This is a genomic window from Streptomyces sp. NPDC089424 (assembly GCF_044749345.1).
Taxonomy (GTDB): Bacteria; Actinomycetota; Actinomycetes; order Streptomycetales; family Streptomycetaceae; genus Streptomyces.
In genome coordinates this window covers 902,343-958,126 of the sequence record NZ_JBIVHU010000001.1, presented here as the reverse complement: position 1 = coordinate 958,126, position 55,784 = coordinate 902,343, and the positions used below count along the sequence as shown (strand labels likewise).

Genomic DNA, 55,784 nt, shown 5'->3' with positions numbered 1-55,784 from the left:
GGCCGCAGCAGTCGCGTGGGGCGGTCGTGGGGTCCGTGCGGCAGAAGCAGGACGACGCGATCGGTACGTCGGCGAGGGCGGTGGCGATCTTGAGCTGCTGGGCGACGATCGCCGCCTCGGCCGGTCTGCCGAGGCGCGTCAGGCACTCGTGGAAGCCGTGCAGGGACCACACGTTGCCCGGGTGCTGCTGGGGCCGCGGCAGCGTCCCGTCGAGCCCCAGGTCGGCCCGGTAGACCGCCTCGGCCTCGGCCACCCGGCCCTGTTCCAGGAGCAGGGCGCCGTAGGCGTGCCGGGTGGGCTGCATCCAGCCCCAGGGCTCGTCGTAGGGCAGGCCGTCGTCGAGCGCGATCGACCGCTCCAGCGCGGCGAAGGCCTCGGCGTGGTCGCCCTTGCGGTACGCCAGTTCGCCGTCCAGCATCTGCGCGGCGATCGCGAGGATGTCGGCGCAGGTGTTGTTGAACAGCGTGCGGGAGAGCGGGACCCGGCCGCGGGCCTCGCGGAACAGGCGCCGTTCCGCCTCGGCCTCCTCGACGCGGCCGGTCGCGGACAGGGCGACGCCGCGGGCGTAGTGGAGCATCGCGGTGGTCACGCAGTACAGCCGCGCGTCCTCGGGGAACGGCAGTTCCAGGATGTCCGCCCAGCGGCCGAAGCGGATCAGCACGTGGACCCGCATGGCGAGGAAGCCCTCCAGCCAGTCGGCCATGGGCGGGCTCGGCACCCGCAGCAGTTCCTCCGTGACGGTGCTCTCCAGCTCGGCGGCGGTCTCCATGGCGGTCCGGTACTGGCCGAGGAACATCGCGCCGTAGATCTTGAAGTGGTAGTTGTGCGAGCGGTACAGGGTGTAGAAGTTCATCGGGCCGGACCGGGCGAGGAACTTCCGGTCCGCGGCGATCGCCTCGCTGTTGCCGGAGACGACGCGCCGGTAGTCGCCGCACAGCACGTCCAGGTGCGAGGGCATGTGCTGGAGGTGCCCGGCGTCGGGCACCAGGCCCCGCAGCCGGTCGGCGACGTCGAGGGCGGCCTCGGGGGTGGCGGACATCTCCATCAGGTGGATGTACATGTGCAGCACTCCGGGGTGCCGGAGGCCCTCGTCGGTCGCGAGCGCGCGATCCAGGACGGCCTTGGCCTCGAGGGTGCGGGCGCCCCGGGCCGGCTCTCCGGTGCGGATGTCCCACAGCTGCCAGGGTGTGAGGTTCATCAGGGCGTCGGCGTACAGGGTGGCGAGGTCGAGGTCGCCGGGGGCGAGGGCGTGGACGGCGCGCATGCGGTCGGCGTAGGGCTCGTTCCACACCGAGCAGTCCTCGACGGCGTCCGGCTGCGGGTAGCGGGCGCGCAGGGCCTCGACGAGGGCGCGTTCGACGGGCGTGGCGCGGGCCGACTTCTCGTGGGCGCGTTCCACGGCGGCGTGGGTGCGGTCGACGGTGCGCACGAGTTCTTGTGCGTCGAAGGCCTCCCAGGGCTTGTTGTAGTTGGGGCCGAGGGCGTAGGCGATGCCCCAGTGGGCCATCGCGCAGTCGGGGTCGGCGGCCGCGGCGGTCTCGAAGCAGGAGACCGCCTCCTCGTGGTGGAAGGCGTACGTCCAGACGAGGCCGCGGTCGAACCACAGCTGGGCTTTTGGAGACGTCGTCGTCACCGTACGGGTGTGGGTGCCGAGGTCGTAGTAGTCCATCCCTGTCTCCTGTGATCGCGCGGGCGTCGCGGCACCGTCCGGCCGGCGCCCGACCCGCACAATTCTCGGGTGCGGCAGGGCCGTTGGCGGGCGGTACGCACGCGGGCGGGACGGCTACGACACGAAAGAGGGACGAGGGCGGCAAGGCCGTGGAGCCAAGCGCGCCCCTCGGGTACCCCAAGCGCCGATCAAGTTCTGGCCATGAATTCACCACGCCAGACCATGAATTCGTAGCGTGAACCTCTGCCCATGACACCGGGCATACGTTCGAGGTCGTGAATCTTGATGACACCCCTCAGGCAGGCGCCGGCCGTGTGCCGGCCCCGTCCCCGGCGCCCCGGCGCCGCACCCTGCTGCGCACCGCCGTGACCGGTGCCGCGGCGCTCGGTGCCGGCCTCGCCTTCGACGCCTCCCCCGCGGCCGCCGGCACCACGGCGCCGCACCGCCGTCCCGCCACCCCCGCCGAGGCCCTGCGCGAGCTGGAGGCGGGCAACCGTCGCTGGCGCGCGAACCACCAGCGGCATCCGGACGAGTCGCCGTCCCTGCGACGGGAGCTGACGTCCGGTCAGCATCCGTTCGCCGTGGTGCTGGGCTGCGTCGACTCCCGGGTGCCACCGGAGCTGGTCTTCGACCAGGGGCTCGGCGATCTGCTCACGGTGCGCAGCGCCGGTGAGGTGCTCGACGAGGCCGTGCTCGGCAGCGTCGCCTACGGCGTGCTCGAACTGGCCATACCGCTGGTGGTGGTCCTCGGCCACCAGTCGTGCGGCGCGGTGCGAGCCGCCGTGGAGACGGAGGAGTCCGGCGAGCCGCTGCCGGCCCATGTCCAGTACCTGGCCGACCAGATCGCCCCGGCGATCGACCACACCGTGGAGGGCGACGCCCGCATCGACGCGACAATAGACGCCCAGATACGGCTCGTCCGCTCCCGCCTCGCCGCCGAGCCCGACCTGGCCGACAAGGTGGCGTCCGGCCGGCTCGCCGTCGTGGGCGCCCGCTACGAGCTGACGACCCAGCGCGTGCACCGCGTCGCCTGACGCACCGGAGGGGCCGGACGGGCCCCCCGGCCCGTCCGGCCCCTCCGACTCCCCCGTGGGTCAGCTGGGGTTGTCGCCGTGCGTGAGGGTCTCCCAGGCGACGAAGAGGTTGTTGGTGCCGGACGGGCGGTTGCGCTCGGTCAGGGCCTGGGTGTTGGTCATGGCGTGACCGAGCCGGTTGTGCATGGCGTTGTAGCCGACCTCGGTGATCGGCCCGAGCCCGAGGTGCAGCGAGCCGCCGCACAGCCAGCTGGGCACGGCCTCGCCCAACTCGTACTTGGCCTGGAAGCCGAGCGCGTGCCGCAGCCGTTCGCCGACGTCCGTGCCGTACAGGTCCTGACCCTGGATGCGGCTGGTCTCCGCGACGTGGGAGATGGCCGATATGCCGTAGCCGGTGTGGGTGAGGTCGCGGCAGGTCTCCTGGGTGAGGCCGTTGACGAAGGTGCCCTGGCCCTGCCAGTAGTTGACGATCTTGTCGCGGGTGTTGAGGTTCTGGCTCGGCACCGTCTTCGGCAGGGCGCCGTCGGACTCCAGGTAGACGTAGGCGGCGGTACGGGTACGGAACTTCCCCATGGCCTTGTCGTACGAGGCCTTGTCCTCCAGGAAGACGGAGATGCCGATCGCGGCCTCCATCATCGACAGCTCCCAGTTGCCGTTGGAGTTCGAGCCGTTGATGATCTCGGGGAGGTAGACGTCGCGGAGCATGGTGGCGAAACGGCCCGAGCCCGCCCAGCCGCCGGTGTACGTGTACTTGATGATCTCGGCGGCCTTGGGCCAGGAGGAGCCCGCCCAGCCGGTCTGCAACGGGGCGTTGCTGTTGGTGTGGTCGCGGATCACCGCCGACCAGGCGTCCATCAGCTCGATGGCCTTGCGGGCGTGCCGGTCGTCGCGCGTGATGTACCAGGCGAGTGCGTGGGTGTACGCGGCGATCGCGTCCTCGCGCTCGTCGGTGCAGCCGTAGTTGGGGTTGGAGTAGGAACCGCACTCGACGACCGCGCGGGGCTTGGGCGTGCGGTTCAGGTCGGCGTACTTGCTCGCCATCATCCGGTCGAAGGCGGTCTTCCAGGGCTGGGCACCGGCGTTGACCTTGCCGCGGGCGAAGTCCAGCTGGCCCTTGGAGACGGTCACGCCGGGGTGGACGAAGGTGGCCGGGGCGGCGTCGGCGCTGGGTGCGCCGGGCCCGGCGACCAGGGTGGCCACCAGCGCGGCGGCCGCGGCGGTGGTCACGGCGAGGAGCGGACGGCGGGCCCTGCGGCGGGGACGAACGGTGGCGTCTGTCATGGGGGGGGTCCGTTCTCGTATGTGAACGACAGGTGAGTGACTGAACGCGCGCACTGGCCGTGACCATAGGTACGGACCAGCCTTCCGTCAAGACGCGAGGAAAGAAGAGGAGTAGGGAGGGGCGCGCGAAAAGTTACCCAGAGGTATGTCGTGACTTCGTATGCCATCGGCAGTAGAACCCGTTTCGATTCACTCGAAATCGAGGAGTGCCGTATGAGCGCTGACCTCCAGAACAGACCCCCACTAAGCGGAATCTCCCGTCGTCGATTCATTGCTGGAACAGGTTTCATTTCCGGTGCCGTGATGCTTGGCGGCCATCACGCGCCCGCCCACGCGGCTCCGCAGCGCGAGGCCGCCGTGATCGAACCGGGTGCGCGTGTTCCGGTCCTGGTGATCGGCACCGGATACGGCGGCTCGGTCGCCGCTCTCCGGCTCGCACAGGCCGGTGTCGACGTGCACATGGTCGACATGGGAATGGCCTGGGACACCCCGGGCCCCGACGGAAAGGTCTTCGCCAACACGACGAGTCCCGACCACCGTTCGTTCTGGCTGCGCACCAGAACCAAACAACCCCTCAGCAACTTCCTGGGTTTCCCGCTCGACAAGAACGTCCCCCGCTACACCGGAATTCTCGACGCCGAGGAAATGGGCGGGATCACGGTCTACCAGGGCCGTGGAGTCGGCGGCGGATCACTGGTGAACGGCGGCATGGCCGTCACCCCGAGGCGCGAGAACTTCGGCGGCGTCCTGCCGTCCGTCGACCCCGACGAGATGTACGACGTCTACTATCCGCGCGCCAACGCCGAACTCGGCGTCGGCACGATCGACCCGGCCTGGTTCGAGACGGCGGCGTGCTACCAGTACGCCCGGGTGGGCCGCAGACACGCGCAGCGGTCCGGTTTCCCGTTCGTCTTCGTCCCGGACGTCTACGACTGGGAGTACATGAAGCAGGAGGCCGCCGGCACGGTCCCGAAGTCGGCGCTGGCGGGCGAGATCCTCTACGGCAACAACCACGGCAAGAAGAGCCTCCAGCAGACCTATCTGGCCCGGGCCCGCGCCACCGGAAAGGTCACCATCTCCCCGCTGCACCACGTCACGTCCGTCACCCCCGCCTCCTCCGGGGGCTACACCGTCACCATCGAGCAGCTCGGCACCGGCGGCGCCGTCACGGCGACGAAAACGGTCACCGCGGCCCGGGTGTTCTTCGCCGCGGGCAGCGTCGGCACCAGCAAGCTCCTGGTCCGGCTCAAGGCCCAGGGCGCGCTGCCCGGCCTGAACGGCGAGATCGGCAAGGGCTGGGGAGAGAACGGCAACGTCATGTGCGGGCGGGCCAACCACCTGTGGGACCCCACGGGCGCCCTGCAGTCGTCGATCCCCACCGCGGGAATCGACAACTGGGCCGCGGGCGGCGCCTTCGCGGAGGTCGCGCCGCTGCCCACCGGGATCGAGACGTACGCCTCCTTCTATCTGTCGATCACCAAGAACCCGCATCGCGCCGAGTTCACCTGGAACGCGGCCAGCGGAAAGGTGGAACTCAACTGGCAGACGGCGTGGAAGCAGCCGTCGATCACCATGGCGAAGTCGATCTTCGACCGGATCAACGCGAAGGAGGGAACGATCTACCGCACCGACCTCTTCGGGTTCCACAAGATCTGGGGCGACCACCTCACCTACCATCCCCTGGGAGGTGTGGTGCTGGACAAGGCGACCGACAACCACGGCCGCCTGCACGGCCATGCGGGCCTCTACGTGGTCGACGGGTCGCTGATCCCGGGCAACGCCAGCGTCAACCCGTTCGTCACCATCACCGCGCTCGCCGAACGGAACGTCGAGGAGATCATCGCCACCGATCTCTGACCGGCCTCACCCGTTTTGTCGCACCCGTCTCAACGCTGGGGCAGGACGCAGACGCCGTCCAGCCCCAGCACATGGTTGAGCCGGCCGAACGCCAGCCACGATCCGATGCTCATGCTGAGCTCCACGATCTCCGCCTGGCTGTAGTGGGCCGTCATCCGGCTCCAGAAGTCCTCGTCCAGGCCGTGGTGGTCCACGCTGTAGCGCTCGGCGTACTCGGCGGCCAGGCGGGTCCGCGCGTCGAAGGCGTCGGTGGTCCGCCAGGCGCTGACCGCCTCCGCGAAGCCCTCCTCCACCGTCCGCCCCTCCCGCTCGGTACGCCAGTCCAGGCAGAAGACGCAGCCGTTGATCTGCGCGACGCGCAGCCGCGCCGCCTCGAACTCCCTGAGCCCCAGGCGGGTGTGGGCGTACACGGCCAGCGAGAAGTTCGACGCCGCCATGCCGATCTCGGGAACCATGTCACCCCACACGTAGGGGATCGGGTCCTCTCCCTCGGGGATGTCGATGCGCAGGGTCATCGCTCAGGTCCTTCCCAGTCGGCCGGCCGCGGGGCGCAGCGGGACGTCGAGCGCGTCGTAGAGGCCGGGCTTGGCCTCGGTGAGCCAGTCGATGGCGTTGACCAGCCGGCCGGCCGCGGTGGCGTTGCCGCCCGCCGACCGGTTGCCGCCCTCGTCGCTCGCCTCGACGGTGACCTCGATGCGGGGGCGGCCCTCGACGACCACCCGGTGCGCTCCGGCGCCGCCGTCCGGGGGCTGCGGCCAGTCCGGGGCGCAGGAGGCGTGGATGCGGGTGACGTGCTCGACGACGATGCGGGGCCGTCCGCCGACGAGGCCCTGCACCTCGAAGCGCACGGCGCCCTGGGTGCCGGCGGCGAACTCGCCCATGGTGGCCGTGGTCACGGTGGCCTCCAGGGGGCGCCGCTGGAGCGTCTCGCGGATCTCGTCGAGTTCGACGCCCAGACCCCGGGCCATCATCCGCACCTGCCCGCCCCACACCATCGTGGGGACGCCCTCGAAGAGCATCGGCGCCTGGTAGTCCATCGGGTGCCCCATGCCGACCAGGTGCCGTACCGAGTCCTCCTGGTCGTACGTGGAGTAGTCGAAGATCTCCTGGCAGCGGACCGCGTCGACGCGCGAGCCGAGCCCGGTGACCAGCAGGGGCAGGACGTCGTTCGCCCAGCCCGGGTCCACTCCGGAGACGAACAGGGATCCGCCGCCCGCCGCGACGGCCTCCACCAGCGGCTCCCGGATCTCGGGCGGGGCGCCGCGTTGGTCGTACAGGCCGTAGACGGACGGTGTGACGACGACCGCCCCGGTCCGCACGGCCCGTCCGAGGTCCCGCAGGGCCTCGTCGGGCCGGATGTCGCCGGAGGCGGCGTACACGACGGCGCGTGGGCCGGCCGCGAGCACCGCGGAGACGTCGTCGGTGGCCGCCACGCCCAACCGGCGGCCCAGGTCGCCCAGTTCGCCCGCGTCCCGGCCCACCTTGGCCGGATCGGCGACCAGCACGGCCACCAGATCCAGCGACGGATGCGCGTCGACGGCGCGGATGGCCGCGCGGCCGACGTTGCCCGTACCCCACACCACCGTGGAAATCATGGGCGGAGGGTAACGAGGCGCGGCAAAGGTTCCCAGAGCCGTGCAGGGAGATCTTTCCGGGCCGAAAGGGACCTTCGCGACCCCCTCCGGCCCGGGACGTCAGGCCCGCGGCGGCTTCATCGCCACGTCCAGGTAGAACGTGTCGATGCTGCGGACCGCCTCCTCGAACTCCGCCAGGTTGACCGGCTTGGTGACGTAGGCGTTCGCGTGGTGGCGGTAGGCGCCGGAGACGTCGTCGGGGGCCGCGGACGTGGTGAGCACCACCACGGGGATGGTGCGCAGCTCCGGGTCCTCCTTCACGACGGCCAGGAACTCCCGGCCGTTCATGCGGGGCATGTTGAGGTCGAGGACGATCAGGTCGGGGCGCTGGTTCGCCGGGTCGCGCAGATACTCCAGAGCCTCGATGCCGTCGGCGACCTGGGTGAGGTTACGGGCGCCGCGTTCGGCGAGCGCGTCCTGGATGAGCATCGCGTCGGCGATGTCGTCCTCGACCAGCAGCACGTCGTAGGGGCGGGTGGGGGCGGGGACGGACATGGCTATGAACTCCGGGAAGCGGAAGGGGCATGACGTGGGGTGCCGCTGGTGATCAGGCCCGGCCAACGGCGGCGGGCTCCTTGCCGGCTCATGCCGGAGGCCCGGCCGATCTCCGGGTAGCCCGCTCCGGCGGCCGCCGCGGCGCGGGCGGCCTGGTCCGCCAACTGCTGTGCGATCCGTTCGACCTGAACGAGCACGTGCAACTGGGCGAGGGCGTGATCTCTGACCGCTATGTCTGATTCGCCCGTTCCCTCCGGAAACGGGGCGACGTACTGGGCACAGCGAAGGGCGAGTTCATCGACCGCCTCGGCGACGAGAGCGGTCATCTCCCCTCCAGCTCTGGGCACAGAGAAGTGGGAGGCAGACATGGTCCTACCCTAAGGTGCCGTCACCAGGCACGACAACAGCTGTTGTCGAACGCGGGTAAGGTGCGTTCGACCAGGGCCCTCGACGCGGCCCTGTCAGACGTGAAGGAGTTCAGCAGTCCGTGATGAACGAGCAGCCGCCCGGCGCCCGCGAGGCCACCGCGGGCTGGACCACCCGCCGCTGGCTGCGGGTGGGTGTGGCCGTCACCCTGGCGGTGCTGGCCGTGCTCGGCTCCCTCGGCGTGGGGGCGATGGCCCGCACGTCCCAGCTGACCGACGAGATCGTGGACCGGCGCGGACCCGCGCTGACCAACGCGGTACGGCTGGAGACCGCGCTGGTCAACCAGGAGACCGGCGTGCGCGGGTACGGACTGTCCGGCCGGCGCGACTTCCTCGAGCCCTACGCACGCGGTGTCACCGACGAGCGGGAGGCGCTGCGGCAGCTGGATGTGCTCCTGGCCTCCGACGCGCCCTCCGGAGCGGAGCTGGCGAAGGTACGGGACCTGTCGCGGCGGTGGCAGAACCGCATCGCGCTGCCCATCGCGAACGCGACGCCTGACCGCGCCACGGCACTCGCCGCGGCACGCACGCAGGAGGGCAAGACCACGTTCGACGCCCTGCGCCGTGCGCTGAGCACGCAGCAGACGCACCTGGCCGAGCGCCGTGCCGCCGCGTCCAGCGACCTGCGACACGCAATGACCTTGCGCAACTGGACGTTCACGGGGATCGCGCTGGTCATCCTGCTGGTCGCCGGACTCGCCTTCGAGGCCCTGCGGCGCGGCATCACGGCCCCGCTGGCCCGGCTCGGGCAGACCGCGCGCGAGGTGGCGGGCGGCCGGTTCGAGCAGCCCATCGCCGTCACCGGCCCCGCCGATCTGCGGCAGCTGGGCTCCGACGTGGAGTCGATGCGCGGACGCCTGCTGAAGGAACTCGAATTCAGCGAGACCTCCCGCCGCATGCTCGACGAGCAGGCCGCCGACCTGCAACGCTCCAACACCGAGCTGGAGCAGTTCGCCTACGTCGCCTCCCACGACCTCCAGGAGCCGCTGCGCAAGGTCTCCAGCTTCACCCAGCTCCTGCAACGGCGTTACGGCGGACAGCTCGACGAGCGGGCCGACCAGTACATCGCGTTCGCGGTCGACGGGGCCAACCGGATGCAGGTCCTGATCAACGACCTGCTCGCGTTCTCCCGGGTCGGACGGGTGCTCAACGACCACGCCGAGGTCGGCCTGGAGACCGTCGTCGGCCGCACGCTGGACAACCTCAGCGTCGCGATCGAGGAGAGCGGCGCGAAGATCACCCACGACCCGCTGCCCGCGGTCATGGGTGACGCGACGCAACTGGGCATGCTCTGGCAGAACCTGCTGTCGAACTCGATCAAGTTCCGCCGGCCCGACCGGACACCGGAGATCCGGATCGGCGTCCGCGCCGTCGAGGACGGCCTGTTCGAGTTCGCCGTGACGGACAACGGCATCGGTATCGAGCCGGGGTTCCAGGAGAAGGTCTTCGTCATCTTCCAGCGGCTGCACACCAGGGAGGCCTATCCGGGCACCGGGATCGGGCTGGCCATGTGCAAGAAGGTCGTGGAGTTCCACGGCGGCACCATCCGGATCGACCCCGAGCACACGGCCGGCACCCGTGTCGTGTTCACCCTTCCCGTTGAGCATTCCGCCACGGCGGACGGCGCGCGAGAGGCACACCCGTGACAGAGTCAGCCGTCGGGCAGGAAGCGCCGTACCGCATCGTGCTGGTCGAGGACGACGACGGCGATGCCCTGCTGGTCGAGGAACTGCTGTACGACACGGAGCTCCCGCACACCCTGGTGCGGTGCCGGACGCTCGCCGAGGCACGCGGCGAGCTCATGGCGCGGCACTTCGACTGCGTGCTGCTGGACCTGCACCTGCCCGACGCGCTCGGCCACGACACGGTGGAGGCGATCCAGCGCACGGACACGCACGCCGCGGTCATCGTGCTCACCGGCCTTGCCGAGCCGCACGCGGGCGTCGACGCGCTGGCCGCGGGCGCCCAGGACTACCTGGTCAAGGGCAAGGTCGACCCGGACCTGCTGCAACGAGCGGTGCGGTACGCCGTCCAGCGCAAGCAGGCCGAGCGGGCCAGCGCGGATCTCCAGGTGGGGCGGTTGCGGGCCCAGGAGAACGCGCGTCTGGAGCGCGGTCTGCTGCCCACGCCGATCCTGTCCACCGCCTCGGTCACCGCCACCAGCCGCTACTTCCCCGGCCGGGAACAGGCACTGCTCGGCGGTGACTTCCTGGACGTCGTGCAGACCGGCGACGGGAAGGTCCACGCGATCATCGGTGACGTCAGCGGGCACGGCCCGGACGCCGCCGCCCTCGGGGTCTGCCTGCGGATCGCCTGGCGGGCGCTGACGCTGGGCGGTCACCGCGACCACCAGCTGCTGCATCTGCTGGAGCAGATCCACTCGGCGGAACGCACGGGCAGCGACCTCTTCACCACCTGCACCCTCATCACCCTCGACCCGGCGGCCGCCACGGTCACCCTGCACCTGGTGGGGCACCACGAGCCGCTGCTCGTCGGGCCCGGCGGCGCCGAGATCGTGTCGGCGCCGCACGGCATCGCCCTCGGCATCGTGCCCGGCCTCGGGCAGTGGCCGTCGACGACGCTGCGGCTCCCGCCGGACGGCGCGCTGATCGCGTACACCGACGGCCTGATCGAGGGGTACGGGGGCGACGACAGGGACCGGCTCGGTGTCGAGGGGCTGCTGCGGATCCTCGACGAGACCAAGGAGCCGGACCCCGGCAAACATCTCGACCAGCTGATCGCCCGGGTCCGTGGCCTCAACGCCGAGCGGCACACGGACGACCTCGCGATCCTGCGCCTGGACTGGGCGGCGCTGCCGGGCCTCGTCGCAGGTGGCGGGGCCGGGCGGCGGGCCGCCCCGGAGCAGGCGTACGGGCGGGTGGGCGGCCCCTGAGGCGCGCCCCGGGGCCGGGACCAAGATCGCTCGGCCGGACGTCGGGCGGCTTCGGGCGGTAGGCTGCGGATAGGGCCGTCCGGCGGTGCCCGGGCGGCGCCGTACCGGTCCGTGACCGGCCGGAACAGACAGTGGCCGGGCCCGGCGGTCGGGTCCCGGTGGTCGGCCTTCGGGCTCCTTCGGACACGAAGGCATGACGAGCGGGACGGTGGACACGGATGGACTGGCGTGAGTTCGCCGCGGAGATGGCCGAGCTTGCCCGGCATCTGCTGGCGCAGGGCTCCACCCAGGAGACGCTCGACGCGATCGCCGAGCGGGGCGTGGGGCTGGTCGAGGACTGTGACGCGGCCGGTGTCCTGGCGCTGCGCAAGGGCCGCGCGGTGACCCTGGCCGCTTACGGGGACATGGTCGAGGAGTCCGACCGTCTGCAGGGCGAGCTGGGTGAGGGACCGTGCTTCGACGCCGCCCGGCGCGTCAACGGCGAGCGGCTCTTCCGGATCACGGACATGAGCAAGTCGCAGCCCGACTGGCCGCGCTTCGCGCCGGCCGCCCGTGACCTGGGCGTGGGCAGCATGATGGGCTTCCTGCTCTACACCGAGGACGACGACTTCGGCGCCCTGAACTTCTACTCCCGGCGGCCCGGCGCCTTCACGTCCGAGATGGAGACGGCCGGCTGGCTGCTCGCCTCGCACGCCGCCGTCGCGCTGGCCAGCGCCCGCACGGTCGACCAGCTCGAGCACGCCATGGACACCCGGCACGCCATCGGTGAGGCCATGGGCATCCTGCGCGAGCGCCACCACATGAGTGAGGACGCGGCCTTCGACGTGCTGAAGCGGATCTCCCAGACGCACAACGTCAAGCTCCGCGACGTCGCGCAGTCGATCCGCACGAGGGCCGTCCCGGAGAGCTGAGCCCGGCTCGCGCCCCTGTTCCGGGGTCCGGTCGCGGGAATGCCGGCTGAGGCGATTCAGCCGAGGCCGAGTGGGGGTACCTGGAGGGCAGGGCGAAGCCGGGGCCGCGGATTCGGTTTCGTCAGGTGTCGTGGTTCGGACCAGAGCCACGACACCGCTGCTTTCGGCACCGGCGCCGCGACCGGGCACCCTTAGGACGGCGGTTACGGGTTACTCGGGCTCCATGGCGAAGCTGCATCTCCCAGGTCACAAGGATCAGCGCGACGGAGAGAATCCGGCGCCGGAGGAGGCCGGTCCCCGGCCCGAGGTGGAAAGGGCGGCGCCGGACTCGCCCGCGAAGCTCCCGAGGCGGTCGTGGGTGGCCGTGCTGAAGGGCAGCGTGCGCGAGTTCCAGGAGGACGAGCTCACCGACCGGGCGGCGGCCCTCACGTACTACACGGTGCTGTCGCTGTTCCCGGCGCTGCTGGTACTGGTGTCGCTGCTGGGCATCGCCGGCCGGTCGGTCACCGACCGGCTGCTGGAGAGCCTCCAGCAGGTCGCGCCCGGTCCCGGCCGGGACATCATCACCCAGGCCGTGCGGCAGCTTCAGGACAACTCCGGCGTCGGCTCGTTGCTCGCCGTCGTCGGCCTGGTGCTGGCCGTCTGGTCGGCGTCGGGCTATGTGGCGGCGTTCATCCGCACCTCGAACGTCGTGTACGACGTGCCCGAGGGCAGGCCGATCTGGAAGGTCCTGCCGGTCCGTGTCGGAGTGACCGTGCTGCTCATGGTGATGGCCCTGATCAGCGCGGTGATCGTGGTCTTCACCGGTGGTCTGGCCCGCCGGGTCGGGGACGTCATGGGCCTAGGCGACACCTTCCTCACGGTGTGGTCGATCGCCAAGTGGCCGGTCCTGGTCGTGCTGGTCACGCTGATGATCGCGGTCCTGTACTGGGCCTGCCCCAACGCCAAGGTCAAGGGCTGGCGCTGGCTCACTCCGGGCAGTTTCCTGGCACTGCTGGTCTGGATGGCCGCGTCCGCGGGCTTCGCCTTCTACGTCGCCAACTTCGGCTCGTACAACAAGACCTACGGCACGATGGCCGGCGTCATCATCTTCCTGATCTGGCTCTGGGTGACCAATCTGGCGATCCTGCTCGGCCTGGAGTTCGACGCCGAGACCGCGCGCCAGCGTGCCATCGCCGGGGGCCACCCGCCCGAGGCGGAGCCGTACACGCAGCCGCGTGACACCCGCGCCTGGGACGAGCAGGATCGCCAGAAGGTGGACCTGCCGGAGGACCGCGCTTCCTGAGTCCTCCGGTGCCGTGCCTACGACGCGGCGGAGCGGTCCCGGCGTACGAGCCGTTTCAGCAGCGGCCACGTCAGCAGCACGACGACCACGGCGTACACCGTCACCGCGAACGGCGTGTCGACCAGCCCGGCGACGCTGCCGTCGCTGATCTGCAGGGCGCGGCGCAGTTGCTGCTCGGCGTTGGGGCCGAGGATGACGCCGATGACGGCGGGCAGCACGGGGAGTCCGTAGCGGCGCATGCCGAACCCGATCAGTCCGATGATCAGCAGGATCACCAGGTCGACGGCCTCGCCGCCGACGGCGTAGGCGCCGACCGAGGCGAAGAAGAGGATTCCCGCGTACAGGTACGGCCGTGGGATGCGCAGCAGTTTGGCCCACAGCGGCGCGAGCGGCAGGTTCAGGGCGAGCAGCAGCACCATGCCGACGAACAGCGAGGCGATCAGGCCCCACACCAGCTCGGGTTCGCGCTCGAAGAGCAGCGGGCCCGGCTGGATGCCGTACTGCTGGAAGGCGGCCAGCATCACGGCCGCGACCGCGGTGGTCGGCAGTCCCAGCGTCAGCATCGACACCAGGGTGCCCGCCGCCGACGCCGACGCCGCGGACTCGGGGCCGGCCACGCCCTCGATGGCGCCCTTGCCCCACTCGTCCTTGTGCTTGGACAGGCGTTTCTCGGTGACGTAGGAGAGGAAGGTGGGGATCTCGGCGCCGCCCGCCGGGATCGCGCCGAAGGGGAAGCCGATGAACGGGCCGCGCAGCCAGGACTTCCAGGTGCGCCGCACGTCGGCGCGGCCGAGCCACGGGCGGCCCACCGGGATCGGCTCCCCCGGCCGGCGCCGCAGGTGGGCGGCGACCCACAGGGCCTCCCCGATCGCGAACAGGCCGACGGCGACGATCACCACGTCGATGCCGTCGGCGAGCTGGAGCGAGCCGAAGGTGAGTCTCTGCTGGCCGGTCATCTGGTCGAGGCCCACCAGTCCGAGCGTCAGCCCGATGAACAAGGACGCGAGACCCCGGATCCGGGACGAGCCGAGGACGGAGGTCACCGCGATGAAGGCGAGCACCGTGATGGCGAAGTAGTCGGGAGCGCCGATGTCGACGGCGAGCCGGGCCACCGTCGGGGCGAGCACGACCAGCAGGATCGTGCCGACCATCCCGCCGGCGAAGTGGCCGACGGCCGCCGCGGCCAGCGCCTGGGCGCCGCGCCCCGACTTGGCCATCGGGTTGCCTTCCATCGCGGCGACCACGGCGGCACTCTCACCGGGGGTGTTGAGCAGGATCGAGGTGGTCGAACCGCCGAACATGGCCCCGTAGTAGATGCCCGCGAACATGATGAACGCGCCGACGGGATCGAGTCCGTAGGTCACCGGCAGCAGCAGCGCGACCGCCATGGCGGGGCCGATGCCGGGCAGGACGCCGATCGCGGTGCCGAGGAGCACACCGAGGGCGGCCCACAGCAGGTTGAGCGGGGTAAGCGCGGTGCCGAAGCCGTCCAGCAGGGAGTCGAGGGCGTTCATCTCACAGCACTCCCATCAGGGGACCGCCGGGCAGCGGCACTCCGAGCAGGTTGTTGAACACGACGTAGGTGACGAGGGACAGCACGGCGGCGACGAGCGGGTCGCGGTCCGGGCGTCGGCTGCCGAGGGCGAAGGCGGCGCCCCAGAACAGCAGGGCGCCCGCGACGGGGAAACCGAGCGGCTCGATGAGGACGGCGGCGCCGAGGAAGACACCGGCCAGCAGCAGGACCGTGCGCCAGTCGGCGGGTTCGGACAGGTCGATGTCCTCGCCGGTCTCCGCCTGGCCGCGGCCGCCGCGCAGCACGTCGACGGCGAGCAGGGCGGCGATGACCAGCAGCCCGGCGCCGACGGCGAGGGGCACCGTCCGGGGGCCGACGGGTCCGCGCTGGGCGATGTCGACGTCCATGGTGAGCGCGTCGGTGAGCACCAGCAGGCCGAGGGCCAGCAGCAGGACGCACACGCCGAGTTCGGAGTGGTCGCGCAGCCAGGAGCGGCGGCGCTCCGTGGTGGGCGTCGGGGGGAGGTCGGCGGTCGGGGTCGTCACAGTCCCAGCTCCTTCAGTACCGAGACCACCCGCTGGTCCTGTGCGTCCAGGAAGTCGCCGAACTCCTCGCCGGACAGGAAGGCGTCGTCCCAGCCGTTCTGCCTCATGGACTCCTGCCACTCGGGAGAGTCGTGGAGTTCCTCGACGAGGCGGACGAGTTTGCCGCGCTCGGCGTCGGAGAGGCCGGGAGGGGCCACGATGCCGCGCCAGTTGGTGAAGTTCACGTCGTAACCCGCCTCCTGGAGGGTGGGCGCGTCCAGGCCGTCGACCCGCTCGGGTCCGGTGACCGCGAGGAGGCGCAGCTCACCGGCCTTGATCTGGTCGAGGTACTCGCCGACGCCGGAGACGCCGAAGGCGACCTTGTTGCCGAGGATGGAGGCGAGGAGTTCGCCGCCGCCGTCGAACGGGACGTAGTTGACCTGTTTCGGGGAGATCCCCGCGGCGCGCGCCATCAGCATCGGCGCGAGATGGTCGGGGCCGCCCGGTGAGGAGCCGCCGCCCACGGGAAGCTTGCCGGGGTCGGCCTTCCAGGCGTCGACGAGCTCGTCGATCGTCCGGTACGGCGAGTCCTTGGCGACCACGACGACGTCCTGCTCCTCGGTGAGGCGGGCGATCGGGGTGGTGTCGGCGAGGGTCGCGGGCGCGTCGTTGGAGCGGACGGCGCCGACGACGCCGAGTCCCATCGACATCGCGAGCCTGCCGTTGCCGTGCTCGCCGACGAGGCGGGTGAGGCCGACGGTGCCGCCGGCGCCGGGCAGGTTGAACACCTCGATGCCGGGGGTGAGTCCGGCGTCCTCGGCGTTCTTGGCGGCCGTGCGCGCGGTGATGTCGTAGCCGCCGCCGGGGGTGTTGGGGACCATGAAGCGCAGCCCGGGGATCTGTGTGCCGGTCCCGGTGCCGCTGCCGGTGGTCAGCAGCGGGGGTCCGATGAGGACGAGCACGGCGGCCCCGAGCAGGGCGAGGGGGGTGCGCAGGCGCACGAGTGCCACCACCTGTCGGTCGGTCGTTGCGGTCGGGGGACGCCCTGTGGGGAGGGTGGGGTGGGCCACATGCTGCACCCGCTTCGCCCGGCTGTCCCGCTTGCGGAACCAACGGAGATTCTGGTCTTTGTGTCAGCGGCGCCCCGCGCTGCGGCCGCCGCCCGGGCCGTGCCCGATCCCTTTCCCTTCGCGCAGGTGAGGGCCATGATGGGGCGACCCCGCCCAGGAAGCCTCCCCGCCGAAGGATCGTGTACGCCGTGGTCGCCGCCTTCCGTCGTCAGACCCTCGCCGGCGAGATGCTGGTGCTCCAGCTCGCCATCGTGGTGGTGGTGCTGGTGGCGGTCGCCGGGGTCTCGCTGGCGCAGTCGGAGGCGACCTTCGACCGGGTGGAGGGCCGGCGGGTCGGCGCGCTGGCCGAACAGCTGGCGGCCAATCCCCTGGTGCGCGGCCAGCTCGTGGTGCCGCTGCCGCGCGAGGCGCTGGCGCCGCTGGTGAACTCCACGCAGTCGCAGTCCGGGGTGACCTCCGTGACGGTCGCGGACGCGCGGGGGCGGATCGTCAGTTCCACGGACCCGACGGCGATCGGTGCGCCGCTGCCGCTCGGCACCGGTGCCGCCCGCGGGCGCGGCTGGTCGGGGGAGCTGACGCTGGGCGGCGGACGGGAGCGGGTGGCCCAGGTGCCGGTGCTCGGGGCGGCGCCGGAGAACCTCGGACGGCACCTGGGCACGGTGATGGTCGGCGAGGCCTCCCCCACCGTCTGGCAGCGGCTCAGCGGCGCCTCCTCGTACCTGCTCGCCTATCTGGGCATCGCGAGCGCGCTGGGGCTGGCCGGGTCGCTGCTGCTGGCCCGGCGGGTCAAACGGCAGACCCTCGGGCTGGAACCACGGGAGATCGCCGGGCTCGCCGAGCACCGGGAGGCGATGCTGTACGGGATCGCCGAGGGCGTGGTGGCCCTGGATCCGCAGGCCCGGGTCACGCTGGTGAACGAGGTGGGCCGGCGGCTGCTGGACCTGCCCGGGGACTGCGTGGGGCGGAGTCTGGCGGACCTCGGCGTCGAGGGGCGGCTGCGGGACGTGCTGAGCGGGGGCCGGGACGGCGCGGGCGACGGGCGCGACCAGGTCGTCGTCCGGCACGGCCGGGTGCTGGTCATGAACCGGATGGCGGTCCGCAAGGACGGACGGCCGCTCGGCTCGGTCACCACGCTGCGCGACCGTACGGAACTCGCCCGGCTGGAACGGGAGATCGGGTCCTTCCGCAGTTCATCGGAGCTGCTGCGCGCCCAGGCCCACGAGTTCGCCAACCAGCTGCACACCATCTCGGGGCTGATCGAGATCGGCGAACAGGAGGAGGTGGTGCGCTACGTCCGCGCCCTCAGCAGGCGCCGCCAGTCGCTCGACGTCACGCTGAGCCGCCGGGTCCGCGACAGCACGGTGGCGGCCCTGCTGATGGCCAAGTCCTCCCAGGCCGCCGAACGCAAGGTGCGGCTGCGCATCTCCGACGACACGGCGCTGGAGCGGCTGGCGCCGGAGGACGCGGCCGACGTCGCCACGGTGGTGGGCAACCTGGTGGACAACGCGGTGGATGCCGCGGCGGCGGGCGGTGACGCGGGTCGTGACCGGCCCGGTGGGAGCCACGAGGCCTTCGTCGAGGTCGAGTTGCGGCAGGACGCGGCCAGTGTCGAGATCGCCGTCCGGGACTCGGGGCCCGGTGTGGCACCCGACCTGGCCCGGGAGGTGTTCGCGCACGGCTTCACCACCAAGGCCGCCCGCGACGGCGGGCGCGGCATCGGCCTGGCGTTGACCAGGCTGGTCTGCGAACGTCACGGCGGGGAGATCTCGGTGAGCAACACCCCCGACGGCGCCCTGTTCACGGCGCGCATGACCGTCAGTCACCTCACCGGCGCGGAGACGGAAGGAGCGGACCGATGACGGGTGGCGGGGCGACGCCCAATGCGCCGGACGCGATCGACGTCCTCGTGGTCGACGACGACTTCATGGTGGCCAGGGTGCACCGCGCCTTCGTCGAGCGGGTCGGCCCGTTCCGCGTGGTCGGCGTCGCCGGCAGCGGCCGGGAGGCCGTCGACGCCGTCGACGAGCTGCGCCCCGACCTGGTCCTGCTCGACCTGTACCTGCCGGACGTCTTCGGCCTGGACGTCATCCCGCGGCTGCGCACCGCCGGGCACGACTGCGACGTCATGGTGATCAGCGCCGCCCGGGAGGCGGACACCGTGCGCGGGGCCGTACGCCACGGCGTGGTCGACTACCTGCTCAAGCCGTTCGAGTTCGAGGACCTGCGCACCCGTCTTGAGCGGTACGCCGCCCAGCGCGGGCGGCTGCTGAGCACCGTCGTACGGGGCCAGGCGGACGTGGACCGGGTCCTGGCCAAGGCGGCGCCCGCGCCCGTGGCCGGCGGGCTGCCCAAGGGCATGAGCGTGGAGACCGCCGAACTGGTCGAGCGTGCCCTGCGCGCCGCCGACGGCACGCTCTCCGCCACCGAGTGCGCCGCCCTGACCGGGATCTCCCGCGTGAGCGCCCGCCGCTACCTGGAGCACTTCCACACCACGGGCAGCGCGGACGTGTCCCTGCGGTACGGCGCGGCCGGGCGGCCCGAGCGGCGGTACGGCTGGCGCGTGTGAGGCACGGCGGCACCGTGTCGGCCTGCCGGGGAGGGGCACTCGTACGCGGTGGTGGAGCTCATCCGGAGCCGCCGTGCGCACCCGGGAGGCAAGGATCATGGGACATGGTGGAAACGTCATCGACGAGTTGGTGACCGATCACCGTGAGGTGGAGGAGCTGTTCGGCCGTATCGAGGCGCTCGCGCCCGGCGACAAGGACCGCAAGCTGTACGCCGACCAGGTCACGATGGAGCTGGTCCGGCACTCGGTGGCCGAGGAGGCCTATCTCTACCCGGCGGTGCGCAGGTACGTGCCGAACGGCGACGCCCTGGCCGACGAGGAGATCGAGGACCACGCCAAGGCCGAGCAGCTCATGAAGGATCTGGAGGGATGCGACGCCGGCGAACCCGAGTTCGACCGCCTCATCGGCCTGTTGATGACCGAGGTCCGTGCCCATCTGGCCGAGGAGGAGGGGACCCTCTTCCCCGCGCTGCGCGCCGCCTGTACCTCGCAGGCCCTCGACGAGCTGGGGGACAAGGTGCGCCAGGCGAAGAAGGTGGCGCCGACCCGTCCGCACCCCTCCGCCCCGGACACGCCGCCGCTGAACAAGCTGCTGGCGCCGGGCGCGGGACTGGTGGACCGGGTGCGCGACGCACTCTCGGGCCGTGGGAAGAAGGCATGAGCGCGGCTCGCGTGGGTTGACGCCTTCTATCCTCGGCCCGGCGACGCGCGCGGCTCGCGTCGGTTCGCGTCGCCGGGAGCGGGCCGGCGTCCGCTCCGGTGCGCGGCGGCCTCAGGCGATCATTGCCCGTCCCGGCCCCAACCGGTCCAGCAGCGGCTCCTGGTGCAGCTCGGCGACCGGGGCCAGGAGGTCGGGGTGGCGCAGCAGCGCCGCCGCCCGCCGGTCGTGCGCGTCGGGCGCGACCAGGCGGCGGAACTCCGCCGTCTCACCGGTCGCAGGGCCGCCGTCGGCCAGCGCGGTCACCGCGCGACGGGCCAGTGCGGGGTCGCCGAGCAGACAGGCGGCCCAGCTCGCCACCACCTCGTCCACCCAGGTCCGCCAGGCGTAGGAGTCGAGGTCCTCCTCACCGCGGACGTCCGCCCCGGTGATCCGGTCGAGCCGGCCGGAGCCTCCCGGCCCCGCCATCGCCACCAGCGCGGCGTCCGTCCGCGTCGGATACCGCAGCCACGCGGCGACCGTCACGGCCTGGCGCGCCTGCACCTCGCACAGGGCGACGGCCAGCGCGCCCCCGGACGCCGGATAGGCGCGCGTGAACCACTGGGCGGTCGCCGCGATGAGCGGGGAGAGATCTGCGAGCACTGCCGAGCCGTCCGAATCCTGGGCGCTGGAGGACGCCCTCGTCAGGTACGAGGAGGAGGGCACCCCGCAGGAGGGAAGGGCGCCGGGTACGAGGGGAAGGGCCTGGGCGAAACCGTAGCCCGGGAGGCCCGGGGGACGACATGGCCCGGCGCTCATCGCCGACGTGGCCTCGGCCACACCCGGGGCGCCTGGTCGTCACACGCTCGCCGCACCCGGGTGGCGAGGCGCCGACCCGGCCCCTAGTAATGGTCAGGGACATCGCGTGTCGCGCTTCGGTAGCGCAGGAGCGGCCGCACGACTCCCTTGGAGCCCAGCATGACCACGCGCTCATCCCCTCAGCCGGACCCCTCCCACATACTCTTCGGCGACCCCTCCGCCGGCGAGCCGCCCGCGGCCGTCGCCCCGGTCGCCGAGACGGCGGCGTACGGCCTCCCCGCCGCGCAGCCGCCGACCGCCCCCACCGCGCAGGCCCCCGCGTACGGCTCCCCCGCCGCGCAGGCCCCCGCGTACGGCACACCGGCCGCTCAGCCGCCCGTGTACGACGTCCAGGCCACGGGCGCGACCCTGTACCGCGTCCCCGGTGTTCAGGCGTCGGCGCCCGGCGCCCCCGTGGGTACGTCACCGGTCCACGGCGTCCCGGTCCTGGAGCCCCCGAGTCACCTCGGTGCCGCCGCGGAGCCGCCGGTGCGCGGCGCCCCGGTCCTGGAGCCGCCGCCGTACCGCCCTCCGGCCGCGGAGCCGCCGGTGCGCAGTGCCCCGGTCCTGGAGCCGCCGCCGTATTGCCCTCCGGTCGCCGAACCGCCGGTGCACAGCGCACCCGTGGCGCCGTCACCGGTCCACAGCGCCCCCGTCGCGGAGCAGCCGGCGCACGGTCGTCCGGCCACCCCGGTGCCGGGCCACGGTGGTCCGCCCGGCGAGCCGCCGCTCCGCCCCGCCCCCACCGCAGAGACGAGGTACGTCGTCGGCGCGGCACCGGGCCGCGACCTGACCGCGCTCCTGGAAGCCGCGGGCCCGCTGGACGAGACGGTTCTGCGGTCCCCGTCGGCATCGGACGCCGGGGCGCCGGACCACTCGCCGGCCCCACCGCCGCTGAACCCGGTCGGTGACCTCGTGCACGCCGCCGTGAGCGACCGGCCGCTGGAGGAGATCGTCCGGCTGGTCACGCTGATGGAGCAGTCACCCGAGTACGCCCAGACGGTCACCGCGGTGCTGCGGGCGGTCGCGCTGGACCGGCCCGTCGAGGACGTGGCACGTCTCATCGCCCAGTTGACCCACCCGCCGCGCCACGCGGACAGCGCGGACGAGACCATCCGCGTCGCGGTCGCGAGGCGCTCCGTCGACGACGTGTCCCGCCTGATGGCCCTGCTGCACCAGACCTCGCTGCCGCCGCACTGCGGACAGGAGGCGGTCCGCGCGGCCGCCATCGGGCGGCCCGTGGAGGAACTGGTCGAGCTGATCGGCAGGTTGGGCCAGGAGCGGCAGCGCGAGGCGCTGGCCGCCGCGGCCGCCCTGCGTCCGCACTCCGGGGTCGTCCCGGAGCCGCCCCCGGACCCGCCCGCCGCGCCGGAACCGGAGGCCGTGCGGACGCCTGCCGCGCCGGAGCCGCGGGAGGCGGCGCGGCCCCGCGCCGGGCGGAAACCGCGGATGCGGCGCGCGCGCCGCACGGCGCAGCCCGAACGACAGGTGTTCTGGCCGAGTTGGCTGGCCGCCGCGGCCCTCGTCGTGTGCGCCGCGGCGTACTTCCCGCTGCGCCGCGACGACGCTCCGCTCGGCGTCTACGCGCTCGCGCTCGGCATGTCCGGGGCGTGCCTGCTCGTCGCCGTCCTGGTGGCGGCGCGGACCGGTGTCCCGGCCCTGCTGGCCGGGATGCTCATGCCCGCGGGGCTCGCGGGGGCCGGGCTCCTGGAGAGCCGGGTCCATTCGTCGGGCCTGTCGAGCGCCCTGGACCTCACGGTGGCCCCGCCCTGGAGCGCCGGACTCACGGCGGTGAGCGCCTCGCTGGCCTCCCTCGCGGCCCTGCTCCTGCTGCTGATGGTCCAGTTGGCCGAGCGGTATCCGGCACCTCGTCCGACGGCCGGGGCCGGCCGGACGGCGGAATGACGGCGGCGTCGGCCGGGGCTGAGCCGTTGCGGGCGGCCCCGGCTACGGCGCCATGAGCCCGGCGGCGACCGTCGCCCCCAGTTCCCAGCAGCGCTCGACGTCGGCCCGGCCCGGCTCGCCGGTCACGGTGACCGCCTCGGCGGCGCGCCGCCAGCCGAGGCCGGTGGTGACCGACTCGACGGCGCGCACGGCGCCCGTGACGTCGCTGCCGCCGTGCACGTAGTAGCCGAAGGGCCGGCCGCGCGTCTCGTCCAGGCACGGGTAGTAGACCTGGTCGAAGAAGTGCTTGAGGGCACCGGACATGTAGCCGAGGTTGGCCGGGGTGCCCAGCAGATAGCCGTCGGCGGCCAGGACGTCGGAGGCGGTGGCGGACAGCGCCGCCCGGCGCTCCACCCGGACGTTCTCGATCTCCGGCGTCGTAGCCCCGGAGATCACCGCTTCCAGCAGGGCCTGGCAGTTGGGCGAGGGCGTGTGATGCACGATCAGCAAGGTGGTCACGCCCGCACCCTGCCGTGCGGCCCCCCGCGGCCGCAAACCGTCGCCGTCCCGGTCGGCCGCCGCTCCCGTTGTGACCCCGGCCCGTGAGTGGAACGATGCCCGGCACCAGCCGTGACGAAGGGAAGCATCGTGACCGAGGGGGATCACCGGCCGCGCGCCGCCACCGTGTTCGACGCGATCGGCGCGGCGTACGAGCAGGCGTTCGCCGGCTCCGCCGCGCACCGGGCTTCGCTGGAGTGGCTGCTCGGGCGGCTGGAGCCCGGCAGCCGGGTGCTGGACGTCGGCAGCGGCACCGGGCGGCCCACGGCGCAGGTACTCGCCGACGCGGGTCACGACGTCCTCGGCGTCGATGTCTCGCCCGTGATGGTGGAGCTCGCGGCCCGGCAGGTGCCCGACGCCTCCTTCCGGTGCGCCGACATCCGGGAGATCTCCCTGCCGGACGCCTCGTTCGACGCGGTGTGCGTCTACTTCTCCCTGCTCCAGCTGTCCCGCGCGGAGCAGTCCGCCCTGCTCGGACGGCTGGTGCGGGCGGTGCGGCCCGGCGGACACCTGGTGCTCGCCACCGTGCCGCTGGACGTGGAGGACGTCGAGGCCGTCTTCATGGGGCAGCCCGTGCGGGTGACGAGCTTCGGCGCCGAGGAGTTCGCCGCGCTGGCGGGCGACGCGGGGCTGTCGGTGCTCGGGCAGGAGCGCTCGGTCTTCACCCCCGCCCATCCGGAGGCGATCCCGGAGCCGCACCTGTTCCTGTACTGCCGGCGGGAGCGGGACCCGGGCCGCTGACAGGGCGGCGGCCGCGTTTCTGCGCGACGATGGGCCGGAGGGACGGAGGGACTGGGGGCCGTGGCACCGCCCACCGGCGAAGGGATCGTGACGTGCGGGAACTGGCGATCATCGAGGCGCCCTCGGTCCTGGGGCTGCGGCCGTGCGGCGTCGAGGAGCTCCCGGCGGCCCTGTTCGCCGCCGGGCTGCTTGACGTCCCCGGCGCGGTGCGGGCGGGCCGGGTGGAACCGCCGCCGTACGACGAGCGGCGGGACCCGGAGACGGGCGTCCTCAACAGCACCGGTATCGCGCAGTACTCCGTGCGGCTCGCCGACGCGCTCGGCGCGGTGCTCGACTCGGGCCGCTTTCCCGTCGTGCTCGGCGGCGACTGCAGCATCCTGCTCGGCAATCTGCTCGCCCTGAAGCGGCGCGGCCGGCACGGTCTGCTGTTCCTCGACGGGCACACCGACTTCTACCAGCCGTCGGCCGAACCGGCGGGCGAGGCGGCCTCGATGGACCTCGCCCTGGTCACGGGCCGAGGACCCCGGATCCTCACCGACATCGGGGGCCGCGGGCCGCTGGTGCGCGACGAGGACGTGGTGGTCCTCGGTTACCGCGACGCCCTGGAGTCCGCCGAGTTCGGCATGCAGCCCCTTCCGTCCGAGCTGTACGCCCTCGACCTCGACGGGGTGCGAGCCGTCGGCGCCGAGACGGCCGCGCGCCAGGCGGTCGAGCGGCTCTCTCGCGCGCCCGGCGGCTACTGGGTGCACCTCGACGTCGACGTCCTGGACGACGCGATCATGCCGGCCGTCGACTACCGGCAGCCCGGTGGGCTCACGTGGCTGGAGCTGGAGGACGTGCTGAGCACGGCCCTGGCCGACGAACGGGCCGTCGGCCTGGACGTGACGATCTTCAACCCGCGCCTGGACCCCGACGGGGGCATCGCGGTCGACCTTACCGAGTGCCTGCGGCACGGGCTGTCGGCCCGGGTGAAGGCGGGCCGCGGCGAGGCCTGCTGACCCCGGGGCCGGCCGGAACCCTTGACGGACCCGAAGTGTGAGTGATTGAGTACTCACATGAAGACGGAACAGCGTCGGCTCTCCACCGCCGAGGAACGCAGGGAGACCGTGCTGCGCACGGCCATCGGGGCGTTCGCGGCACGCGGCTACTTCGGCACCACCACCACGGAGGTGGCGAAGGCGGCCGGGATCTCGCAGGCGTACGTGTACCGGCTCTTCCCGAACAAGGAGGCGCTGTTCACCGCCGTGGTCGAGTACTGCTTCGTCCAGGTCCGCGCCGCCTTCGAGCGCGGGGCGGCCGAGGCGACCGGCAGCGCGCCGGAGGTGGTCCTGGAGGCGATGGGCGACGCCTACGCCCGCCTGATCAGCGACAACGACCTGCTCCTGGTGCAGTTGCACGCCCAGGCGGCGGCCGTCTCCGAGCCGGCCGTCAGGGACGCGGTCAGGGCGGGATACGCCCGCGCCGTCGAGTACGTCCGCGGCGCCTCCGGCGCGAGCGCGCCGCAGATCCAGCAGTTCTTCGCGACCGGCATGCTGTGCCATCTGATCGTCGCGATCGACGCGACCGCCCTGGACGCGCCCTGGACCCGCACACTGTCCGAGGGCATCACGCACTACTGACCGACCGCACCGACCCGGGCGGCCGTCCGGTTCCTCCCTGGACCGACAGCCGCCCTCTCCGAGGCCCGGAGAGTGAGTGGTCAACCACTCCCACGACTCCTGTCAAGACCCGAGCCACGCGCCACCCACCACCGCGAAGAAGGAGACACCGTCATGAAGGCCACCGAAGTCGTCCTGCCCGCCGTCGGCGAACCCGAGAGCCTCGAACTGCGGGTCCGGGAGCTGCCGGAGCCGGGTCCCGGCCAGGCCCTGGTGCGGGTCGAGGCCAGCGGCGTGACCTTCGCCGAGCAGCAGATGCGGCGCGGCAAGTACTACGACATGCCGAAGTTCCCGTTCGTACCCGGCTACGACCTGGTCGGCGTCGTCGAGGAACTCGGCCCCGGGTCCGCTCCGGTGGCCGTGGGGCAGCGCGTCGCCGCCCTCACCAAGACCGGAGGCTGGGCCGACCACGTCCTCGTGGACGCGGCGGATCTGGTGCCGGTCCCCGAGGGGGTCACCGCGGCCGAGGCGGAGACGCTGGTCACCAACGGCGCGACGGCCTGGCGGATGCTCTTCCGCACGGCCGAGGTCCGCAGCGGCGACACCGTCCTCGTGCACGGCGCCAACGGGGGTGTCGGCAGCGTGCTGGTCCAGCTGGCCCGCAGCCGCGGCATCCATGTCATCGGCACCGCCTCGGCCCGCAACCAGGAGGCGGTCGCCGCGACGGGCGCGACCCCGGTCGACTACCGCGGTGACGTGCCCGCCCGGGTCCGTGAGCTGGCGCCCGGTGGTCTCGCCGCCGTCTTCGACCACGTGGGCGGCAGGAGCGTCGACGACTCCTGGCGGCTCCTCGCCCCCGGCGGCACCCTCGTCTCGTACGGCAGCGCCTCGACGCGTGACCAGGCCGGCAGCGGAACGGTCGCGGTGCTGAAGCTGGTCGCCAAGCTCGCGGCCCGGAACGCCCTGCCCAACGGCCGGCACGCCCACTTCTTCAACCTGTGGGCCGGCAAGGCACGCCGCCCCGAGCGGTACCGGGCGGAGCTGCGGGAGGACCTCACGAAGATCTTCGACCTGCTCAGGACGGGCGCGATCGAGACCAGGATCGACCGGGTCTACCCGCTCCGGGAGGCCGCCGCCGCGCTGCGGCACGCCGAGTCCGGGACCGTCGTGGGCAAGGTCGTGATCGCCCCCGACGCCGAGGACGGGCGGTGAGAGGTGCGGGGCGCCCCGGGCACGGGCGGCCACACCGGGGCTGGTGGCGGCCACGCGGAGGGCCTGTGGCGGTGGCCACGGACCCCTGGGGCACCTTATGGATGTCATAAGGTAGCCTTATGAGCTCATAGAGCGGACCCGCGTACCAAGTTAGGCATGCCTTAGCTTAGGCTTCCCGTCGAGTCGCCTCATCATCGCTCGAAGGGAACCTGATCATGACGCGCCCGCTGCGGGTAGCCATCGTCGGAGCCGGCCCGGCCGGGATCTACGCCGCCGACGCCCTGCTCAAGTCCGGCGTGGCCGCCGAACCCGGCGTGTCCATCGACCTCTTCGAGCGGATGCCGGCGCCGTTCGGCCTCATCCGCTACGGCGTCGCTCCGGACCACCCCCGCATCAAGGGCATCATCACGGCCCTGCACCAGGTGCTCGACAAGCCGCAGATACGGCTCTTCGGCAATGTCGACTACCCGACCGACATCAGCCTGGACGACCTGCGCTCGTTCTACGACGCCGTGATCTTCTCCACCGGCGCGACCGCGGACCGGGCGCTGTCGATCCCGGGCATCGAGCTGGACGGCTCCTACGGCGCCGCCGACTTCGTGTCCTGGTACGACGGGCACCCGGACGTGCCGCGCACCTGGCCGCTGGAGGCCGAGAAGGTCGCCGTCCTCGGTGTCGGGAACGTGGCCCTCGACGTGGCGCGCGTCCTCGCCAAGACCGCGCAGGAACTGCTGCCGACGGAGATCCCGCCGAACGTCCACGACGGCCTGAAGGCCAACCGGGCCAAGGAGATCCACGTCTTCGGCCGGCGCGGACCCGCGCAGGCGAAGTTCAGCCCGATGGAGCTGCGCGAGCTGGACCACTCCCCCACCATCGAGGTCATCGTCGACCCCGAGGACATCGACTACGACGAGGGCTCCATCGAGACCCGGCGGGGCAACAAGCAGGCCGACATGGTCGCCAAGACGCTGGAGAACTGGGCGATCCGGGACGTCGGCGACCGTCCGCACAAGCTCTTCCTGCACTTCTTCGAGTCGCCCAGCGAGATCCTGGGCGAGGACGGCAAGGTCGTCGGGCTGCGCACCGAGCGCACCGAGCTGGACGGCACGGGCAACGTCAAGGGCACCGGCAGCTTCACCGACTGGGACGTCACGGCCGTCTACCGGGCGGTCGGCTACCTCTCCGACAAGCTCCCCAAGCTGCCCTGGGACATCGACTCGGGCACCGTCCCCGACGAGGGCGGCCGCGTGATCGAGGAGGGCGGCACGCATCTGCAGTCGGTGTACGTCACCGGCTGGATCCGGCGCGGCCCCGTCGGCCTCATCGGCCACACCAAGGGCGACGCCAACGAGACGGTCTCCAACCTGCTGGACGACTTCGCGCACAGCCGTCTGCACACCCCGTCCGCACCGGCCCCCGAGGCCGTCGACGCCTTCCTGGCCGAGCGCGAGGTCCGCTTCACCACCTGGGACGGCTGGTACCGGCTGGACACCGCCGAGAAGGCGCTGGGCGAGCCCCAGGGCCGCGAGCGCGTGAAGATCGTCGAGCGTGAGGACATGCTGCGGGAGAGCGGCGCGTAGGCGCACCGCGCATCTGACGGCGAGGGGCCCGGCGGACTGCCGCCGGGCCCCTCGCCGTCCCCCGAATCCCCCGCCGTCCTACGGCGCGCCTTACGGACCTGTGACGTGCCGGGCGCGGTGCGGCTGCGCGCCCGGTGTGCCGACCTAGCGTGTGGCCATGCGCGTACTGATCACCGGCGGTGCCGGATTCATCGGGTCCCATGTGGTCGAGGCACTGTCGGCGGCGGGGCACGAGCCCGTCGTGTTCGACGTGCGCGGGGACGCCGGCTCGGACGTCCGTGACCTCGACGCCGTGCGCCGCGCCCTGTCCGGCGTCGACGCCGTGTCGCACCAGGCGGCGATGGTGGGTCTCGGCACGGGCTTCGCCGACGCACCCGAGTACGTCTCCCGCAACGACCTCGGAACCGCCGTGCTGCTCACCGCCATGGCCGAGACCGGCGTACGACGGCTGGTGCTGGCCGGCTCGATGGTGGTGTACGGGGAGGGCCGTTACCGCTGCGCCCGGCACGGCGCGGTGCGGCCCGGCCCCCGGGCGGCCGCCGACCTGGCCGCGGGGCGTTTCGAGCCGGTGTGCCCGGACTGCGGTGCCGCGCTGGAACCCGGTCTGGTCGGCGAGGACGCGCCGGCCGATCCGCGCAACGTGTACGCGACGACGAAGCTCGCCCAGGAGCATCTGGCGGCGGCGTGGGCGCGGGCCACGGACGGCACGGCGGTGTCGCTGCGCTACCACAACGTGTACGGGCCCCGGATGCCCCGTGACACGCCCTACGCCGGGGTGGCCTCCTTCTTCCGTTCCGCGCTGGCCCGGGGCGAGGCCCCGCGCGTCTTCGAGGACGGGCGCCAGCGACGGGACTTCGTGCACGTGCGGGACGTGGCCTCGGCCAACGTGGCCGCGCTGGAGGCGAGTTCGGCGCCCGGAGCGCTCACGGCGTACAACACCGGCAGCGGTGAGCCGCACACGGTCGGGGAGATGGCGCGGGCGCTGGCCGACGCGTACGGGGGGCCGGAGCCCGTGGTGACCGGGGAGTACCGGCTCGGGGACGTCCGCCACATCACCGCGGACTCCTCCCGGCTCCGCTCCGCGCTGGGCTGGCGGCCAGAGGTCGCATTCGCCGACGGGATGCGGGAGTTCGCGCGGGCCGGGCTGCGCGCGGAGCCGGGCCCGGCACTGCCCTGACGTCCGCGTTTCGTAAGCAGCAGTAGTCCGATATGCCCGCTTTCCCTTCGTAGGGTGAATGCCGTGACAACCCCTCCCCCACCCCCGCCCGTCGATGTCGTCCTGCCCTGTCTGAACGAGGCCGAGGCGCTGCCCTGGGTGCTGGAACGCATGCCGGCCGGATGGCGTGCCCTCGTCGTGGACAACGGTTCCACCGACGGCTCGGCGGACGTCGCCCGCGCGCTCGGCGCCACCGTCGTCCACGAGCCGCGCCGCGGCTTCGGCGCCGCGTGCCACGCGGGACTCACCGCCGCCACCGCGGGCATCGTGTGCTTCTGCGACTGCGACGCCTCGCTCGACCCCTCCCTGCTCGTCCCCTTCGTGGCGGAGGTGCGGGACGGCCGGTCCGACCTGGTCCTCGGCCGCCGCCGGCCGCAGGGGCGCGACGCCTGGCCGGCGCACGCGCGCGTCGGCAACGCCGCGCTGACGGTGCTGCTGCACCGGCGCACCGGGCTGCGGCTGCACGACCTCGGCCCGCTGCGCGCCGCCCGGCGTGAGGCGCTGCTCGCCCTCGGCCTGACCGACCGGCGCAGCGGCTATCCGCTCCAGATGGTGGTGCGCGCCGCGGACGCGGGCTGGCGCGTCGCCGAGCACGACGTGCCGTATCTGCCCCGCACCGGAGTCTCCAAGGTCACCGGCACCTGGCGCGGCACCTGGCAGGCGGTACGGGACATGCGCCGCGTGCTGGCCGAGCCGCCCTCGGCGCTGCAAGGGAGCCCCCGATGACCACCCTGCTCGTCATCGCCAAGGAGCCACGCCCGGGGCACGTCAAGACGCGGCTCACCCCGCCCTTCACGCCCGCCGAGGCGGCCACGCTGGCCGAGGCCGCCCTGGTGGACACGCTGCACGCGGTGGCCGCGACTGAGGCCCACCGCCGGGTCCTGGTGCTGGACGGGCGTCCGGGCCCCTGGCTGCCGGAGGGCTTCGACGTCGTGCCGCAGTGCGCGGGCGGACTGGACGAGCGGCTGGCGGCGGCCTTCGCCGGGTGCGACGGGCCCGCGCTGCTGATCGGGATGGACACGCCGCAGGTGACGCCGGAACTGCTGACCGTGGACTTCGCCGGCTGCGACGCCTGGTTCGGCCCGGCCGAGGACGGTGGCTTCTGGGCGCTGGGACTCGCCGAGCCCGCCCCGCAGTTGCTGCGCGGCGTCCCCATGTCGACGCCGCGCACCGGCGCCGTCCAGCGCGAACGGCTCGTGGGGGCCGGACTCCGGGTGCGGGACCTGCCCCGGCTGCGGGACGTCGACACGGCGGCCGACGTGGCGGCGGTGGCCGCGCTGGCGCCGCGCGGCCGGTTCGCCGCCGAAGTGGCCCGGCTGCGGGCGGCCACCGGCCGATGAGTGCCCCCTACGAGACGACACGGCCCGGCCGGCTCCTCCCCTGGACCGCCGACGACCCCTATGTACGCGCGCTGCGCACCGGTCGCGGCCCGCTCTTCCTGCGCCGCAGCGACGGCTGGCTGCTGCCGCTGGACGTGGAGCGCTGGTGCGCCCGCCCGGACGAGGCCGACCTGACCGTGCTGGCCCGCTGCGAGGGCGCCGTGCTCGACGTCGGCTGCGGTCCCGGCCGGCTGGTCGCCGAGCTCGCCGCCCGGGGCCGCCCGGCGCTCGGCGTCGACGTCAGCGAGGCCGCCGTCGCGCACACCGCGCGCCTCGGCGGCCGCGCCCTGCACCGCTCGGTCTTCCAGCCGCTGCCCGGCGAACGCCGGTGGGGCACCGCCCTGCTGATGGACGGCAACCTCGGCATCGGCGGCGACCCGCACGCCCTGCTCGGCCGCCTCGCCCGGCTGCTCGCCCCCGGCGGGCTCGTGATCGCCGAGACGGTCCCGGCGGACATCGACGAACGCGTCCAGGTCCATGTCACCGACGGGCAGGGCACGACGGGCGCCTCGTTCCCGTGGGCGCGCCTCGGCACCCCGGCGCTCATGCGGCACGCGCGCGTGCTGGGTCTCTGCGTGGACGGTCAGTGGTCGGCAGGCGGCCGCTGCTTCGTGGCCCTGCGCACCCGCAGCGCCAGCAGCAGCGCCGAGCCGCCGCACAGCACGGCGGTGATCAGCAGCCACCGCGCCAGGAACCCGTCCGCGGACAGCCCCGTCACCAGCCGGTAGCGCTCGTCCATCTGACCGCTGATCAGCGGGAACCACATGAGCAGCAGCAGCCCGGACAGGACGGCGGGGACCCGGACGTAGGGCACCCACTCCCGCCACATCGCCGTCTCCAGCGCGCCCGTGAGCCCCCGGTCCGCCGCCGAGTACAGCGGCAGCAGCACCAGGTCGTGCAGCAGGGCCGCGCCCACGAACCAGAGCACGACCCCGACCCGGTCACCCGCGAGCAGCCGCACGCCGGCGTACCCGGCGAGCGCGAACGAGCAGGCCAGGAGCAGGATCACCAAGGGGCTGCCGAGAAGGAGCCGGGGCCGGGTGAGGGTGGGGCGCATCAGAGGTCTCCGAACGTCATCCGTGCCACCCACTTGGTGTTCAGCACGCCCGGCGCGGCGGGCACGATGATCCGGGCCGGGTAGCCGTGGTCGAGGGTCAGCGGCTCGCCGTTGACGTCCAGGGCGAGCAGGGAGCGCGGGTCGGCCACCTGGTTGGCGCGCAGCGCGGCCCGGCGGAAGGCACCGCGCTGTTGCAGCGACTCCACAAGGACGTCGGCCGGCTCGTCGTACCCGGCGAGGGCCGCGAGGTCCCGCAGCCGTACGCCGCGCCACCACTGGTCGGACGTGGACCAGCCCTCCACGCAGGCGATCGGCAGCGCGGCAGAGTGCAGTGGCATCCGCAGCAGTTCCGGCCGGCCGAGCCGGACGACGCCGGCCGGGCCCCGGACAACCAGCCGCCAGGTGTCGTCCGCCGTCTCCCGGGTGTCGATCGCGGCGTACTGGGCCGTCTTGTTGATCTGGAAGCCGCCGGGCCCGCTGCCCGGTTCCGGTCCGCCGTGCGGCACGAGGAGCGCGGTCTGCCGGAGCGCGCCGTCGAAGCTGCGGCCCGCCGAGGTCACGAACAGCAGCAGCGAGGCCCCTCCGACCAGTGCGAAGGCGCCTCGCCGGGACACGGTGGGCTCGGCGGGCCGCGGGGACACCAGGTCGTTCTCCTCCTCCCGTCCCCCGGCGCGCAGCGCGCGCAGATTGCGCAGGGCCGTCGGCAGCTTCAGCGCGGCGTGCGCGACGAACGCGGCGAAGAAGACCCAGGCGCCGTAGAAGTGCAGCGTGTAGAACGAGCCGGGGAAGATGTAGTCGAGCTGGACGTTGAGCAGCCCGGTCGCGAACTGGAACAGGGCGCCCCCGACCAGCAGGAGCAGGGAGATCCGCTCCAGCGCGTGCGCCGCCGAGCGGGCGGGCGGCAGGGTGAAGAGCCTCGGCACGACCGACCAGAGCTTGGCCAGCAGGACGGGGACGAGGGTGATCCCGAGGGTCACGTGGACACCCTGGTTGAGCCGGTACAGCCAATACGGGCTGGTCGGCCAGGAGAACAGGTAGAAGCCGAGGATCCCCTTGTCCGGGGTCATGTCGTTGACCGGCGACAGGTTCGGGTTGTAGGCGGCGTACGACAGCAGCCCGGTCACGAACAGCACGGTGATGCCCACGAGCAGGACGATCCCGAGGACGGCGGTGAACCCGGGGCCGCGCAGCGGGCTGCGCCAGAAGCCGGGCGAGGAGGGGAGCCGTAGATCGCGCATGTCCTGACGTTAGGCCGGGACCCGTGCCGAAAGGCGTGCACGACCCATGACGAAACGCTGACGTCGGGGCGCCGGACGCCCTCGCCCGGCCGGTGGCGGCCTAGCGTCTCGCGTGTGATCCGCTCCTCTCGTCTCCGTGACCTGGCCGCCGCGCCGGCCGCCGTGCTGCTGTTCGTGGCGGCGGTGCTGGTCGGCCGCCACATCGAGGACACCGACGGCACGCTGTTCGTCGCCTGGCCTCCGTTGCTCGCCTCCTGGGGGCCTCATGCGGGGCCCGGCACCCCCGCCGCCGTGCTGGTGGCGGTCGCGGTGGTGGTGTGCGGGCCCACGCTCGCCGCCCGGCTGCGGTGGCGCCCGCTGCTGGCCGTGACCTGCGGCGGGGCGATGGCGTGGACGTGGTCGCTGGCCCTGGTCGACGGCTGGCAGCGGGGCGTCGCCGAGCGGCTGACCACGCGGTACGAGTACCTCCAGGTCATCGACCGCTTCCAGGACATCCCGGCGGCCCTGCGGCACTTCACCGAGTACATCGTGATCCAGGGCCCCGACCATTGGCCCGCGCATGTCGCCGGTCATCCGCCGGCGGCCACCCTCACCTTCGTCCTGCTGGACCGGATCGGTCTGGGCGGGGGCGCCTGGGCGGGGGTGTGGTGCATCACTGTCGGGGCCACCGCGGTGGTGGCGGTGCTGGTGACGGTGCGCGTACTGGCCTCGGAGGGGCTGGCACGGCGCGCGGCGCCGTTCCTGGCGCTGGCGCCGGGCGCGGTGTGGATGGGCACCTCGGCCGACGGGTACTTCACGGCGGTCGCCGCGTGGGCCGTCGCCCTGTTCGCGCTGGCGCTGACGGGACGGCGGCCGCGCGCGGCGGCGTTCGGGGCGGGGCTGCTGTTCGGGCTGACCTGTTACCTGTCGTACGGGCTGACGCTGATCGGGGTCGTCGGGGCGGCGGTGCTGGTCCTCGGGCGGAACCGGCGGGCGGTGTGGCTGCCGCTGGTGGCCGGGGTGGCGGTGCTGCCGCTGGTGTTCACCCTGGCGGGCTTCGACTACTGGGAGGCCTACCACCTGCTCGTGGAGCGCTACAACCAGGGCGCGGGCGGGGTCCGGCCGTACTGGTACTGGGTGTGGGCGAACCCCGCCTGCACGGTGCTGGTGGTGGGGCTCGCGACGGTGGCGGGGCTGGTCCGCGCGGGCGGGGCGCTGTCGGCGCGGCACGAGGAAGGGCTCGTGCCGCGCCGGCCGGAGCCGCGGCTCGCCGTGCTGCTCCTCGGCGCGCTCGTCGCCCTCCTGGCCGCCGATCTGTCCGGAATGAGCAAGGCCGAGACGGAACGGATCTGGCTGCCGTTCGCCGTCTGGCTGCTCGCCGCCGGTGCCTTCCTGCCCCGCCCCCGGGGCTGGCTCGCGGCGCAGGCCACGGTGGCGCTGCTGGTCAACCACCTGTTGCTGACGGGCTGGTGAGCGGCGTACGGCGCCGCGGGTCAGGGCAGGATCGCGTCCACGTAACCCCCGTCGACCCGCACGGCACCGCCCGTCGTGGCGGACGCCAGGGGTGAGCTCAGGTAGACGACCATGTTCGCGATCTCCTCGGGCTCGATCAGGCGCTGCAGCAGCGACTGCGGGCGGTGCTCGCGCATGAAGGCCCGCTGGGCCTCGTCCCAGGGCAGCTCGCGGCCGACGAGCTGGTGGACGAAGTCCTCGACCCCCTCCGTATGGGTGGGACCCGCCATGACGGAGTTGACGGTGACGCCGGTGCCGGCCGCCTCCTTCGCGAACCCGCGGCTCACGGCGAGCAGCGCCGTCTTCGACATGCCGTAGTGGATCATCTCGGCGGGGATGACGACGGCCGAGTCGCTCGAGATGTTCAGCACCCGGCCCCAGCCCCGCTCCGTCATCCGGGGCAGGTAGGCGCGGATCAGCCGGACCGCCGACAGGACGTTGACCTCGAAGTACCGGCGCCACTCGTCGTCGGTGATCTCCAGGGCGGGAGTGGGGCCGAAGATGCCCAGGTTGTTGACCAGGATGTCGACGTCGGGCAGGGCGTCGACGGCACGGGCGGCGCCCTCCTCGGTGCCCAGGTCGGCGGCGACCGCCACGAACTCGCCGTCCGGCGCCTCGGCCCGCAGCTTCCCGACGCTCCTCTCGAGGCGCTCCGCGTCACGTCCGTTGACGCCGACGCGGGCGCCCGCGCGGGCCAGGCCCACCGCGATCGCCGCGCCGATGCCCTGGGAGGAGCCTGTCACCAGCGCGGTTCGCCCGCCGAGGTCCAGTTTCACCGGGGGTCACTCCTTCTGGGTTCGCCGTCGTAGGGTCGGCCGATGTCCTCCTGCCCACCATCCCCGACCTTGCACGTGACCGCAGGTGGACCGCCCGCTCGCCGGGCGACCCCCCGGGTGACCGGGGCCGTCGGCGGCGACGATACTGGCACCCGCACCCCGCCCCCGTTCACAGATGGACTCATGCCGACCTCCGAACGCCCGATGACTCCCCCCACGGTGTGGCTGGCCCGCGGCCGCCATGCCGGGCCCGCCGCGCAGGACGTGGTCCGGCGGCACGCGCAGCAGCTCAAGGAGAGCGGGGTGATCCGCGACTGGCTGGAGCTGCCCGAGACCGAGGGCGCGCCGGAGCAGGTCTTCGAGGCGCGCTGGGAGGCCGGGGAGGAGGTGACCGTCCGGGCCAGACTGGCGCTGGCGCTCGACCCGGCGCGGGAGGGCGCGTGGACGCTGGCGGCGGAGGCCGAGGCCCCCTGGGACCCGCGCTGGCCGTCGCCGGCGACGATGTTCTGGCCGGACGATCCCGGCGTGCCCTGGGACCACGAGGGGGAGACCGGGGCCGAGCTGCGGCTGCGGGACGTCAACCCGCTGCCGCCGGACGACAAGGAGCTGCGGCGCGTCCTGCGGGGTGCCGCGCGTGCCGGTTGGGCCGTCCACTTCGTCGTGCACGAGGCCATGACCCCCGACGCGCGCGGCCGTCTGCCGCTGGCCCGGCTGCTGCCGCCGGGCCTGCGCCACCGCGTGGTCGAGCACCGGGCGGCGCCGCACCAGCTGCGGGCCGTGAACTGGGCGCTGCGCGAGGTCGGGGTCCAGGTGCCGCGCGGCGGGGCCGTCGTGCTGCCCGGCGAACCGGCTCCGCAGGGGTACGACGGTGACGACTTCGCCGTGCGCAGTGTCTTCCTGGACGGCTCGGAGCCCGCCGAGCTGCTCGCTGCGGTGCGCCGTCTCGCCGCCTCGCCGCGGCCGCTGCCGGACGGGGCCGGGGAGGTGCTGACCGCGTTGCGGGAGGACTGGCATCTGCTGACGCTCCAGGAGGAGCTGGCGCGCGAGCGGGCCCTGGTGACGATGTACGCCGAGGCGCTGGAGGCCATGACCCGGTCACGGGACCTGTACCGGGAGGCCGCCGAACGGGCCCACGAGGCCCTCGCCGTCTACCGCGAGTCGGCCGCCGACCAGCCCGCGCCGCCCGTCGGTGAGGCGCGGCAGGAGGCACCCGCCGCGTCCCCGCTCCAGCAGCTGACCCGCACCCTGGAGCGCTTCAAGGGCGGCGCGAAGGCCCGGCGCCCGGGGGGCACGGCGCGGGACGGGACCGGCCCGGGTCACGACGGCGCGGAGAACGGCGCGGACGGCTCGCGCGCCTGAGCCGCCGGCGCCCGGCCGCCCGCCCCTGCGCCGGACGCGTGAGCCGGCCGGGGCCGGCCCGTTCCACGTGTGCCCGGACGCCAGTTCTGGCACATCCGTACCCGGCAGGGGTGTGCCGAGCGGCACAAACGCCCCCAACGGAGGCAATACAGAAGCCGTATCAGGGAATCCAAGAAGGGCACGCGCGTAACGGTGCACCGGACCTAGGAGGGCCCGTGGATTCCACGACAGCAGTGCTCGCCGTCGTCGCCGTGGCCGCGGCGCTCGTGCTCGCCACGGCCGTGGGGCTGCTGGTACGGCTGGTCCGGGCCCGGCGCGGCCTGCGGCGGGCCGGGCTGCCGACGGGGCCACGCTGGGTGTTCTGGGGCGCCGTCCTGTACTTCGTACTGCCGACCGATCTGCTGCCCGATCCGGTGTATCTGGACGACATCGGCGTACTCCTGCTCGCCCTTCGCACCCTGCGCGCCCCCCTGGCCGGGCGGGCGGACCGCACTCCTGTCGAGGCCTCCCGGCCCGGCGACCCCGCCTGACCTTTCCGGACGGATCACCGCACTTGGCACCACCACCCGGGGGGCGCCGACCGGCCCGCGCGCCCCCGGGACCGCCCCACCGCGCCCCACCGCCGCTCCGTGTGCGCGGCTCCCGACCCCTCGGCCAGTCAACCGACCGACTCCGCCGGCCGTCTCAGGTTCAGAGCGACCGACTCGCCCGTGATCACGGAGCGTAAGGAAACCAACCACCCGTTCGATTCGTATAAGTCCATGGAAGCCCCGGACATCGAGCGGAAGACGCCACCACGCACCTCGGACCGACGGCCCGACCGGGGCAGCACGCAGCACCCAGAGGGAGAGACGATGCAACCGTTTGCGCTCAACTACGCACGCCCGGCGGCGGAGTTGGACGTCGCCACGCCGTACGCGTACGACTCCGGCCTGCAGTTGAACGTACTGTTCGACGGGCGGATCGCCGCCACCGACCTCGCGCTGCTCAGAGAGCTGGGGACCACGACCTCCACCGCCGGCTCGAAGACGCACTTCGACGACTGACCCCGGACCGTCGACGATGACCGTACTGATCCTGACGAACGACGAGGACGTCACGGCGGACATGGTGGTGGTCCACCTGAACGCCTCCGGGGTTCCGGTGGTCCGCCTCGATCCCGCCGATCTGATCGCAGGTGCCGCCCTGTCGGGCGAGTACGTGCACGGCACGTTCCGCGGACACCTGTGGTCCGGGGGCCGGCTGGTGAGCATGGACGGACTGCGCTCCGTGTGGGTGCGCAGGCCGGGTGCTCCGGCCTCGCGGGTGGCCGAGCCGTCCGCGTGGCTGACGGAGGAGTCCTCGCAAGCGCTGTACGGCATGCTGCGCAGTTCCGGCACGCGCTGGATGAACCACCCGGACGCGGCCCGCCGGGCCCGGCACAAGCCCTGGCAGCTGCGGCTCGCGCAGCGTTGCGGACTGCCGGTGCCGGCGACGCTGATCACGTCGTTCCCGCAGGCCGCGCGGGACTTCGCCGCGCGCTTTCCCGACCTGGTCGTCAAACCCGTCTCGGGCGCGCATCCGCAGGAGCCGCCGAGGGCGGTGCCGACCAGCCGGGTGGCTCCGGACACCGACTTCGCCGCGGTCGCGTTCGGCCCGACGCTGCTGCAGCGGCGGATCGCCAAGCGGGCGGACATCCGTCTCACCGTCGTCGGGGACCGGATGCTGGGTGCCCGACGGCCGACCGCGCCCGACGCCGACCCGGACGAGGTGGACGTGCGTTTCGCCACGGACCGCACGCCGTGGGAGGGCACCGAGGTGCCGGCGCGGGTCGCCGAGGGCGTGCGGGCGTATCTGCGGGACGCGGAACTTGCCTACGGGGCGTTCGACTTCGCCGAGGACGGGGAGGGGACGTGGTGGTTCCTGGAGTGCAACCAGTCCGGTCAGTTCGGCTTCGTCGAGGCCGACACGGGCCTGCCGATCGCCCGGAGCATCGCCGAATGGCTGGCGAGACCCGCCGCCGAGGAGCGGCGGCGGGTCGATGACACCACCACGAAAGTGCTCTGACGGCGTCGCGCCGCCCGCGCGTCAGACCGCCAGCGACAGTCCGTTCTCACCCTCCGGGTCGGTGGAGCGCCCCTCGGTGAGCAGGGCGTCCGCCTCGGCGATCGCGTCATGGATGCTCGTCGTGCCCATCATCACGCACAGCGTGTAGGTGACGTCCTCCAACTCCCGTGCGGCCGTCGACGTCTCACTCTCCGCCTGGGCGATGCGCAGCGATGCGTACCTGGTCAGCAGCTTCCTGACGACCTTCGGGTCCGGAACAAGCACGGGGCGCCCCTCTCTCGACTTTTGCGCACCGTATGCCCGGAGGGGGCCGGACCATTCGCCTCTCCTGGCTCCGGACACCCATTTGACGCAATACCGTTGCCTACCGGGACAGCCCACCCGTCCGCGCGGAGGCCGCCCCGACCAGGGACGAGCTCCTGAGGGCGGCAGTGGGGCGAGACCTCGCCGGGGCTACTCGCCGAGGGCGCGGGCGAGTTCGGTGGAGGCACCGGCGACCTCCGCGTCGTCCTCGGCCATCAGCTGTCCGAGGACGCCCCGGCGGGCGTGGACGGCGCGCCGGGCGGCACGCTCCCACACCACGTGGTTCTCCTGGTGGTTGAGGAGCTTGGGGTAGGCCGTGGCCGTGTGCTCCCACTGCCGGGCGTCGGCGATGTTCTTCAGGAGCTGGATGATCCGGGGCCGGCAGGTCACCTCGGGCAGCTGGGCGAGCTCCCACAGGAACGGCACGGTCGCGGCCGTGGCCTGTTCCACCACGAAGCCGTACTGGCAGATACGATCCCGCAGTTCGTCCAGCGCGCGGCCCGCCGAGCCCGGACCGCCCCACGCGATGGTGTTGAGCAGCAGCGGGATCGCGGCCGCGGATCCCGTGGAGTCGCGAATGTCCCGCCAGGGCACTTCGCCCAGCGCCCGGAGCGGCGTCGCCGCGCCGCGCGGCCGCGTCTCGCGGTCGGTGCGCTCGTGGCTCTGTTGTCCCGTCGAAGCGGTGCGCATGGCGTGGGGCCTTTCCGCAGCGGTCATGTCGGACGGGGAGACAGGCCTGGCGACCTGCTCTTTTCCCTGAAGCAGCGTCATGATCCGGCGTCGCCCGGCGGGTTGACGCCACGGCTATTATCCACGCTGTCAGCCCCCGCGTGCAATTGCACGAGAAATTGCGCGAGAATCGGGTAGGCACACAGCACCGTGAACCGAGGGAGGCCGTGATGTCGGTGATGCCGAACGGAGTACGGGCGAGCGCGCTGGACGCCCGCTGGACCAAGAGCCGGCACAGCAACGCCGAGGGCAACTGCGTCGAGGTGGCAGCGCTCACGGACGGCGGTGTCGCGCTGCGCAACTCACGTGATCCCGACGGGCCGGCGCTCGTGTACACGGCGTCCGAGCTGGCGGCTTTCCTGGCCGGCGCCAAGGACGGCGAGTTCGACCACCTGGTGTGAGCGCTCCGCCTGCTGCGGATCGGTGAAGTGCGGTAGCGTGAGGGATACTTCTGCCGGTCCGCAGGGAGCCACGATGTCCGCCGAGTCACAGCGCATCTCTCGTCTCCGACCCTATCTCGACCGTGCGGAGCCCGCTCCGACTCTGTTGAAGATGCTGGTCGGCGTGCAGTTGGCGGGCTTCCGCGAGGACGCCGGGCTCGCCCAGGACCAGGCCGCGCGCGCCCTGGGGTTCAGCCCGGCGAAGCTGTCGCGGATCGAGTCCGGCAAGGGCCGCAAGCCTCCGACCGAGCCCGATGTCCTGGCCCTGCTGACGCTGTACGGCGCGGACGAGTACGAGTCGTCGGTCCTTCTCGAGCTGCTGCGCCGCGCCGGGGAGCCGGGGTGGTGGCAGCGGTACGACAAGCGGCTGATGCCCGAGTGGTTCGACCGGCTGGTGGGCCTGCAGGAAGCGGCCGCCTCGATCCGTACGTTCGAGATCCAGTACGTGCCGGGACTGCTGCAGACCCCGGACTACGCCCGGGCGGTGGTGGAGCGCGGACTTCCGGTCGCGTCGCCGCACGAGGTACGGCGCCGGGTCGAACTGCGCGCCCGGCGGACGGAGTTGCTGACCCGGCCCGACGCGCCCCAGCTGTGGGCGATCATCGACGAGTCGGTGCTGCTGCGCGTGCTCGGCAGCCGGGCGGTGATGCGCGACCAGCTCGCGCACCTGGTCCACATGGCTCAGCAGCCGCATGTGACCGTGCAGATCGTGCCGCTGGACGTGACCAAGGCGTCGGCGCCGTCCATCCCGATCACCTATCTCCGCTTCGACGGCCTCGACCTGCCGGACGTCGTCTACCTGGAGCACATCCGCAGCGCGAACTTCCTGGAGGACCGGGACGAGACGGAGGAGTACCGCGTCGCCCTGGACCGGCTGGCCGACGAGGCACTCACCCCGCGGGAGTCGACGGCGCTGCTCCAGGAGACGATGGAGCAGCGCTACCCGCGGCACTGACCGGGGCCTGCCGCACGGCGGACGCGGCTTGCGCGACCGCCTGCGCGGCAGGCGATTCAGGCGCCGGGGATCCGGGCGACGCCGCCGAACTCGATCCACTCGTGGCTGAGCTGACGGGGCGCCACGTCGTTGTCGGGACGCCAGGTGGAGACCTCCACCAGGCCCGGGTCGAGGATCTCCAGTCCCTCGAAGAGGGCGGCGACGTCCTTCTCCTCACGCACCCGGCCCCAGTGCCCCTGCGTCGCCTGGTCCATGAACTCGGTGACGAACCGGCGCACCTCGGGGTCCTCGCTGACCAACTGGCACATCAGGACGAAGCTGCCGGGGGCGAGCCGCTCGATCACGCGCCGGGCCACGGCCTGCGGGCCGTCGGTGTCGCTGTCCGGGATGCAGTGGAAGACCGAGTTGAACAGCACGGCGACCGGCTGGGAGAAGTCGATCAGGCGCTGGGTGTCCGGGTGCGAGAAGATCGCGTCCGTCTCGCGCATGTCGGCGTGGATCACACAGGTGCGCTCGTCCTGCTCCAGCAGCGCGCGGCCGTGCACCAGCACCATCGGGTCGTTGTCCACGTAGACGACGTGTGCCGTGGGGTCGTACTGCTGGGCGACCTGGTGCACGTTGTCCTGGGTGGGCAGACCGGAGCCGTGGTCCAGGAACTGGCGGATGCCGTGCTCGGCCGCGAGCGTGCGGACCACGCGCTGCAGGAAACGGCGGTTGTTGACGGCGAGCCGGCGGGTGCTGGGGACGACCTTGTCGAGCTCCTCGCAGGCTGCCCGGTCCGCGGCGTAGTTGTCCTTGCCGCCGAGGTAGTAGTCGTACATCCGGGCGGCCGTCGGGACGCCGGCGTCGATCTCCTTGGACAGCGGCTTGTCGGTGTGCATCGAGCCCCCTGCTCTCGCGCCGAGCGCCAACTCGGCTGGCATGACAGGGAGTACATCCTAGGGACGTGGTGACGTGCCGTGCCAGCCCAAGTACGAAACAGGGACCCGCTGCGGGCGCGGATCCGGAACCGGTCCGCGCCCGTGCGCTCAGGCGGCGTCGAGCTCGGCGAGTTCCCCGGCGGTCAGGACGAGGTCCGGGGCGGCGGCGGAGTCGCGGGCCGTCTCCGGGCGGCTGGCACCCGGGATGGGGACCACCACGGGCGACTTGGCGAGCATCCAGGCCAGGCAGACGCGCTGCGGGCTCACGCCGTGTGCTGCGGCGATCCGGGCGAACGCGGCGTGCGTGGAGCCCAGTTCACCGGCCCGGGAGATGCCGCCGAGGGGGCTCCAGGGCAGGAAGGCGATGCCGAGTTCGTCGCACAGGCGCAGTTCGGGCTCACTGGAGCGGAACGCCGGGGAGAACTGGTTCTGCACGGAGACCAGACGCCCGTCGAGGACGTCCTGGGCGAGCTTGATCTGGTCCGGGTTCGCGTTGGAGATGCCCGCCATCCGGATCTTGCCCTCGTCCAGCAGGTCACGGATCGCGCCGACGGACTCCTCGTACGGCACCCGGGGGTCGGGGCGGTGGAACTGGTAGAGCCCGATCGCCTCCACGCCGAGCCGGCGCAGCGAGGCCTCGCAGGCCGCCTTGAGGTGGGCCGGGCTGCCGTCGACGGTCCAGCTGCCGTCGCCGGGGCGCAGATGGCCGCCCTTGGTGGCGACCAGGACCTCGGCGCCCCGGTCGTGGGCGGCGAGGGCCTTGGCGATCAGGGTCTCGTTGTGGCCCACCTCGTCGGCGTGCAGGTGGTAGGCGTCGGCGGTGTCGATCAGCGTGACGCCCGCGTCCAGGGCGGCGTGCACGGCGGCGAGGGAGCGTGCCTCGTCGGGCCGCCCCTCGATCGACATGGGCATGGCGCCCAGACCGATCGCACTGACCTCCACGTCACCGATGCGGCGAGTCTGCATGGGTTCGTACCTCTTTCGGCTGTCGCGCGGTACCGAGGGCCCGGGCCGTCGCTCGGGCGCCGGACCTCGACCAGCCTGGCTGGCCGCCACGCGCGAGGTCCAATAGAGGAAAGTGCACGGATTCAGTGCCGGCGGTGCTGAATGGACGGCTGCCGGTGCGGCCGACGTGCGCCGGCCGGCCCGCGACGGTGCCGCGGGCCGGCCGGGTGCGGGCCGGTGTCCGGGTCAGCCGCCGAGGGAGGCCACGTACTCCTCGACGCCCGGTGCCCGGTGGGCCTCCTCCGCGATCACCAGGGCGCCCAGGGCCTTGGCGTCGGGACGCAGGACGTAGGTCTCCAGGCTGGCCGGGGCGTTGACGTCGGAGAAGTCCTGCGGGGTGCCGAGGCCCGTGTCGGCGTTCTTCTGCGAGCGGTGCGCCTTGACGACGTCCTCGCGGGCGAGGCTGCCCGCCTCGCAGGCCTTCTTCAGGTCGGCGCCCATGAGCTGGGCGGCGTTGTAGCCGGACAGGACACCGGAGTCGACCAGGGCGCCCGGGTACTTCTTCTGGTAGGCGGCGACCATCGTCTTGACGCCGGGCAGGTCCGCGCTGACGGCGGGGGCGGCGCTGACCACGTGCAGCATGGCCTCCAGCGCCTTGGCGGCGGGGGTCTTCATCAGCTGGGGCGCGAAGCCCGGCGCGCTGCTGACGATCGGCACCTGAAGCCCACGGGAGGCGGCCACACCGGCCAGCGAGGCCGTCTGCGCGGGACCGGCGCTGACCAGGACGGCCTTCACGCCCGCCGCGCGCAGTGCCGACACCTGCGCCGTGAGGTCCGTGTCCGTGGCCTTGATCTTCTGTCCGGTCACCGTGAGACCGGCGCGCTCGGCCGCCCAGGTGGAGCCCTCCAGCGCGTTGGCGCCGTAGTCGCCCTCGAAGTACACGTGGCCGATCTTGTCGCCCTTCTTCAGGCCCTTGGTGCGGGTCAGGAAGTCCACGGCGGCGATCATGTCGACGTCGTACGTGGTGCCGAGGACCTGGACCGAGTCCTTGCCGAGCAGGGAGGCCGCCCAGGCCTGCGGGAAGGTCAGCATGTGGTCCCGCTCGATGTCGTCGATCAGGGCCGCGACCACCGGCGATCCGATCACCTGGGGCAGCGCCACGACGTCCGCGGAGATGTCGGCGTACGCGGTGACCGCCTTCTGCACGTCGTAGCCGTGGTCCTCGACCACGATCTCGACCTTGCGGCCGCAGATCCCGCCGTCGGCGTTGGTCTCGTCGGCCCACATCTGCTGCGCCTGCACGATGCTCTTGCCGAGGGTGGCGTAGGGGCCGGTCAGGTCGGTCAGGGCGCCCAGTCTGACGGTCTTGTCGGTGACTCCCGGCCCGGACTTGACGCCGTCGGCGCCGTTGCCGGCGTCGTCGCCGTCCGCCTTGGAGCTGCACCCCGTCGTGGCGAGCAGCAGCGCCGACAGGGCCGAGGCGAGGAGGATCCTGGTGGGGTGGGTGACGTTCACGGGGTGTGCTCCTTGGCTCGTACGGCGGTTGCGGGTGGGGCGAGGGCGGGACGGCGGCGCAGGCGGACGCGCAGGCGTGCGGCCAGGCCGCGCAGGCCGTCGGGGGCGTACAGCAGGACCAGCACGATCGCCGCGCCGTAGAGGTAGCGGGCGGCCTCGGTCGGGCCCACCGCTCCCCCGTCGGAGCCGGGCGCGGCGACCAGCGGGAGGTGGTCGGCGTAACGGGTCATCAGCAGCGGCAGGGCGGTGACGAAGACGGCGCCCGCGGTGGCTCCGGCGACCGAGCCCAGGCCGCCGATGACGATCATGGCGAGGTAGTCGACCGAGAGGGCGAGCCCGAAGTAGTCGGGCACGATACGGCGGAAGCCGAGGGCGAGGAGCGCCCCGGCCAGGCCCGCGTACATCGAGGAGACGACGAACGCCGCCGAGCGGTGACGGGCGACGTCGACGCCCATCACCGCGGCCGCCGTCTCGCTGTCGCGCAGGGCGACCAGCGCGCGCCCCGGGCGGCCCCTGAGCATGCCGCGGGCGGTGAACCAGGTGAGGGCGAACAGCGCGAGGCCCAGGTACCAGAGCCGTTCCTCGGCGCCGAACGGCACCCCCATCAGCACGACGTCGGGGTCGCCGTCCGCGAAGGTGAACCCACCGAGGCTGAGCGGCGGCACGGACCGGCCGTTGAAGCCTCCGGTCACGGAGTCCGCGGTGAGCAGGACGTGGTGACCGAGGAAGACGAGGGCGAGGGTGGCGACGCCGAGGTAGATGCCGCGCACCCGGCCGGCGACGGGGCTGAACAGGCCGCCGGCGGCGCCCGCCAGCAGTACCGCGAGCACCAGGGCGAGCGCGGTGGGCAGACCGGGTCCCGGCTCGCCGGCGAGCCAGGCGTAGCCGTACGCGCCGACCGCCAGGAAGAACGCGTGCCCGAGCGACAGCTGGCCCGCGGTGCCGGCGAGGAGGTTGAGCCCGACGGCGCCGATCGCCGCGGCCATGGCGAACAGGCCGATGCGCAGCCAGAACGCGTCCAGGTAGAAGGGCAGCGCGCACAGCACGAGCACGGGCAGCGCGAGCCGGCCCCACTTCACGAGGTCAGACACGGACCGCTCCCTTCGCGCCGAACAGGCCCGTGGGGCGCACCAGCAGCACCAGGACCATCACGGCGTACGGGGCGACGTCCGCGAACCCCTCGCCCAGCACGTGCAGATCGGACTGGTATCCGGCGACGAGAGCCTCGGTCAGGCCGATGAGCAGGCTGCCCGCCAGGGCGCCCGGTGGTGAGGCCATGCCGCCGAGGACCGCGGCCGGGAACGCCTTGAGGGCGATCTGGCCGGTGGTGCGCTCCAGGCCGGGCGCCGGGAACGCGGCGAGGAACAGCGCCGCCAGCGCGGCCAGGCCGCCGGCCAGACACCAGGCGATCATGCGCACCCGGGTGAGCCGTACGCCCATCAGTGAGGCCGCTTCGACGTCCTCGGCCGCCGCGCGCAGCGACAGTCCCCAGGAGGTGTACCTGAAGAGCGCGAAGACCGCCCCTATGACGACCGCGGAGACGACGATCGCGGCGAGCCGGCTGTCGGCGACGGTCACCGGGCCGAAGGCGCGCACCGAGTCGCCCCAGGGGTCGCCGAGGGTGAGCAGGTCGCCGCCGATGCGCCGCGCGAGGTCGGTGAGCAGGACGATGTCGACGCCGATGGTGGCGATGGTCGCCACGTGCGCGGCCCGTGGGTCCTGGCCGATGCGCTGGAGCAGCAGCCGGTCCACGGCTCCGGCGACGGCCGCCGTCGCGAGGACCGCGAGCGCGAGGGCCCCGGCGAAGCCGAGGTCGTCGTGGAGCACGGCGGTGAGGTAGCCGCCGAGCAGCAGCAGCGAGCCGTGGGCGAAGTTGAGCACGCCCGAGGCCTTGAAGATGATGACGAAGCCCAGGGCGACCAGGGCGTAGACCGAGCCGAGGGCGAGTCCGCCGAGGACGTGGTCGAGCAGTCCGGTCATGCGGCGCCCTCCTCGGGGTTCCCGGTGCCGAGGTAGGCGCGCAGCACCTCGGGGTCGCGCTGGACCTCCTCGGGGCTGCCGTGCGCGATGCGGCGGCCGAAGTCGAGGACGGTGACCTCGTCGGCGAGCCGCATGACCAGGCCCATGTCGTGCTCCACGAGCAGTACGGAGAGCCCGAGATGGGAGCGGACGTCGCGGACGACCTCGGCGGTGCGGACCCGTTCGGCGGCGTTCATGCCGGCCACCGGCTCGTCGAGCAGGAGCACCCGTGGTTCCAGGCAGAGGGCGCGGGCGAACTCGACGCGTTTGCGGTCGCCGTAGGACAGGGCCGCGACGGGGGTGTCGAAGTGCGCGGCCAGTCCGACGAGTTCGGCGATCTCCCGCGCCCGGGCGCGGTGTTCGCGCTGTTCACGTACGGCGGTGGGCAGGCGCAGCGCGCTGGCGGCGAAGCCGGCCCGGGACAGTGCGTGCCGGCCGAGCAGCAGGTTGTCGGCGACCGTGCCCTCGGTGGTGACGATGTTCTGGAAGGTGCGGGCGACGCCGAGCGCGGCGATGCGGTGCGGGGCGAGCCGGGTGAGTTCCGTGCCGCCGAGCCGGACGGTGCCGGTGGCGGGACGGCACAGGCCCGACAGGACGTTGAAGCAGGTGGACTTGCCCGCCCCGTTGGGGCCGATGAGGGCGTGCACCGTGCCCGGGGCGACGGTGAGGGAGAGGCCGTCGAGGGCGGTGAGCCCGGCGAACCGGACGGTGACGTCCTCGACTTCGAGGGCGGGCGGTGGGTCGGTACGGGCGCTCACGCGGCCCCCTGCTCGTCGGCGGACTCGCCGAGGTAGAGGCGGCGCACGGCGTCCGTCCGCGCGAGTTCCGCGGCCGGGCCGGACAGGCGTACCTCGCCGACCTCCAGGACGTGGGCGTGGTCGGCGAGCGACAGCGCCATGCCGGCGTTCTGCTCGACCAGCAGGACGGCGGTGCCCTGGGCGTTGATCTCGCGGATCACCTCGGCGATCCGCTCGACCATGCGCGGGGCGAGGCCGAGGGACGGCTCGTCGAGCAGGAGCAGGCGCGGGGCGGCCATCAGGGCTCGGCCGATGGCCAGCATCTGCTGTTCCCCTCCGGACAGCAGACCGGCGGCCTGGCCGGTGCGTTCGGCGAGCAGGGGGAAGAGCGCGAACACGCGGTCGCGGGCCTCCCGGACCAGCGCCGGGCTGCGCCGGCCGAGGCCGAGGCCGCCCGCGCGCAGGTTCTCGTCGACGGTGAGCCCGGCGAACACCCGCCTTCCCTCGGGTACTTGGACGACGCCGGCGCGGACCGCCGCGACCGGGTCCTGGCCGTCGAGCGCGGAGTCGCCGTAGCGGATACGGCCCGCGGTGACCGCGCCGCGGTGCAGGCGCAGGGTTCCCGACACCGCGCGCAGCAGCGTCGACTTGCCCGCGCCGTTGGCGCCGAGCAGGGCGACGACCGCGCCGGGCGGGACCGTCAGGGAGACCTGGCGGAGGGCGGACAGGGCGCGGCCGTACTGGACGTCGAGTTCCTCGACGCGCAGGGCGGCGCGCTCGTCCGGTGGTGCTTCGGGCATCACGACTCCTCGGATCCGTGCCGTCCGGCACGGGCTTCGGGGGGAAGGGGTGCTCACGACAGCACGCGCGGCGAACCCCGGTACAGGCCTTCACGCGCGGTCGTGGCGCGGTCCCAAGCCCGGGGTGACGGCATTGTGCGGATGCCCAGGGGCGGCGCCCACCGCCAGGGGGCGGCGCCCCCGGTGGCAGGGGGCGCGCTCGGGCTCACGGGGGCGGGCTCGGGCCCACGAGGGGCGGGCTCGGGCCCACGAGGGGCGGGCTCGGGCCCAAGGGGCGTGCTCGGGCCCAAGGGGCGTGCTCGGGCCCAAGGGGCGTGCTCGGGCCCAAGAAGGGCGGGCTCGGGCCCAAAGGGACGGTGGTCGAGGCGAAGGGGGAAGGTGGTCGGTCCGGTCCCAGGGGTCGTTCAGGGGTGCAGGAGGCGGTGGGCGGTCAGGGCCAGGCTGATCTCGACCAGGTCGGAGGGGCGGGACAGGGAGCGGCCCGTCAGTTGCTCGAAGCGGCGGATGCGGTTCAGGACGGTGTTGCGGTGGCAGTACAGCCGGCGCCCGGCCCGCTGGGCCGATCCGTCGCAGTCCAGCCAGGCGGTCAGGGTGTCCAGCAACACCTCGCGGTCGGCCGGCTCCAGGCGCGACAGCGGGCCGAGGACCTGGTCGGCGAGGGCGGCGCCGAGTTCGGGGCCGGAGATGACGAGGGCCGCCGGCAGGTGCGCGGCCAGCCGGACCGTGCCGCCCTCCTCGGGACAGATCCGCAGCGCGGTGTCGGCCTGGCGGCGGGCGCTGCCGACCGCGGCCAGTCCCTCGACGGCGCCGCCGACGCCGATGCGCACACCGGCGTACTGCGGGGCGGGTTCCGGAAATTCCCCTTCCGCCAGCGCGACTATGCCGTAGTCCACCTCGACGCCCGTGTGCCAGTGCACCCGCACACCCCCGGAGGCCACCGCGGACCGGGCACCGGCGCATTCCTCGGCGGTCCCGCCGGTGACGGCGACGACGACGTACCGGCCCTGCTCGGGGAGTTCCAGCGCGCTCGCGGCCTCGGGCAGGTCGGCGATGCGGGCGGCGCCGTCGAGCAGCGCCGCGGTCAGCAGCCGCACCCGGTTCTCGCGCCGCCAGGACAGTTGCCGTTCGGTCTGCCGGTAGGCGTCGGCCACGAGGGTGCAGTGCTCGTCGACGAAGTTCCACATGTCGGACGCCACGTGCACGAGCAGCCGTACGTCCTCGGGCGCCGTGCGCGAGGTCTCCTCGACCAGGCTCTGCCAGACCAGGGAGCCGCCGAGGCGGAACGCGTGCAGCAACGCGTCGAGCGGCAGCCCCTGTTCGGCGCGCGTGGCACCGATCCGCCAGGTGCAGCGGCGGGCCGCGTCGCGGGTGCCGCGCGGATCGAGCAGCGAGGTCACGCTGTGCCGCAGCGAGCGCTGGGCCTCCTGCCAGGTCGTGCCGGGGTCGTTCTCCATCGCGGTCCGGTAGGCCGGTTCCTGGTCCTGCAGGAGGGCGACGAGCCGGTCGGTCAGCTCGGGCAGGTCGGCCAGCAGGACGCGGGCCGCGCGGTGCAGGACACGCAGGGCGTCGGCGTCGATCAGCGACCGGCCGGGCCGCGTCCGCGGCTGCGGCACGGCTCCCGGTGCGGTGCGGAACGCCGTTCGTGGCCGAAGGGCTTGCTGCATCGCGATTCCCCCCAGGGTGTGGGCCGACGGCGCACACGCCCGGAACCGCCCGCCGGTTCCCCTTCGGCCGGGCGGTCCGCGCGCCGGTCCGGCGGCTGACTCGTGCTGCCCCGAAGAATGACATACCGCCCGGTCGGTCCCTAGAGGCGTGCACCGGACTTCTCGGCCTGTTCGACGATGCGGGCCAACTCCACCCGGGAGCGCACGCCGAGCGCGGCGTAGACATTGCGCAGGTGGTAGTCGACGGTGCGGGTGCTCACCGACAGACTGCGGGCCACCTCCCGGTTGGTGGCGCCGTCGGCCACGCGCCGCGCGATCCGCCACTGCTGCGGCGTCAGCCGGGCCAGCGCCCCGTCCCCCTGACCGGGTCCCCGCCCGCCGGGCGCGGCCCCGTTCGCCCGCAGCTCGCCGCGCGCCTGCCGCGCCCAGACCCCGGCGCCGCACCGCTCGAAGCCCATGAGCGCGGCCCCGAGCCGGTCGCGCGCCTCGCGCAGCCGGCGTCTGCGGCGCAGCCATTTCCCGTACGCCAGCTCGGTCCTGGCCCGTTCGAAGTCGCCGGCCGTGGCGTCGTGCAGCTCCAGCGCGCGCAGGTAGAGCGCGTCGGCGCGCTCCGGTCCGGCCAGCAGGGCCCGGCAGCGCAGCAGTTGGGCCGGGGCGTGCGGGTCGGCGTCGAGACCGGCCCAGACCTCCAGGTCCGTCACGAGCGGCCGCGCGTCCTGCGGGCGTCCGGCGAGCACGGTGGCCTCCACGTAGCAGGGCACCGCGAGCATCCATACCGCGAAGTGACCGCGCCGGGGACCGGGGCGCACCAGCGGCCCGAGCCGGTCGGCGGCGTCCAGCGGGCGTCCGCGCCCCAGGTCGGCACGGGCCGCGGCCCAGTGCGCGAGGGTGGCGGCCTGGGCCAGGCCGTGCCGGCGGGCGGTCGCGAGCGCGGCCGACACATGCCCGGCCACCACGTCCGGCTCCCCCTCGATCGACGCGGCCAGGGCGAGTACGGCGTGGTGGTGGGCGGCCGTGTTGCGCTGCCCGGCCCGCTCGGCCGCGCGCAGGCCCTCCTCCGCGTGCGTCTTGGCCTGGGCGTGCCATCCGGCGCGGAGCTCGGCGTAGGCGAGGTACTCCAGGGCGCGGGGTTCGAGCGCGCCGGATCCGCCGTTCCGCGCCGCCGCGAGGGCCCGGGTGCCGGCCCGTACGGCGGACGCCGGATCACCCAGCAGCAGGGCGGCGGCCACGGACCTGAGCAGGGTGTCGGGCCGATCGTCGGTGAGGGCGTGGCGGACCACCCGGCGCAGGTGCGGCTCCGCCGCGTCGAAGCGGCCTTCGAGTACGGCACGCATACCGAGGCGGTAGTCCCGCGACAGGCCGTGCGGGTCCCGCCGGGTGTCCGTGGTGTCGGTGTCCGTGGTGTCGGTGTCCGTGGTCACGGCGTCGGCGTCGGTGTCGGTGTCCTCGGTGTGCGTGGTCTCGTGGCCCAGCGCTTCGTGACACTCCGTCAAGCGGCCTGCCGACCATGCCGCGTCGACGGCCGCGAGTGCGGCGGCGGCCGACCGGGCGGGCGCGCTCGGGGCCAGCAGCCGGGCGGCGGAGAGCAGGGAGGCGTGGGCGTCGGCGACCGGTCCGTCGTACCGCTCCGCGATCCCCCGGACGAACTCGGCACGCCCGCGTAAGTACGGCGGGACCGTCTCGCCCGGTGGCCCGGGGAGCAGCCGCAGCGCGTGCCGCAAGTCCCCGGCGAGCAGGGCCTGTTCGGCCGCGTCCGTACGGCGGTCCGCCCTGAGGGTGCCCCGACCGGTCAGCTCGGCGGCGCGGGCGTGGGCGACGGCCCGCAGCCGGGGCGGAGCCGGGGAGGCCGCGGCGGCGGCCGACAGTTCCCCGGCGAGGAGGGGTTCGGGTTCGCCTGCGGCCCAGGCCCGGTGCAGCAGCGCGAGCAGGCGGTGCCCGGCGGCCTCGTGGGCGCCGGCGAGGGCGCGGTGCGCGGCGCGGCGGCGGCCGGGAGCGGCGGCGGCGTGCACGGCCCGGCGGACCAGGCCGGAGTGGAAGCGCAACCGTCCGTCGGTCAGCGCCAGGGCCCCGGGGAACGGATCACGGCCGAGGGCGCGGCCGTTCAGGGCGCGGCGGACCAGGCCGGCGTCGACGTCCTCGGCGTCCGGTGCGCGCAGCGCGGCGGCGACCGTCAGCAGCAGGTCGTCGACGTCCGGCCACGCCGTCCCACCCGGGCACTCCCCCGCCACGCCGGTCAGCGCGGCGACGTCGGCCAGCGGCCGGGCGGGCACGCGTTCGCCGGAGAGTTCGGCGGGCGAGAGACGGCGCAGCAGCGTCAGCAGCAGGGCGGGGTTGCCGCCCGCCTCCTCCAGGAGGTCGGCCCGGAGCGCGGGCGGGACCGTCCCGCCCGCGGCCTCGTCGAGGAGGGCGTCGGCCTCCGCCGTGCCGAGCGGGTGCAGACCGAGGACGGGCAGGCCGGAGAACTCGCGCGCGAGTGGGCCGCGGGCGGTCAGCAACAGGCCGACGCGGCCCGCCCTGTCCAGGCGGTGGGCCGCGTGCCCCAGCGCGGCGCGCGAGGCGGGGTCCCAGAGGTGCACGTCGTCGACGCAGACGAGGAGGGGCGCGTCGTCGGCCGCCACGCGCAGGGCCTCCAGCAGGTCGTCGGCCGCCGTTGCGACAGCCGCGTCCGCCGTGACCCCCTCGTCCGAGGTGCCCGCGCCGCGCAGCAGGGCGCGCAGGTCGTCGTACGGGTGGCCGGGTGCGGTCGGCCCGGTGCCCAGGTGGAGAGTGGTGCCGAGGTGGAGAGTGGTGCCGGCTCCGAAGGCGCGGGCCGCGTGGTGCAGGAGCGTGGTGCGGCCGAGGCCGGGCTCCCCGGTCACGGCGAGTGCGGCGCCGCCCGAGCCGAGCCGGCCCAGCAACTCCTGCACCGCGCGCGGTGGGAGGCGGCGGCCGTACAGCTGTGGGGGTGCCGTCGCGGTCGTCTGTCCGGTCATTCCCGTGACGCTACGGGCGAGTAGCGAGGCCCGGAAGCCGGACGTCCGGGCGCGGCCGGCGGCGTGCGCGGCCCATGACCTGCCTGTTCGCCCGGTGGAGCGGGGCCACGGCGTGTGCCCGCGCCCAGGACGGCATCCGTCCGCCTGGGCGCGGGCACAGCGTGCCGGGCCGGTGGGTCAGGAGGTGTGCGGGCAGTTGCCCCGGTACTCCTCGATGGTCAGGCTCGGCCGGGGCAGCGGGCACAGGAACTGCTCGTAGCGGGTGTCGTTGTCGATGAACCGCTTCAGCCAGGACACGCTGTACTTCGCGATCGTGGTGTTCGACGTGTTCGGCGTGAAGTGGGTGGCGCTGTTCAGCTCCAGGTAGGCGCGGTCCAGTGAGCTGCGCAGGCTGCTGTAGAAGGGCTCGGCGTGGGAGGAGACGGGGGCGATCGAGTCGCCGTCCGCGCCCACGATCAGCGTGGGTGTGGTGAGTTCGGGCCAGCTCTTGTCGAGGTTCCAGGGCGTCAGCGGGATGGCCGCCTGGAGGGCGGGACGGGACTTGGCGGCCTCCAGGCTGCCGCCGCCGCCCATGGAGTGGCCCATCACGCCGAGCCGGGTGCTGTCGACGCGGCTGCGGACCGAGCTGCGCTGGGTGAGGTAGTCCAGTGCGGCGAGCAACTGGCGGCCCCGGGAGTCCGGCTGGTCGAGCGTGGTGAGGGTGTCGATGGTGAACACCACGAAGCCCTGGGAGGCCAGGCGGGGGCCGAGCCACGAGATGGAGGACTGGGTGCCGGTGTAGCCCGGCGAGACGGCGACGGCGCCGAAGGTGCCGTCCGCGGTGGTGGTCGGGTAGTAGATCGTGCCGCCGCCGAAGCCGGTGACGGCGAGGGAGGAGACGGTGGTGTCGGAGACGGCGTAGGGGCCGCGGGACGCCTCGATACTGGCGGTGGTCGGGGCCGGGCCACGCTCGTAGGGGTTGTCCGCCGCGTGGGCGCCGGGGCTCGTGAGGGTGCTGAGCCCGAGGACCGCGGCGATCGCGGCGGCGGCTCCGGCGAACCGGCGCGCACGGCGGCCGGCGCCCGTCCCTGACGGGGCGGGGACGGTGGTGGTGAGGGTGGCGGGGGTGGTGCGCGGGTGCTGCTGCACGACGAGTCGTCCTCTCGATCGTGGCGAGCCGCCCGCCGGGGGGCACGGGGAGCGTCGTGCGCTGCTCCCGGGGCCACCCGGCGGGGCGCCGCCGACTGACTGGCCGTGCCACTGTCGAGGGGGAGCGAGCCCGCGGGGACCGGCGAAGTCACCAGTCTTGGCGGGCTGCGCGGGGATCGTGGTCGGGGTGGCGTTCGTGGTGCGCGGTGGCGTCACTCGGGGCGAGGGGGACGGCGCAGGGACCACGAGCCACGGACGGCGCACGGGGCGCGAACCACGCACGGCGCACGGGGCGCGGGGCGCGAACCACGGACAGCTCACGGGCCACGAACCACGCACGGCGCACGGGGCGCGAACCACGGACGGCGGACGGGCCACGGAACGGCGCGCGGCGCACGGGCCACGGGACGGCGCACGGGCCACGGGACGGCGCACGGCGCACGGGCCGCGCACGGCGCACGGCGCACGGGTCGCGAATCACTGACGGCGCAAGGGCCGCGGGAGGGCGCACGGGCCGCGGGAGGGCGCCGCGCGGGCCCCCGCCGGCAGCGCCGGCGTCAGGGCAACCTCACAACGGCTCGCACGCCACCCACCGTTGCGCCACCACCCCGGCACCGGCGGAACCCCCCTCACCGACCCCCGCGCCGGCGCATCCCCGCACACCCTCCGGTGCCCCGCCGAGCCCTCCCGCGATCCCCCACGCCCCCGCGCCCGCCGCCCGCGTCAGCGCGCGGTATCCGATTCCGCCGTTCGTGTGACACTCTCAGCCAGGCCGGCAGTATTCGTGCCGGTCCTCGCGAGGTTCTGGACCGTGGGAGAGGCAACGCATGCGTATCGGACTGCTCGGCACCGGCCCCTGGGCGCAAATGGTGCACGCCCCCGTCCTGAGCGAACACGACGAGCTGGACTTCGTCGGCGTGTGGGGGCGCCGCCCGGCCGCCGCCAAGGAACTCGCGGAACGTCATGGCACGCGCGCCTACGACGACGTGGACACCCTGCTCGGCGACGTGGACGCGGTGGCCGTCGCGCTGCCCCCGGCGGTGCAGGCGGACCTCGCCGTGCGGGCCGCGCGGGCGGAGCGCCACCTGCTGCTCGACAAGCCGCTCGCCCCGACGGTCGCCGAGGGGCGGGCCGTGGCCGAGGCCGCGCGCCGGTCGGGTGTCGCCTCGGTGGTCTTCTTCACGACCCGCTTCCAGACCGGGCCCGAGGCCTGGATCGCCGAGCAGGCCGCGAGCGACGGCTGGTTCGTGGGCCGTGCCCAGTGGCTGGGCGCGGTGTTCAGCAGCGACGACAGCCCGTTCGCCGCGTCACCGTGGCGGCGCGAGAAGGGCGCCCTGTGGGACGTGGGCCCGCACGCCCTGTCGGTGCTGCTGCCGGTCCTCGGCGACGTGACCGGTGTGCCGGCCGCCGCGCACGGCCCGCAGGACACCGTGCACGCCGTCCTCGACCACGTCACGGGGGCGACCAGCACCCTGACGCTCAGCCTGACGGCACCGCCCGCGGCGGCGGGCACCGCCGTCGAACTGCGGGGCGCGAGCGGGGTGACCTCGCTCCCGGAGAGCTCCGAGGGCGCGCTGCCCGCGTTCTCCCGGGCGGCCGACGCGCTGCTCACCGCGGCCCGCACCGGCCGCCCGCACGCGTGCGACGCGGCGTTCGGGCTGCGCGTCACCGAGATCCTGGCGTCGGTGCAGGACGTGCTCGACCGCAGCGGCGACTGAACGGGACGGCGACCGAACGGGGCGGCACACGACGGAGCGGGGGGGCCCGGACCGCCCGGCCGTGCGGGCCCCCCCCCCGCCCGGGCGCCGCGGGCCCGGGCCCCCGCCAGTCGCGGGCCCGCCCCCACCCCGGCGAACCCCCCCCCCCCCGG

Annotated in this window: 52 protein-coding genes (1 of these 52 only partly in view); 27 read left to right on the top strand and 25 right to left on the bottom strand. The window is 73.5% G+C overall.

Going from position 1 to position 55,784, the window contains the following annotated elements; all coding sequences use genetic code 11:
• On the bottom strand, positions 1-1,669 hold the 5' portion of the coding sequence (locus tag ACIP2X_RS04230) for a hypothetical protein (RefSeq protein ID WP_401667227.1). It extends 5 nt beyond the left edge of the window; the window shows 1,669 of its 1,674 coding nt (coding positions 1-1,669); it begins with the start codon at positions 1,667-1,669; the stop codon falls past the left edge of the window.
• A 275-nt stretch (positions 1,670-1,944) separates the two neighbouring features.
• On the opposite strand from ACIP2X_RS04230, the gene ACIP2X_RS04225 reads away from it, so the two are divergent.
• The gene (locus ACIP2X_RS04225) at positions 1,945-2,703 is read left to right on the top strand and encodes a carbonic anhydrase (protein ID WP_401667225.1); all 759 of its coding nucleotides are present in this window, start codon (positions 1,945-1,947) and stop codon (positions 2,701-2,703) included.
• A 60-nt stretch (positions 2,704-2,763) separates the two neighbouring features.
• Here the strand turns inward: ACIP2X_RS04225 and ACIP2X_RS04220 are convergent, their stop codons facing one another.
• Positions 2,764-3,984, bottom strand: coding sequence for an alginate lyase family protein (locus tag ACIP2X_RS04220; RefSeq protein WP_401667223.1), 1,221 nt, complete (start codon positions 3,982-3,984; stop codon positions 2,764-2,766).
• A 213-nt stretch (positions 3,985-4,197) separates the two neighbouring features.
• Between ACIP2X_RS04220 and ACIP2X_RS04215 the strand changes: the two genes are divergently transcribed.
• Positions 4,198-5,841 (top strand): GMC oxidoreductase, encoded by a 1,644-nt coding sequence (locus tag ACIP2X_RS04215; RefSeq protein WP_401667220.1) that lies wholly within the window; start codon positions 4,198-4,200, stop codon positions 5,839-5,841.
• 29 nt (positions 5,842-5,870) lie between these two features.
• On the opposite strand, the gene ACIP2X_RS04210 is transcribed toward ACIP2X_RS04215, so the two are convergent.
• The 4 genes from ACIP2X_RS04210 to ACIP2X_RS04195 form a co-directional block, all read right to left on the bottom strand.
• Complete coding sequence (locus ACIP2X_RS04210; protein ID WP_401667218.1) at positions 5,871-6,356, bottom strand: carboxymuconolactone decarboxylase family protein; 486 nt, start codon at positions 6,354-6,356, stop codon at positions 5,871-5,873.
• Between the two features lie 3 nt (positions 6,357-6,359).
• Positions 6,360-7,436, bottom strand: coding sequence for a dihydrodipicolinate reductase (locus tag ACIP2X_RS04205; protein WP_401667216.1), 1,077 nt, complete (start codon positions 7,434-7,436; stop codon positions 6,360-6,362).
• Positions 7,437-7,535: 99 nt separating this feature from the next.
• On the bottom strand, positions 7,536-7,970 hold the full coding sequence (locus ACIP2X_RS04200) for a response regulator (protein WP_401667214.1): 435 nt from the start codon (positions 7,968-7,970) through the stop codon (positions 7,536-7,538).
• Between the two features lie 2 nt (positions 7,971-7,972).
• Positions 7,973-8,296 carry a hypothetical protein gene (locus tag ACIP2X_RS04195; protein WP_401667212.1) on the bottom strand — a complete coding sequence of 108 codons (324 nt, stop codon included), beginning with the start codon at positions 8,294-8,296 and terminating at the stop codon, positions 7,973-7,975.
• A gap of 164 nt (positions 8,297-8,460) precedes the next feature.
• Between ACIP2X_RS04195 and ACIP2X_RS04190 the strand changes: the two genes are divergently transcribed.
• The 4 genes from ACIP2X_RS04190 to ACIP2X_RS04175 all read left to right on the top strand — a co-directional run bounded on the left by ACIP2X_RS04190 (position 8,461) and on the right by ACIP2X_RS04175 (position 13,484).
• Positions 8,461-10,041, top strand: a complete 1,581-nt coding sequence (locus ACIP2X_RS04190) for an ATP-binding protein (protein WP_401667209.1) — start codon at positions 8,461-8,463, stop codon at positions 10,039-10,041.
• Complete coding sequence (locus tag ACIP2X_RS04185; RefSeq protein WP_401667206.1) at positions 10,038-11,288, top strand: PP2C family protein-serine/threonine phosphatase; 1,251 nt, start codon at positions 10,038-10,040, stop codon at positions 11,286-11,288. Before ACIP2X_RS04190 ends, ACIP2X_RS04185 begins: the two co-directional genes overlap by 4 nt.
• Before the next feature lie 218 nt (positions 11,289-11,506).
• Positions 11,507-12,199 (top strand): GAF and ANTAR domain-containing protein, encoded by a 693-nt coding sequence (locus ACIP2X_RS04180; RefSeq protein ID WP_401667203.1) that lies wholly within the window; start codon positions 11,507-11,509, stop codon positions 12,197-12,199.
• Between the two features lie 223 nt (positions 12,200-12,422).
• Positions 12,423-13,484, top strand: a complete 1,062-nt coding sequence (locus ACIP2X_RS04175) for a YihY/virulence factor BrkB family protein (RefSeq protein WP_401667200.1) — start codon at positions 12,423-12,425, stop codon at positions 13,482-13,484.
• Positions 13,485-13,501: 17 nt separating this feature from the next.
• Here ACIP2X_RS04175 and ACIP2X_RS04170 read toward each other — a convergent pair whose 3' ends face one another.
• Genes ACIP2X_RS04170 through ACIP2X_RS04160 form a run of 3 tightly spaced genes read right to left on the bottom strand, consistent with a single transcriptional unit; the run spans position 13,502 to position 16,522 of the window.
• Positions 13,502-14,998, bottom strand: coding sequence for a tripartite tricarboxylate transporter permease (locus ACIP2X_RS04170; protein WP_401667197.1), 1,497 nt, complete (start codon positions 14,996-14,998; stop codon positions 13,502-13,504).
• 1 nt (position 14,999) lies between these two features.
• Positions 15,000-15,542, bottom strand: a complete 543-nt coding sequence (locus ACIP2X_RS04165) for a tripartite tricarboxylate transporter TctB family protein (protein WP_401667194.1) — start codon at positions 15,540-15,542, stop codon at positions 15,000-15,002.
• Entirely contained in the window at positions 15,539-16,522 is a 984-nt protein-coding gene (locus ACIP2X_RS04160; RefSeq protein ID WP_401668853.1) for a Bug family tripartite tricarboxylate transporter substrate binding protein, read from the bottom strand. Before ACIP2X_RS04160 ends, ACIP2X_RS04165 begins: the two co-directional genes overlap by 4 nt.
• A gap of 296 nt (positions 16,523-16,818) precedes the next feature.
• Between ACIP2X_RS04160 and ACIP2X_RS04155 the strand changes: the two genes are divergently transcribed.
• From ACIP2X_RS04155 to ACIP2X_RS04145, 3 genes are all read left to right on the top strand, one after another.
• Positions 16,819-18,450, top strand: a complete 1,632-nt coding sequence (locus tag ACIP2X_RS04155; RefSeq protein WP_401668850.1) for an ATP-binding protein — start codon at positions 16,819-16,821, stop codon at positions 18,448-18,450.
• The gene (locus ACIP2X_RS04150) at positions 18,447-19,157 is read left to right on the top strand and encodes a response regulator (RefSeq protein ID WP_401667191.1); all 711 of its coding nucleotides are present in this window, start codon (positions 18,447-18,449) and stop codon (positions 19,155-19,157) included. The genes ACIP2X_RS04155 and ACIP2X_RS04150 overlap by 4 nt, the downstream gene beginning before the upstream one ends.
• Positions 19,158-19,254: 97 nt before the next feature.
• On the top strand, positions 19,255-19,818 hold the full coding sequence (locus tag ACIP2X_RS04145) for a hemerythrin domain-containing protein (protein WP_401667188.1): 564 nt from the start codon (positions 19,255-19,257) through the stop codon (positions 19,816-19,818).
• A 111-nt stretch (positions 19,819-19,929) separates the two neighbouring features.
• On the opposite strand, the gene ACIP2X_RS04140 is transcribed toward ACIP2X_RS04145, so the two are convergent.
• Positions 19,930-20,457 carry a hypothetical protein gene (locus ACIP2X_RS04140; protein WP_401667186.1) on the bottom strand — a complete coding sequence of 176 codons (528 nt, stop codon included), beginning with the start codon at positions 20,455-20,457 and terminating at the stop codon, positions 19,930-19,932.
• Between the two features lie 315 nt (positions 20,458-20,772).
• Here ACIP2X_RS04140 and ACIP2X_RS04135 point away from each other — a divergent pair, with 315 nt between their 5' ends.
• Entirely contained in the window at positions 20,773-22,557 is a 1,785-nt protein-coding gene (locus tag ACIP2X_RS04135; RefSeq protein WP_401667183.1) for a hypothetical protein, read from the top strand.
• 42 nt (positions 22,558-22,599) lie between these two features.
• Here the strand turns inward: ACIP2X_RS04135 and ACIP2X_RS04130 are convergent, their stop codons facing one another.
• Positions 22,600-23,055 (bottom strand): flavodoxin family protein, encoded by a 456-nt coding sequence (locus ACIP2X_RS04130; RefSeq protein ID WP_401667181.1) that lies wholly within the window; start codon positions 23,053-23,055, stop codon positions 22,600-22,602.
• 129 nt (positions 23,056-23,184) lie between these two features.
• On the opposite strand from ACIP2X_RS04130, the gene ACIP2X_RS04125 reads away from it, so the two are divergent.
• From ACIP2X_RS04125 to ACIP2X_RS04085, 9 genes are all read left to right on the top strand, one after another.
• On the top strand, positions 23,185-23,835 hold the full coding sequence (locus tag ACIP2X_RS04125; RefSeq protein WP_401667178.1) for a class I SAM-dependent methyltransferase: 651 nt from the start codon (positions 23,185-23,187) through the stop codon (positions 23,833-23,835).
• 92 nt (positions 23,836-23,927) lie between these two features.
• Positions 23,928-24,833: an arginase family protein gene (locus ACIP2X_RS04120; RefSeq protein ID WP_401667176.1), complete on the top strand. Its 906-nt coding sequence runs from the start codon at positions 23,928-23,930 to the stop codon at positions 24,831-24,833.
• 57 nt (positions 24,834-24,890) lie between these two features.
• On the top strand, positions 24,891-25,454 hold the full coding sequence (locus ACIP2X_RS04115; protein ID WP_401667173.1) for a TetR/AcrR family transcriptional regulator: 564 nt from the start codon (positions 24,891-24,893) through the stop codon (positions 25,452-25,454).
• 153 nt (positions 25,455-25,607) lie between these two features.
• On the top strand, positions 25,608-26,645 hold the full coding sequence (locus ACIP2X_RS04110) for a medium chain dehydrogenase/reductase family protein (protein ID WP_401667170.1): 1,038 nt from the start codon (positions 25,608-25,610) through the stop codon (positions 26,643-26,645).
• A 215-nt stretch (positions 26,646-26,860) separates the two neighbouring features.
• The gene (locus ACIP2X_RS04105) at positions 26,861-28,225 is read left to right on the top strand and encodes an FAD-dependent oxidoreductase (protein ID WP_401667167.1); all 1,365 of its coding nucleotides are present in this window, start codon (positions 26,861-26,863) and stop codon (positions 28,223-28,225) included.
• Positions 28,226-28,382: 157 nt separating this feature from the next.
• Positions 28,383-29,402 carry an NAD-dependent epimerase/dehydratase family protein gene (locus ACIP2X_RS04100; protein ID WP_401667165.1) on the top strand — a complete coding sequence of 340 codons (1,020 nt, stop codon included), beginning with the start codon at positions 28,383-28,385 and terminating at the stop codon, positions 29,400-29,402.
• Positions 29,403-29,456: 54 nt separating this feature from the next.
• The gene (locus ACIP2X_RS04095; RefSeq protein WP_401667162.1) at positions 29,457-30,167 is read left to right on the top strand and encodes a glycosyltransferase family 2 protein; all 711 of its coding nucleotides are present in this window, start codon (positions 29,457-29,459) and stop codon (positions 30,165-30,167) included.
• The gene (locus ACIP2X_RS04090; protein ID WP_401667160.1) at positions 30,164-30,781 is read left to right on the top strand and encodes a DUF2064 domain-containing protein; all 618 of its coding nucleotides are present in this window, start codon (positions 30,164-30,166) and stop codon (positions 30,779-30,781) included. The genes ACIP2X_RS04095 and ACIP2X_RS04090 overlap by 4 nt, the downstream gene beginning before the upstream one ends.
• Positions 30,778-31,548 carry a class I SAM-dependent methyltransferase gene (locus ACIP2X_RS04085; RefSeq protein WP_401667158.1) on the top strand — a complete coding sequence of 257 codons (771 nt, stop codon included), beginning with the start codon at positions 30,778-30,780 and terminating at the stop codon, positions 31,546-31,548. The genes ACIP2X_RS04090 and ACIP2X_RS04085 overlap by 4 nt, the downstream gene beginning before the upstream one ends.
• Before the next feature lie 328 nt (positions 31,549-31,876).
• Here the strand turns inward: ACIP2X_RS04085 and ACIP2X_RS04080 are convergent, their stop codons facing one another.
• Entirely contained in the window at positions 31,877-33,115 is a 1,239-nt protein-coding gene (locus ACIP2X_RS04080) for a molybdopterin-dependent oxidoreductase (protein WP_401667156.1), read from the bottom strand.
• 117 nt (positions 33,116-33,232) lie between these two features.
• Between ACIP2X_RS04080 and ACIP2X_RS04075 the strand changes: the two genes are divergently transcribed.
• The gene (locus tag ACIP2X_RS04075) at positions 33,233-34,567 is read left to right on the top strand and encodes a hypothetical protein (protein ID WP_401668848.1); all 1,335 of its coding nucleotides are present in this window, start codon (positions 33,233-33,235) and stop codon (positions 34,565-34,567) included.
• A gap of 20 nt (positions 34,568-34,587) precedes the next feature.
• Here ACIP2X_RS04075 and ACIP2X_RS04070 read toward each other — a convergent pair whose 3' ends face one another.
• Positions 34,588-35,382 (bottom strand): SDR family NAD(P)-dependent oxidoreductase, encoded by a 795-nt coding sequence (locus ACIP2X_RS04070; protein ID WP_401667153.1) that lies wholly within the window; start codon positions 35,380-35,382, stop codon positions 34,588-34,590.
• A gap of 204 nt (positions 35,383-35,586) precedes the next feature.
• Here ACIP2X_RS04070 and ACIP2X_RS04065 point away from each other — a divergent pair, with 204 nt between their 5' ends.
• The 4 genes from ACIP2X_RS04065 to tgmB all read left to right on the top strand — a co-directional run bounded on the left by ACIP2X_RS04065 (position 35,587) and on the right by tgmB (position 38,787).
• A complete protein-coding gene (locus tag ACIP2X_RS04065) occupies positions 35,587-36,741 on the top strand; it encodes a hypothetical protein (protein ID WP_401667150.1) in 1,155 nt (384 codons plus the stop codon).
• A gap of 215 nt (positions 36,742-36,956) precedes the next feature.
• Positions 36,957-37,271: a DUF1232 domain-containing protein gene (locus tag ACIP2X_RS04060; RefSeq protein ID WP_401667148.1), complete on the top strand. Its 315-nt coding sequence runs from the start codon at positions 36,957-36,959 to the stop codon at positions 37,269-37,271.
• A gap of 324 nt (positions 37,272-37,595) precedes the next feature.
• Positions 37,596-37,787: a putative ATP-grasp-modified RiPP gene (gene tgmA, locus ACIP2X_RS04055; protein WP_393108460.1), complete on the top strand. Its 192-nt coding sequence runs from the start codon at positions 37,596-37,598 to the stop codon at positions 37,785-37,787.
• Between the two features lie 16 nt (positions 37,788-37,803).
• On the top strand, positions 37,804-38,787 hold the full coding sequence (tgmB, locus tag ACIP2X_RS04050; RefSeq protein WP_401667146.1) for an ATP-grasp ribosomal peptide maturase: 984 nt from the start codon (positions 37,804-37,806) through the stop codon (positions 38,785-38,787).
• A 21-nt stretch (positions 38,788-38,808) separates the two neighbouring features.
• Here tgmB and ACIP2X_RS04045 read toward each other — a convergent pair whose 3' ends face one another.
• Together ACIP2X_RS04045 and ACIP2X_RS04040 are read right to left on the bottom strand one after the other, a co-directional pair.
• Entirely contained in the window at positions 38,809-39,051 is a 243-nt protein-coding gene (locus ACIP2X_RS04045) for a DUF5133 domain-containing protein (RefSeq protein WP_401667143.1), read from the bottom strand.
• Between the two features lie 189 nt (positions 39,052-39,240).
• A complete protein-coding gene (locus ACIP2X_RS04040; RefSeq protein WP_401667141.1) occupies positions 39,241-39,780 on the bottom strand; it encodes a hypothetical protein in 540 nt (179 codons plus the stop codon).
• 209 nt (positions 39,781-39,989) lie between these two features.
• Between ACIP2X_RS04040 and ACIP2X_RS04035 the strand changes: the two genes are divergently transcribed.
• Positions 39,990-40,220, top strand: a complete 231-nt coding sequence (locus tag ACIP2X_RS04035; protein ID WP_401667138.1) for a DUF397 domain-containing protein — start codon at positions 39,990-39,992, stop codon at positions 40,218-40,220.
• A 73-nt stretch (positions 40,221-40,293) separates the two neighbouring features.
• Positions 40,294-41,214 carry a helix-turn-helix domain-containing protein gene (locus ACIP2X_RS04030; RefSeq protein ID WP_401667136.1) on the top strand — a complete coding sequence of 307 codons (921 nt, stop codon included), beginning with the start codon at positions 40,294-40,296 and terminating at the stop codon, positions 41,212-41,214.
• A 56-nt stretch (positions 41,215-41,270) separates the two neighbouring features.
• On the opposite strand, the gene ACIP2X_RS04025 is transcribed toward ACIP2X_RS04030, so the two are convergent.
• The 10 genes from ACIP2X_RS04025 to ACIP2X_RS03980 all read right to left on the bottom strand — a co-directional run bounded on the left by ACIP2X_RS04025 (position 41,271) and on the right by ACIP2X_RS03980 (position 53,914).
• Complete coding sequence (locus tag ACIP2X_RS04025) at positions 41,271-42,095, bottom strand: SAM-dependent methyltransferase (protein WP_401668845.1); 825 nt, start codon at positions 42,093-42,095, stop codon at positions 41,271-41,273.
• A 147-nt stretch (positions 42,096-42,242) separates the two neighbouring features.
• Positions 42,243-43,100 carry an aldo/keto reductase gene (locus tag ACIP2X_RS04020; protein ID WP_401667134.1) on the bottom strand — a complete coding sequence of 286 codons (858 nt, stop codon included), beginning with the start codon at positions 43,098-43,100 and terminating at the stop codon, positions 42,243-42,245.
• A 225-nt stretch (positions 43,101-43,325) separates the two neighbouring features.
• Complete coding sequence (locus ACIP2X_RS04015) at positions 43,326-44,594, bottom strand: ABC transporter substrate-binding protein (protein WP_401667132.1); 1,269 nt, start codon at positions 44,592-44,594, stop codon at positions 43,326-43,328.
• On the bottom strand, positions 44,591-45,685 hold the full coding sequence (locus tag ACIP2X_RS04010; RefSeq protein WP_401667130.1) for a branched-chain amino acid ABC transporter permease: 1,095 nt from the start codon (positions 45,683-45,685) through the stop codon (positions 44,591-44,593). The genes ACIP2X_RS04015 and ACIP2X_RS04010 overlap by 4 nt, the downstream gene beginning before the upstream one ends.
• On the bottom strand, positions 45,678-46,574 hold the full coding sequence (locus ACIP2X_RS04005) for a branched-chain amino acid ABC transporter permease (protein WP_401667128.1): 897 nt from the start codon (positions 46,572-46,574) through the stop codon (positions 45,678-45,680). Before ACIP2X_RS04005 ends, ACIP2X_RS04010 begins: the two co-directional genes overlap by 8 nt.
• On the bottom strand, positions 46,571-47,371 hold the full coding sequence (locus tag ACIP2X_RS04000) for an ABC transporter ATP-binding protein (protein WP_401667125.1): 801 nt from the start codon (positions 47,369-47,371) through the stop codon (positions 46,571-46,573). Before ACIP2X_RS04000 ends, ACIP2X_RS04005 begins: the two co-directional genes overlap by 4 nt.
• Entirely contained in the window at positions 47,368-48,150 is a 783-nt protein-coding gene (locus ACIP2X_RS03995) for an ABC transporter ATP-binding protein (RefSeq protein WP_401667123.1), read from the bottom strand. The genes ACIP2X_RS04000 and ACIP2X_RS03995 overlap by 4 nt, the downstream gene beginning before the upstream one ends.
• 404 nt (positions 48,151-48,554) lie before the next feature.
• Positions 48,555-49,814, bottom strand: coding sequence for a helix-turn-helix domain-containing protein (locus ACIP2X_RS03990; RefSeq protein ID WP_401667120.1), 1,260 nt, complete (start codon positions 49,812-49,814; stop codon positions 48,555-48,557).
• Positions 49,815-49,954: 140 nt separating this feature from the next.
• A complete protein-coding gene (locus ACIP2X_RS03985; RefSeq protein ID WP_401667117.1) occupies positions 49,955-52,786 on the bottom strand; it encodes a LuxR C-terminal-related transcriptional regulator in 2,832 nt (943 codons plus the stop codon).
• A gap of 177 nt (positions 52,787-52,963) precedes the next feature.
• Positions 52,964-53,914, bottom strand: coding sequence for an alpha/beta hydrolase (locus ACIP2X_RS03980; RefSeq protein WP_401667115.1), 951 nt, complete (start codon positions 53,912-53,914; stop codon positions 52,964-52,966).
• An 827-nt stretch (positions 53,915-54,741) separates the two neighbouring features.
• Between ACIP2X_RS03980 and ACIP2X_RS03975 the strand changes: the two genes are divergently transcribed.
• Positions 54,742-55,632 carry a Gfo/Idh/MocA family protein gene (locus ACIP2X_RS03975; protein ID WP_401667112.1) on the top strand — a complete coding sequence of 297 codons (891 nt, stop codon included), beginning with the start codon at positions 54,742-54,744 and terminating at the stop codon, positions 55,630-55,632.
• Positions 55,633-55,784: the final 152 nt, after the last annotated feature.

Bases quoted from the DNA above. Each gene is read 5' to 3' on its own strand.
- ACIP2X_RS04085 (WP_401667158.1), top strand. From the start codon at position 30,778: ATGAGTGCCCCCTACGAGACGACACGGCCCGGCCGGCTCCTCCCCTGG.
- ACIP2X_RS04155 (WP_401668850.1), top strand. From the start codon at position 16,819: ATGCTGGTGCTCCAGCTCGCCATCGTGGTGGTGGTGCTGGTGGCGGTC.
- ACIP2X_RS04115 (WP_401667173.1), top strand. From the start codon at position 24,891: ATGAAGACGGAACAGCGTCGGCTCTCCACCGCCGAGGAACGCAGGGAG.
- ACIP2X_RS04090 (WP_401667160.1), top strand. From the start codon at position 30,164: ATGACCACCCTGCTCGTCATCGCCAAGGAGCCACGCCCGGGGCACGTC.
- tgmB (WP_401667146.1), top strand. From the start codon at position 37,804: ATGACCGTACTGATCCTGACGAACGACGAGGACGTCACGGCGGACATG.
- ACIP2X_RS04100 (WP_401667165.1), top strand. From the start codon at position 28,383: ATGCGCGTACTGATCACCGGCGGTGCCGGATTCATCGGGTCCCATGTG.
- ACIP2X_RS04145 (WP_401667188.1), top strand. From the start codon at position 19,255: ATGGGACATGGTGGAAACGTCATCGACGAGTTGGTGACCGATCACCGT.
- ACIP2X_RS04065 (WP_401667150.1), top strand. From the start codon at position 35,587: ATGACTCCCCCCACGGTGTGGCTGGCCCGCGGCCGCCATGCCGGGCCC.
- ACIP2X_RS04170 (WP_401667197.1), bottom strand. From the start codon at position 14,998: ATGAACGCCCTCGACTCCCTGCTGGACGGCTTCGGCACCGCGCTTACC.
- ACIP2X_RS04110 (WP_401667170.1), top strand. From the start codon at position 25,608: ATGAAGGCCACCGAAGTCGTCCTGCCCGCCGTCGGCGAACCCGAGAGC.
- ACIP2X_RS04020 (WP_401667134.1), bottom strand. From the start codon at position 43,100: ATGCAGACTCGCCGCATCGGTGACGTGGAGGTCAGTGCGATCGGTCTG.
- ACIP2X_RS04080 (WP_401667156.1), bottom strand. From the start codon at position 33,115: ATGCGCGATCTACGGCTCCCCTCCTCGCCCGGCTTCTGGCGCAGCCCG.
- ACIP2X_RS03985 (WP_401667117.1), bottom strand. From the start codon at position 52,786: ATGACCGGACAGACGACCGCGACGGCACCCCCACAGCTGTACGGCCGC.
- ACIP2X_RS04205 (WP_401667216.1), bottom strand. From the start codon at position 7,436: ATGATTTCCACGGTGGTGTGGGGTACGGGCAACGTCGGCCGCGCGGCC.
- ACIP2X_RS04220 (WP_401667223.1), bottom strand. From the start codon at position 3,984: ATGACAGACGCCACCGTTCGTCCCCGCCGCAGGGCCCGCCGTCCGCTC.
- tgmA (WP_393108460.1), top strand. From the start codon at position 37,596: ATGCAACCGTTTGCGCTCAACTACGCACGCCCGGCGGCGGAGTTGGAC.
- ACIP2X_RS04190 (WP_401667209.1), top strand. From the start codon at position 8,461: ATGAACGAGCAGCCGCCCGGCGCCCGCGAGGCCACCGCGGGCTGGACC.
- ACIP2X_RS03975 (WP_401667112.1), top strand. From the start codon at position 54,742: ATGCGTATCGGACTGCTCGGCACCGGCCCCTGGGCGCAAATGGTGCAC.
- ACIP2X_RS04180 (WP_401667203.1), top strand. From the start codon at position 11,507: ATGGACTGGCGTGAGTTCGCCGCGGAGATGGCCGAGCTTGCCCGGCAT.
- ACIP2X_RS04135 (WP_401667183.1), top strand. From the start codon at position 20,773: ATGACCACGCGCTCATCCCCTCAGCCGGACCCCTCCCACATACTCTTC.
- ACIP2X_RS03990 (WP_401667120.1), bottom strand. From the start codon at position 49,814: ATGCAGCAAGCCCTTCGGCCACGAACGGCGTTCCGCACCGCACCGGGA.
- ACIP2X_RS04005 (WP_401667128.1), bottom strand. From the start codon at position 46,574: ATGACCGGACTGCTCGACCACGTCCTCGGCGGACTCGCCCTCGGCTCG.
- ACIP2X_RS04040 (WP_401667141.1), bottom strand. From the start codon at position 39,780: ATGCGCACCGCTTCGACGGGACAACAGAGCCACGAGCGCACCGACCGC.
- ACIP2X_RS04035 (WP_401667138.1), top strand. From the start codon at position 39,990: ATGTCGGTGATGCCGAACGGAGTACGGGCGAGCGCGCTGGACGCCCGC.
- ACIP2X_RS04195 (WP_401667212.1), bottom strand. From the start codon at position 8,296: ATGACCGCTCTCGTCGCCGAGGCGGTCGATGAACTCGCCCTTCGCTGT.
- ACIP2X_RS04175 (WP_401667200.1), top strand. From the start codon at position 12,423: ATGGCGAAGCTGCATCTCCCAGGTCACAAGGATCAGCGCGACGGAGAG.
- ACIP2X_RS03995 (WP_401667123.1), bottom strand. From the start codon at position 48,150: ATGCCCGAAGCACCACCGGACGAGCGCGCCGCCCTGCGCGTCGAGGAA.
- ACIP2X_RS04215 (WP_401667220.1), top strand. From the start codon at position 4,198: ATGAGCGCTGACCTCCAGAACAGACCCCCACTAAGCGGAATCTCCCGT.
- ACIP2X_RS04150 (WP_401667191.1), top strand. From the start codon at position 18,447: ATGACGGGTGGCGGGGCGACGCCCAATGCGCCGGACGCGATCGACGTC.
- ACIP2X_RS04210 (WP_401667218.1), bottom strand. From the start codon at position 6,356: ATGACCCTGCGCATCGACATCCCCGAGGGAGAGGACCCGATCCCCTAC.
- ACIP2X_RS04030 (WP_401667136.1), top strand. From the start codon at position 40,294: ATGTCCGCCGAGTCACAGCGCATCTCTCGTCTCCGACCCTATCTCGAC.
- ACIP2X_RS04105 (WP_401667167.1), top strand. From the start codon at position 26,861: ATGACGCGCCCGCTGCGGGTAGCCATCGTCGGAGCCGGCCCGGCCGGG.
- ACIP2X_RS04200 (WP_401667214.1), bottom strand. From the start codon at position 7,970: ATGTCCGTCCCCGCCCCCACCCGCCCCTACGACGTGCTGCTGGTCGAG.
- ACIP2X_RS04025 (WP_401668845.1), bottom strand. From the start codon at position 42,095: ATGCACACCGACAAGCCGCTGTCCAAGGAGATCGACGCCGGCGTCCCG.